Source organism: Thiomonas sp. (assembly GCF_054608695.1).
The window spans coordinates 1-57671 of the sequence record NZ_JBTRXV010000014.1; the positions used below are offsets into that span (position 1 = coordinate 1).

The following is a 57671-nucleotide window of genomic DNA, read 5'->3' on the forward strand; positions in this document are numbered from 1 at the left end:
GCGCACCACCAGGCGCAGTCGGGGCTGCACGGCGCCAATGCGCTGGCCCCCGGGAAGCTGCACGGAACACGGCAGCGGCAGGTTGGCCAGGCGCTGCTCTGCCGGCTGCAACAGGAGACGGTGGGACCAGGACATGACGCATTCCTCCAGGGACAGGTCGTGCGGCAACCCCGCACCGGCAGACTCGGCCCGTACTTGGCGGGCGCGATGCGTGTTTCGATTGTGCCGCATCTCTGGTGGCGCTGCAGCACACGTCGGCGGCGCGCGCCCGACGCGCCGGCAGCCGGCTCATGAGAAAACGCACCGCCCCCCGAAGTTTTCTCATCCCCCTCGGGATGCCTGAAGCGAAGCGGCAGGTCTGGGGGCGCGCATCGGCCGGGAGAACTTTCGCGCCGGCCAACACGACGACGGCTGGATTGGAACCGCAGCGCTCAGCCCGCCGGCAGGCCGTTGGCCTGGCGCACATGGGCGGCGAGCAGGGCGCGCAGGGTGTTGCGGGCCTGGCTGTAGGCCTGGCTCGCAGGGCCTTGCGGCGCGGCGGCGAGCACTGCCAGGCAGGCGCGCTCCAGCGCCTCGCCCCGCAGATTCTGCGCGGCGAGGTAATGGCCCAGGGCACAGGGCACGTGGACGAAGCGATGCAGCAGGTCGGGCCAGGGCGCGAGGGCGCCGAGCTGGGCCTCCCACAGCAGATAAGCGGCGTAGGCGCCCAGGGCGGTGCGCGGTTGCTGCGGGTCGAGGTCGAGTCGCCAGTTGGCCGCCCAGGCCGGTATTTCGGCCGCCGGCATGGGCCGGGCGATGCCCCAGCCCTGGCCGAAATCGGCGCCGAGCAGGGCGGCGGCCTCGATCAGCCCCGGGGTCTCCAGCCCTTCGACCGTCACCGGAATGTTCAGGTCCTGACTGAGCCGTGCCAGGTGGCGGATGAAGTCCAGCGCCTTTTGCGGCGCCAGCGTGGCACGGCGCACCAGGCCCTGGTCGATCTTGACCTCGTCGAACGCCAGGCTGTCCAGGCGCAGCAGCGAGCTGTAGCCGGAGCCGAGGTCGTCCTCGGCCAATTGCACGCCCAGGGCCTGCAGCCGCGCCATCAGTGGCTCGCGCACGGTGGCTTCGCCCAGTTCGCCGCTTTCGAGCAACTCCAGGGTCAGGCGTGCGGGTGGCACGCCGCTGGTGTGCAACTGGGTCTGCACCACGCGCACGAAGGCGGGGTCGCTCAGGCCCTGCGGCGGCAGGTTGATGGATACGCCCAGATCCAGCCCCTGCGCCGCCCAGGCGCGCTGCGCGGCGAGCGCCTGTTGCAGGCCGAGTTCGAACAGCAGCAGCAACTGGCGCGCATCGAACGCGGGCAGGAATTCCGCCGGGCCGATGAGCCGACCGCTATCGGTCTCGCGCAGGCGCGCCAGGGCTTCGCATTTCACCGGCAGGCCGCTGCGCAGATCGACCACCGGCTGCATCAGCATCTGCAGCGCGCCGCTCTCCAGGCCCAGGCGGTACAGCCGGCGGCTTTGATAAGGAATGACGCGGCTGCCCGCCAGCCCGCGCGACAGCGCCAGGCTCAGGCTGCGCTGCACATGCCCGAGCAAGGGGCGGCGCATCGGCGCGCTGAAATAGCCCGGCCAGGCCGCATACAGGTCGACCATGGCAAAGGGTTGGCCATCGGCGTCGAGCAAGGGAATGGCGACGTTGCTGCGAATGCCCAGCGCCCGCGCCTCCTCGCGCCAGGGGGCGATGCGCGGGTCGGTGGCGTAGGAGACGACATGCTGCGGCTGCCCGCTGCGCCAGGCCAGCCCGGAAGCGCCGGCGCCGATGGCTTGGTCGGCGTGCACGCCCACCGGCTGCGCCCGGCCCTGCGCCACGCGTCGCACATAGGACTCGAAGCCGTCACCGCGCACCACCTCGAACTGCAGATGGCCGTCGGCATCGGGCCGCCCCAGCGTGACGGCCGCCATGCCGTCGAGTTCATGCAGGGCATCGAGCGCGCCGGCGGCCAGATCCGGCGGCGCCAGTCCGAGCGCCAGCAAGTCGTCGAGCCGTGCCATGGCATCAACCTGCTGCGCCTCGACCGCCTGGTGCGCCACGACCTGATCGTGCAGATCCTGCATCAAGCGCTGGCCGAGCACCAAGCGCGCGGCCTCGCGTGACGAAGCGTCGAGGGTTTGCGCGGCGCGTTGCAGGCCTCGCAGCATGAGGTCTTGCAACAGCGCGGTTCCGCGCACCAGCCAGGCGACCGGCACCCCGGTCATCGCATGCATGCGCCCGGCATGCATGGACGCCACGCGCACCGCATCGGCCCGGCTGGCCGGGTCGAGCAGCAGGCGCAGATGCGTGGCCTGGTGGCATGCGAGCGCGGCGAAATCGTCCTCCCCGAACAGCGCCAGCAAGTTCGCCGGCCCTTCGAGCAGCCGCAATTGGGCGTAGAAGGCGTCGACCCACGGCCCGACCTGCTCGATCAGCGCAGGGGCCACGGCGTGCAAGCAGGCGTCGGCCTCGGGGCCATAGGCGGCCGGCAGATCGGAGCGCGTGGATGCGGCGGATGGGGGCATGGGCCGAATGATGGATGCGTATCGCGGCATGCGTCAACGACTTTCCCACGGAATGTCGCGCCAACCTCCGATGCATGCGGATTCACGGCCGCGCTCATCGCCCCTGCGCAGGCATTGCAACACGCGCTTACAACCTTCGCATCCGGGCATGCGCCGCGTGTCGGCAGCGCTCGGGCGCTGACGTTATGCCAACCACGCGGAAATGGCTCGCCGAGCTGCACGAGCCGCCCGCCAAGCCCCTCGACCCTTTTCGCGACCGCCCACGATGCAAGCGCCTGCCGTTGAGTTTTCATCCCAGCGCACCCCGCGCCGTGCCGCCATGCTCTTCGCCTTCACCTTGCTCGCAGGCTGCGCGGCGCATGCCCGGACGCAAGCGACCGCACAGCTCGCGGCGAGGCCGCAGCCCATGCAGCCTGCGGCCTCGGGCGCGCTGGATGCCGCGGCAAGCGCCCATCCGGTGGCCTTTCTCGACCGCATCGGCTGGGGCGCCGAAGCCGCGCAACTGCAAACCCTGCAGCGCCTGGGCGCCGCGCGCTATCTCGATGCGCAGTTGCGCCCCGACCCCGACCCGGCGCTGCCGCCCGAGGTGCAAGCCCAGCTCGCTGCTCTGGCGGTGAACCGGCCGCTCACCGCACTCGTCCCCCCGCTGGCACGCGCCCAGCGGGCACTGTTCCTGAGCAAGCGCGAGGGTGGCGACGACGCGACGCAAGCGCAGGCGCGACTGAAAGCAATCCAGGCCGGCAAGAACCAGCTCACCCAGCAGGCCATGGCGCAGCAACTGTTGCTGGCGGTGTACGCCCCCAACCAGTTGCAGCAGCGCCTCACCTGGTTCTGGCAGAACCATTTCAACGTCTTCCGGGGCGGCAATATCGGGCCGATGATGGCGGACTACACCCAGCGCGTGATTGCGCCGCACGCGCTCGGGCATTTCCGCGATCTGCTGCAAGCCACCATGTTTTCGCCGCAGATGCTGCTGTATCTGAACAACGCGCAAAACGCGCGCGGCCATGTCAACGAAAACTACGCCCGCGAGGTGATGGAACTGCACACCCTGGGTGTGGGCGCCGGCTACACCCAGGCGGATGTGACCAACCTGGCGCGCGTGCTCACGGGCCTGGGCGTGGACCTGGCCGACCGCCCCGTGCGTGTGCGCCCTGCCCTGCGCGATGAGCTCTGGCAGCGCGGCCTGGTGGTGTTCAACCCCGCGCGCCACGACCCCGGCCCCAAGCTGGTGCTGGGCCAGACCCTGCATGGGCGCGGGCTGGACGAGATCGAGCGGGTCATCACCCTGCTGGCCGACGACCCGGCCACGGCGCGGCATGTGAGCTTCGAGCTGGCGCAGTACTTCGTTGCCGACCATCCCGACCCGGTGATGGTGAACGCGATGGTGCGCACCTGGGCGCGGACGAACGGCGACATCGCCGCCGTGCTGCGCACCATGTTCACCAGTCCGCAATTCGCCGCCAGCTTGGGCGCGCCGCAGTTCAAGGACCCGATGCGCTATGTGGTGTCGGCGGCGCGCGCGAGTCTGCATGGCCGCGTCATCACCAACCCGCAGCCGCTCATCGGCATGCTCGACAAGCTGGGCGAGCCGTTGTACGGCCGGCAGACGCCCGACGGCTATCCACTCAACAGCGGCGCCTGGGACAGCCCGGGGCAACTGACCACGCGCTTCGAGGTGGCGCGGTGGCTGGGCAGCGGTGCACCCGCCTTGTTCGGCCCGCCGCCGCCTTTCCTGCGCATCGACGCGACGATGGATGCCGCTGACACCATGGGCGGCATGAGCGGCATGGCCGCTGCCATGCCGCAAACCAACACAGCACCACGTCCAGGCCCCAACCCGCACCCGCGCCTGCCCCCGCCCGACCTCGCCCGCAGCGCCGTGTTCCTCGCCGCCGAACCGGCCTTGAGCCGTGCCACGCTGCAGGCCTTGGCCCAGGCCGACCAGCGCGTGAGCTGGAACGCGCTGTGGCTGTCTTCCCCCGAATTCATGAACGACTGAACGCCAAGGAGACTGCAATGCAACGTCGCCACTTTCTCCAAGCCGCTGCCGCCGCCACACTCGCCGCGCCGATGAGCCGGCTATGGGCCGCACCCGCGCCGGGCGGCCCCAAGTTCCTCCTGGTGTTCCTGCGCGGCGCTTACGACGCCACCAATCTGCTCGTGCCCTACACCAGCGACTTCTACTACGAGTCGCGCCCGCATATCGCCGTGCCCCGGCCGGCAAGCAGCACGGAAGGCGGACCGGACGGCGCCATCCGGCTCGACGCCCACTGGGCGCTGCACCCGGCATTGCGCGAAAGCATGCTGCCGCTGTGGCAAGCCGGGCAACTCGCCTTCGTGCCTTTCGCCGGCACGCGCGACATGACCCGCAGCCACTTCGAGACGCAAGACCACATCGAACTCGGCCAGGGCCCGCAAACCCGCGACTTCAACGACGGTTTTCTCAACCGCCTGGTGCAGCAACTCGGTGGCCGCGCCCAGCCCATGGCCTTCACCGCGCAACTGCCGCTGTCGCTGCGCGGTGCCGAGCGCGTGCCCAATATGGCCATGGGCCAGGTGGGCCGCAGCGGCATCGACCCGCGCCAGCAAGCGCTGCTGGAGCGCATGTGGGGCAGCACCGCGCAAGGCGCCTCGGTGCGCGAGGGTTTTGCCGTGCACGCCACGGTGATGCACGACATGCAGGCGCGAGGCTGGGAGGCCGAGATGGTGGCCGCCAGCCGCGGCGCCATCAATCCGCGCGGCTTCGTGGCCGAGGCCACGCGCGTGGGCGGCTTGATGCGCGCCAGCTTCGACCTCGGCTTCATCGACGTCGGCGGCTGGGACACCCATGTGAACGAAGCCGGCGCCAACGGCGCCCAGGGGCAGCTGGCCGACAAGCTCGGTGCCCTCGGCCAGGGTTTGGCGGCACTGGCGCAGGCCATGGGGCCGGCCTGGCGCGACACCACCGTGGTGGTGCTGAGCGAATTCGGCCGCACCTTCCGTGAAAACGGCAACCGCGGCACCGACCACGGCCATGGCACGGTGTACTGGGTGCTGGGCGGCGCGGTGCGCGGCGGGCGCATCGCCGGCGAGCAAGTGGCGCTGTCGCCGGCCACGCTCAACCAGAACCGTGATGACCCGGTGCTCACCGAAGACCGCGCCCTGCTCGGCGGCCTGTTCGCCCGCCTGTGGGGGCTGAGCCCCGGGCAGTTGCAGGCGGTGTTCCCCGGCAGCCAGCCGGTGGATTTGCGTCTGGTCTGAAGGCGGGAAGGGGCCACGCGCGTGCATGGACGCCATAACCCCGGGCGACCTCCACCGCAGCGCTACGCTGGTGCTGCATGTCTGCGTCAACGCAAATCGGCGTCGAGCGGGCTTGCGTAAGCTTGCACCACGCCAACCGGAGATCGCCATGGCCGAAGAAGCCCAACCCAGCGTCACCCTGCGCCAGCAGCAGGCCTACCAGTTCGACATCAGCTTCAGCCCCGACCTGCCGCATGTGCTGTCCGACGAGCCGGCGCCGCTGGGCGCGGGCGCCGGTCCATCGCCCGCGCATCTGCTGCTGGCGGCGGTGGGCAATTGCATGAGTTCGAGCCTGTATTTCGCGCTGGCCAAGTTCAAGAACGACCCAGGCGGCATCACCACCACGGCGCGCGGCGAGATTGGCCGCAACCCGGCCGGGCGGCTGCGCGTGTTGCACATCGCGGTGGACATCCGCATGGGCGCCGCGGCCGCCAGCCTCAATCACCTGGAGCGCATCCTCGATCAGTTCGAGCAGTTCTGCACCGTGGGCGAAAGCGTGCGCCAGGGCATCCCCATCACCGTGTCGGTGTTCGACGGCAGCGGGCAGCAACTCAAGTGAGCAGGAACAATGATGTCCTTGCCAGGCGCTGCAATGGCCGCGACCCCGGCCTGATTGACGCCCCAACTTCCCTGCGACACATCGACCGACCACTGCCCCGCCATGACCCATCCCGACCCCGCCGCATCCCCCGCACCCCCCGCAGCTTCCACCACCGCATCCGCCCCGGCATCCCCCGCCCCGGCCTCCGGCTTCGGCGACGCCCGCGGCATGTGGGACGCCCGCTTCGCCCAGCCCGGCCTGCTGTTCGGCGCCACGGCCAACGCCTTCCTGCAGCGTGAGGCACAGCGCATGGCGCCGCGCAGCCGCGTGCTCAGCGTGGCGGACGGCGAGGGCCGCAACTCCATCTGGCTGGCCGAGCAGGGCCATGCCGTCACCGCCTTCGACCTCTCCCCCGTGGCCGTGGCCAAGGCCCGCGCCTGGGCCGCCGAGCGTGGCCAGAGCCTCGACTTCCGCGCCGCCGGCGTGGACGACTGGGCCTGGACGCCGCAAGCCTTCGACGCCGTCGCCGCCATCTTCGTGCAGTTTGCCGACCCGGCCATGCGCGCGCGCCTGTTCGCCGGCATGTGGCAAACCCTCAAGCCCGGCGGCATCCTGCTGCTGCAGGGCTACACGCCGAAGCAACTCGACTACCGCACCGGCGGCCCCGGCAAGCTGGAGCATCTCTACACCACGCCCATGCTGCGCGAACTGCTGCCGCAGGCCGACTGGCTGCTGCTGCGCGAACACGAAGACACCCTGCATGAAGGCCCCGGCCACGCCGGCATCTCGGCGCTGATCGACGCCGTGGCGCGCAAGCCGGCCTGAGGCAAGGCCGCCCGCAGCATGTCGAGGTCGATGCGCTGCCTCTCGGTGCCCGATCATGGGGCCGCGCACCGTGGTCACTGCAGCCGTGCTGGGCCACGCACTGCAAGGTGCGACGGTTCCTGGTTCAAACGTTCCCGGAAACGGTGGTGATCACGGTTTCAAGGTTGCGCAATGGTGATGGAGATGGGGTCGTTCCTGCGGCGAACGGACTGTGGGGGGCGGGGTTGAGTGCGTCGGTGGCGGCGTTGACGCCGTAGACCGGCAGCCTGTCCTGTGCCTGGGCAGCCAGGGCCCGAACGATGCCGAGGCGAAAGTCGGCATCCTGGTCGCAGCGTGCGATGACCTCGGCCGCCGGGATGACCCGGGGTTCGCAATCGTCCTCGAAGCGAGCCGCGTCAGGGTGCCGTCCCGTTTCGGAAAAGATGGCAATCTCGCCGAAGAACTGGCCGGGCAAGAGTTCCCTGTTCGATTCGACCAGTTTCACCCGCCCACGCACGATTCGAACCATCGCGTGCGCAACGTCACCCTTGTGGCGCAGCCATTGCCCTCGCGTGGCGTGCTCGTCCCGCTCGTCCGCCAACCCGCGAGCATCCGACGAAGGACCGAGTGCCTCGGCACACGCCCTGCCAAACGAGGACTCGATCTGGCTGAGGCGATAGATGTTCAAGGGCGCAGCGCGCCATGCAGCGTCGCCGGCGTCAGTCCGAGAGGCCGGCGATGACTTTCTTCACTGTCGCCGTTGAGCAGTTCCGGGACGAGGCGGCGCTCGGCCGGCGTGAGCGGCTCTGCGCACAGGCCCAGCCCGCGCGCAGACAGCAACTGGCGGTAGAACCACTTGATGCCGCGCAGCGCTTCGGACACGCGCGCGATGTCGGTTGGCAACACCCATACAAAAAACCCAGCAGTGACGCTGGGTTATGGGTCAAACGCTACGAAGTAGCTGTTGGTGGTTTTTAAAACGGAATGTCGTCGTCCATGTCGTCGAAATTCCCCGCCGGTTTGCTGGCTGCAGGCGCCGAGGCGCGGCTGGGTGCGGCACGGCCGGGGGCGGCCTCGCGGCTGCGGCTGTGGCTGCCTTCGTCATCGCCGCCACCACCGCCGCCTCCTCCTCCACCCCCTTCACGGCCGCCGAGCAGTTGCATTTCGGTGGCGACGATGTCGGTGGTGTAGCGCTCGATGCCGTCCTTGTCGGTGTATTTGCCGTATTTCAGGCGGCCTTCCACGTACACCGGACGGCCTTTCTTCAGGTACTCACCGGCAATTTCCGCCAGGCGGTCGTAGAACACCACGCGGTGCCATTCGGTTTCTTCCTTTTTCTCGCCGGCCTTGTCTTTCCACTGCCGCGTGGTGGCAATGGCGACGTTGCACACCGCCGCGCCCGAAGGGGCGTAGCGAATTTCGGGGTCACGGCCGAGGTTGCCGATGAGGATGACTTTGTTGACGGAGGCCATAGCGAATCCTGATGCAGGGTAAGTTGCCCGCGCGGCGGGTTTTTGCCGACGGCGCGCACGGCCGCCGCGGGATGTCGGGGAGCAAGGATAGCGCCAAGCAGCGCCGCGCCACCCAAGCGCCGGCCTGACGTGGTTGCTGTGAGCCAGCCTGGTCGAGCCAGCGCAGCAGCGCGGGCATGCGGCACGGGTCAATCAGCCGGCCTCGGCGGGCTTGGGCATCATGTGGCGCGGCGCTGGCGGGGTGATCGTCAGGGACACCAGCAGCCACACCATGGCCAGCAGCGCAGCGGCCAGAAACACCGCCTCGCGGCTGAAGTTCTGCGCCAGAAGACCACCGGTGGCGCCACCGGCGAACAGCCCGAGCGACTGCCCGGTGTTGTAGAAGCCCATGGCCAGGCCCTTGCGGCTGGGCGGCGCGGTGCGCGACACCAGCGAGGGCAGCAGCGCCTCCATCACATTGAAGGCGAGGAAGAAGAAGAACAGCGCGGCGATCAGCCCCAGCGGATGCTTGTAGCCAAAGGCGAAGCCCACCATGGTCAGCACCAGCAGCGCCACGGAACCGACGAACACCGGTTTCATATAGCCGTATTTCTCGGCCCAGATGATGCCGGGAATGGCCAGGGCGAAGGACATCAGCGTGACGGGCAGGTAGACCATCCAGTGGTGCAGCAGCGGAATGCCGGCGTACTTCACCAGGGCGACCGGGACCACCACGAACATGCTGACCTGCAGGAAATTGACCACGAAGATGGAGAAGTTCAGCTTGATGAGCGCGGGCGTGAACACGGCGCGCGCCCAATGGCCTTGCAACTCCTCGGCGTTGTGCACCATGGGTGCGCTGGGCACGACCCAGATGACCACGGCAATCGCCAGCAGCGCCAGGATGCCGGTGAGATTGAACATGCCGGGGACGGAGATGGCGTGGTAGATGGGCGGGCCGAAGATGAGCGAGACGATGAAGGACAGGCCGATGGTCATGCCGACCATGGCCATGGCTTTGGTGCGATGCTGCTCGCGGGTGGAGTCGGCGATCATGGCCGAGATGGCGGCGGAAATCGCCCCGGCGCCCTGGATGGCGCGGCCGACGATGATGAGATGGAGGTCGTTGCTATGCCCGGCGACGAAGGAGCCGATGGCGAAGATGATCAGCCCGAACACCATCACCGGCTTGCGCCCGAAATGGTCGCTGGCCATGCCGAAGGGAATCTGCATCAGCGCCTGGGTCAGGCCGTACACCCCGAGGGCGAGCCCGACCAGCAGCTTGTCGTGACCCTGCGGCAGGGTCTGGGCATACACCGCGAACACCGGCAGGATGAAAAACAGCCCCAGCATGCGCAGGCCGTAGATGGAGGCCAGGGTGAGGCTGGCGCGGCGCTCCAGCGAGGTCATGCCGGAGGGCAGTGGCGGCACGGAAGTGGCTTGGTTGTTGGTGGTGGTGGCGGACATGGGGTGATGGGGGTGAGGCGACGAGGCCGCCAGGAGAGCGGAGCGGCCTGCCCGGTTGGCAGCGGTTCGGGCGCGGCTGTGGGCTCAGGGGGCACGAAGCCGAAACGGGGTGCAGGCAGGATTTTCGCCCACTCCACCCATACGAGTGGCCCAAGTGGTCGGGAAACTCCCCTTTTTTACAGCTCGTTGCATGTATTGCACGCTTGCAGCGGGCAAAGCTGCGCCCGATCAAATGTCCCCGGGCCGCTGCGCACAGCGCTTGCTGCTCAGCCGCAGGGGTGCGCGGGGAGGGCCTGCGCGCCTATAGTTGCATGTTGTCCCGCCCTGACGCCATGAACGCCCAAGACCGCCTCGCCCTCATCGCCCCGCAGTCCGCCACGCCGCCGCACGGCGCGCCGGCCGAGGCAGAAACGGCGCCATCGACGCCGCCGCCGGAGGCGGCTTGCATTCGCGTGCGCGGGGCGCGCACGCACAACCTGAAAAACATCTCGCTCGACATTCCGCGCAACCAGCTCGTGGTCATCACCGGGCTGTCGGGTTCGGGCAAGTCCTCGCTGGCGTTCGACACGCTCTATGCCGAAGGCCAGCGGCGCTATGTGGAAAGCCTCTCGGCCTATGCGCGGCAGTTCTTGCAGCGCATGGACAAGCCCGACGTGGACGTGATCGAGGGCCTGGCGCCGGCCATCTCCATCGAGCAGAAGTCCGCCAGCCACAACCCCCGCTCCACCGTGGGCACCGTCACCGAGATTTACGACTACGTGCGACTGCTGTGGGCGCGCGCCGGCACGCCGCATTGCCCCAACCATCCCGAGCAGGCCTTGCAGGCGCAGACCGTGTCGCAAATGGTGGATGCGCTGATGGCGCGCCCGCCGGGGCAGAAACTGGCACTGCTGGCCTCGGTGGTGGACGGGCGCAAGGGCGGCCATGCCGAGTTGCTGGCGGCGCTGCGGGCGCAGGGCTATGTGCGCTTTCGCGTCGATGGCGTCGTCGTCGAGGCCGAGCACCTGCCGCCGCTGGACGATGGCAGCCGGCACGACGTGGAAGTGGTGGTGGACCGCGTGAAAACCGGCGGCGACATTCGCCAGCGCCTGGCCGAAAGCCTGGAAGCCGCGCTGCGCCTGAGCGACGGCCGCGCCATTGCGCTCGATCTGGACAGCGGCGCGGAGCAGAGCTTCAACAGCCGCTTCGCCTGCCCCATTTGCGCCACCGCCCTGCCCGAGCTGGAGCCGCGGCTGTTCTCCTTCAACAACCCGGTGGGCGCCTGCCCGCGTTGCGACGGCCTGGGGCAACTGGACGTGTTCGACGCCGCGCTGGTGGTGGCCCATCCCGAGCTGAGCCTGGCCAGCGGCGCGATCCGCGGCTGGGACCGGCGCAACCGCTTCTACTACGAGCAGTTGCAGGCGCTGGCGATGCACGACGGGTTCAACCTCGACACCACGTTCGAGCAACTGCCAGACGCCGCGCGCCAGCGCCTGCTGCATGGCACGGGCAGCGAGGCCATCACCTTCACCAGCCTGGACCCCAAGGGCAAGGCGGTGAGCCGCAAGCATCCGTTCGAAGGTGTGCTGCCGAACCTGGAACGGCGCTGGCGCGAGACCGACACGGTGGCGGTGCGCGAAGAGCTGTCGCGCCTGCGCAGCGTGCATGTCTGCCCCGACTGTGGCGGCAGCCGGCTCAAGCGCGAAGCGCGGCTGGTGCGCGTGGGCGGCCTGGCGCTGCCCGAGCTGGGGCGCATGACGCTGAAGCAGGCGCAGACCTGGTTCGACGCGCTGGCGCTGGAAGGCGCCAAGGCCGAGATCGCAGCGCGCATCGTGCGCGAAATCGCCACCCGGCTGCGCTTTCTCAACGACGTCGGCCTGAGCTATCTGACCCTGGAGCGCAGCGCCGACACGCTCTCGGGCGGCGAGGCGCAGCGCATTCGCCTGGCGTCGCAAATCGGCTCCGGCCTGACCGGGGTGATGTATGTGCTCGACGAGCCCAGCATCGGCCTGCACCAGCGCGACAACGACCGGCTCATCGCCATGCTCAAGCGCCTGCGCGACCTCGGCAACAGCGTGCTGGTGGTGGAGCACGACGAAGACATGATCCGCGCCGCCGACCACGTCATCGACATGGGCCCGGGTGCCGGCGTGCATGGCGGCGTGGTGGTGTCGCAGGGCACCGCGGCGCACATCACGCACGACCCGGCCTCGCTCACCGGCGCCTATCTGTCCAGGCGCAAGCGCATCGCCCCCGGCGGCAGCCGCTGCCCGCCGGGCGAGCACTGGCTGGAGCTGAGCGGGGCGCGCGGCAACAATCTGCAGGAGGTCACCGCGCGCATTCCGCTGGGCCTGTTCACGGTGGTGGCCGGCGTGTCCGGCTCGGGCAAATCCACCCTGGTGAACGACACGCTGTACGCCGCCTGCGCCGCCGCGCTGAATGGCGCCCACACCGAGCCCGCGCCGTTCGACGCGCTGCACGGACTGGAGCGGCTGGACAAGGTCATCGCCGTCGATCAATCGCCGCTGGGCCGCACGCCGCGCAGCAACCCGGCCACCTACACCGGCCTGTTCACGCCGCTGCGCGAGCTGTTCGCCCAAACCAATGTGTCGCGCGAGCGCGGCTACGACGCCGGGCGCTTTTCCTTCAACGTGAAAGGCGGGCGCTGCGAAGCCTGCCAGGGCGACGGCCTGGTGAAGGTGGAGATGCATTTCCTGCCCGACCTGTATGTGCCGTGCGACGTCTGCCACGGCAAGCGCTACAACCGCGAAACCCTGGACGTGACCTGGCATGGCCTGAACATCGCCCAGGTGCTGGACCTCACCGTGGACCAGGGGCTGGAACATTTCAGCGCGCTGCCGGCGATCGCCCGCAAGCTGCAAACCTTGCAGGAAGTGGGCTTGGGCTATATCCGCCTCGGGCAGAGCGCCACCACCTTGTCGGGCGGCGAGGCGCAACGCGTCAAGCTGGCGCTGGAACTGTCCAAACGCGACACCGGCCGCACCCTCTACATCCTTGATGAGCCCACCACCGGGCTGCACTTCGCCGACATCGACCTGCTGCTCAAGGTGCTGCTGCGCCTGCGCGATGCCGGCAACACCATCGTCGTCATCGAGCACAACCTCGACGTCATCGCCAGCGCCGATTGGGTGCTCGACCTCGGCCCCGAGGGCGGCTCGGGCGGTGGCCGCATCGTCGCCGCGGGCACGCCGGCGGCGCTGGTGGACAGCAGCGAGTCGCTCACCGGGCGCTACCTCGCACGCCTGCTGCGGCAGCAAGCCGCGGCCTGAGGCGCGCTGCGCCATTGCCGCTGGTCGCCATGAGCCCGCACGAGGCTGCCGACCGCCTGCACCACAGCCTGGGTGGCGCCTGGACGCTGCAGGCGTTGAACGCCAGCAACTTTTGCGACACCTGGCAGGCGCGCGACGGCGGCGGCGCGCGCCTGTTCGTCAAGACCGCGGCCGCGAGTGCCGCAGCCCTGTTGCGCGCCGAGGGCGAGGGCCTGCTCAGCCTGGCCGCCACCCACACCATCGCCGTGCCCAGGCTGGCTGCATTCGAGGCCTCCGCTGCCGGGGCCATGCTGGCGCTGGACTGGCTGGACTTCGCCGCGCCCGACCCCGGCTTCGGCGCGCGCCTGGGCGAACGCCTCGCCGCGCTGCATGCCTGGCCGCAGCCACGCTTCGGCTGGGAGCGCGACAACTACATCGGCGCCACCCTGCAGCGCAACGGCTGGACCCTGGCCGACACCCTGGCCGACTGGATCGGCTTCTGGCGCGACAAGCGCCTGGTGCCGATGCGCGAGGCGCTGGCGCGGCGTGGCGTGGGCATCGCCTTGCTGAAGGAGGTGGACGCGGTCGGCGACAGCCTGCTGACGCTGTTCGCCGACGGCCACCAGCCACGCCCCAGCCTGATCCACGGCGACTTGTGGAGCGGCAACCGGGCCATGCTGGCCAACGGTGAGCCGGTGATCTACGACCCCGCCGTGTCGGTGTCGGACGCCGAGGCGGAACTGGCGATGATGGAGCTGTTCGGCAGCCCGCCGGCCGGGTTCTGGCCCGCTTACCAGGCCGGCTTCGCGCTGCACGAGGGCTATGTGCGGCGGCGGCTATGCCCAGCAAGCCCTGCGCTGCGCCCGCGCCCTGCGCTCCACCATGTCCTGACTGTGCGCCGCTCAAGGCAGCAAACCATGGGCCTATACGACGCGACATCTGCACACAATCGCCCGGCCCGCGAGAATTCTGGATGGACCACCCGCATGGTGCGGGCCACAACCTGACGGAGACCTTCTTCATGGGCAAGATCATCGAACTCGACACGACCGACGGACAACACCTGAGCGCCTACCTGGCCGAGCCCAGCGGCCCATCGAAAGGCGGCATCGTCGTCGTGCAGGAAATTTTCGGCGTCAACGCGCACATTCGCATCGTGGCCGACCGCTACGCGCAAGCCGGCTACACCGCCATCGCCCCGGCGGTGTTCGACTCCGCGGAAAAAGGCGTGGAACTGGGCTACGACCAGGCCGGCATGCAAAAAGGCCTGGATCTCGTGAGCAAAATCGGTTTCGACAAGGCCTTGGCCAGCGTCCAGGCAGCCGCCAAGGCCGTGGCCGGGGCGGGCAAGGTCGGCGTCGTCGGCTACTGCTGGGGCGGCTCCATCGCCTACCTCTCGGCCATCCGCCTGAACCTGCCGGCCGTGAGCTATTACGGCGGGCGCAACGTGCAACTCGTCGACGAAAAAGCCACCGCGCCGCTGCTGTTCCACTACGGCCTGAAAGATGCCCACATCACCGAGGCCGACCGCGAAGCGGTGCGCGCCGCCAACCCCACGGCCGAGTTCTACGTGTACGACGCCGACCACGGTTTCAACTGCGATGCCCGCGGCAGCTTCGACGCCCCCAGCGCCAAGCTGGCGATGGAACGCAGCCTGGCGTTTTTCGCCAGGCATCTTGGATAAGGGCTTGCGTTTTCCGGTTTCGCTGCACCGGTGCATCCGAGGCGCGCACCCTGCCGCCCTTGCCCTCCCGCAGGCCGCGGTCGCGTCGCATCTGCCCAGGGCCATTGATTCACCTTCCCTGATAGCTGACGACGAGCTGGGCGGCGGGCTGCCGGCCGCACCCACGGCGGCGGGCGTTGGTGGAGTCAGGTGCTCATGATGACGCAAGTACCCTAGAACAGGAGCGTCATCGCCGCAATCGCCCCCAACGGAGCACCCTCAGAAAAGGTCGTCACTCTGGAGGTGACCCCCGGCGCACCAGCACCCGAGAGCTGTCACAGTCCGACGCCGTATTGACGTCAACGTGAAGCCACGCGCTATTGGCATGCAGACACAGTCACGGCAGTGCGCGCACCACCATTTCCGCCTGCGCCACGAAGCACTGAAAGCTCTCGAATCCTTCGGCGGTTAGAGTCCGTCCTGAAGGTTTACAGTCGGCGTAGAACATCCCAATGACCTTGTGGTCCACGGTAAAAGTGGCCATGAAGCCGTCTTGGGAGTCACCGGCTTGTTTCAGAAAATTGGGGCCCGGGGCGTCGGCCGTGAACCATTGTGCTGTCTGCGGTTTGAGACGCGCCTCCAACTCCGTTGTCCAGTTCCATTGGAAGCGGTGTCGCAGCGCTGTGGTCTCGGGCCCTGCGGCCATGCGTGCGATGAGCTGGGTACGTGTATGGGTCAGCAAACACAGCACGCAGCGGTCGAGCCCGACAGCGCGGTGCATGCCTTCCAAGCATGTTTCCAGCACCATCGGCAAGTCCTTGCGGCTGCTGGCCACATGGCCCATCTCGGTGAGTGCGCGAACCTGCTGCTGGGGATTGGGCACCGGAAAGACCCTCGGCAAATCAGCTACGACCAGCAAGGCCGATGCGTCGTTGGTTTGGGAGGCTTGGGGGGACGAGTCTTTGGCCGCGGCCGGAATGCTACGCGCGGCTTCATGGGCTCCCAGGGCTTGTGCCAGAGACGTGGCTTGTTCGGCGTTGCTCTGCAGGCGCGTCAAGGTATCGGTATCGGTCTGCTTGAGCAGCAAACTGATGGCATGGGTGGTTCGCTGCGCCTCAGGAGTTGTCCAACCTTTTGGGGAGACCGTGCTCAGCTTGCTGGCCAGGGCGACCTCCTGGCTATCCTGCATGATCGAGCCCAGATTCCACGCTTGCAGAAGGTCCCGGCCTAACTGCCTCAAGGCCGTGCCCAGCATGGCAAGTTCGGCTTGGTGAGCGGTGAGGCCCGACTCCCGACTCAAGTGCCAGCTCCAGGCGTTGGGCGAAGTCTTCGCCAAAACACCAAAATGCCATCTCCCCGATGCTGGACAACAAGGCTTCAACGAAGAGCCTCGATGATGCAACGCGTCAGCTCCAGGAAAGTCGTGAGTTTGGGAGGCCGTGCAGTGTTTGACATGGAGGTTGTTGTGCTCGATGCGGAATTCAGCGGCGGAGGATCTTGCTTCGAAGGTGTCCGTTGAAATCGATTGTGATGCCTTGTGAAAATCCGAATCTGGTCGACAGCGCAACTAGGGCCTGTTCACGCCATTTCTGCACGGGCGCAGAAATGGCGTGAACAGGCCCTAATAACCCCCCAGAGACACCCCCCTTCCCCGAAGTTTTAGCCAATACTCGGGGGCATATCAGCGCGGTGATGTTCATCGCCGCACTGCTGGCCGCGCTCCGTCGAACCTACAGTTGCCTGTCCAGGAGCCTCGGCGCCGCGCACTTCGGCCACGGGTTCTCTCTCTGCCAGGCGCCCTGCTGACTCGCCTGGTGGTGGTACAGCGCCAGTTCCATCATCCGGAAATCAGACCTTCGTGCTGCAGGGAACCTGATCCATCGATTGGAGTGGTTCAGGCCAGACGCCGCGCGCGCTCGGTCGGACTGACGATGTCGGTGAGGCGGATACCGAATTTGTCATTCACCAGCACGACTTCCCCACGCGCGATGAGGAAACCATTGACCAGCACATCCATCGGCTCACCGGCAAGCCGGTCGAGGTCGACGACTGAGCCCTGGGCCAGTTGCAGCAGTTCGCGGATCTGAATTTTGGTGCGCCCGAGTTCCACGGAAAGCGTGACAGGAATATCCATCACGAGATCCAGTTGATCCGCGTATGCGGCATGACCAACGTCCGGGCGAAGTTCGGGGAAAGGTGCGCGCTGCGCGGCGGCTTCAGGTGCAAGCTCAACTTCCGGTGGCGCTGTTGCCGCCCCAGGCGCTTGCTCCGCCATCGCTGCAGCCCAATCGTCCGCGTCGGCTCCTGGCTCGGTCTGGGTCATCTCAGCGGTCTGCGTTTCATCGGCCATGATCGGTGCCTGAAGATCTCGTCGTTAAGTTCGACTTGGCTCATCAACGAGCCAGAGCCAGGGAAGACCGCTCTTTGACAACCTCGGGCATCAGACGCTGGCGCACCTTAAGCGCCATGTGGTCATCATGCTGGCCGAATTCGCCGGCGAGCACGGGGATGCCGTCCACGCGCGCCACGACGGTCTCCGGCATATCAACCGGCAACACGTCGCCCACGCGCATCTGCAACAGTTCACGCACGAGGATGGAACGCTGCAGCAACTCAACTCGCATTTCCACCTCGGCCTCGCGCATCTCGCTTTGCAGCGCCTGCATCCAACGATGATCGACCTCGTTGCGATCAGTGGTCATGCCGGTGGTCATTTGATCGCGTATCGGCTCGATCATGCTGTAAGGAATGCAAATATGCAGGCTACCGCCGCCGCCCTCGATTTCGACGTCAAAGGTGGAGACGATGACCACTTCAGTCGGCGTGGCAATGTTGACGAACTGCGGGTTGACCTCCGAGCGCGTGACCTCAATCTCCAGCGGCAGCACCGGGTTCCAGGCGATTTTGTATTCCTTGAACACCATATCCAGCATGCGGGAGATGATGCGCTGCTCCAACGGCGTGAAGTCGCGCCCCTCAATGCGCGCATGGAAACGGCCATCGCCCCCGAAATAATTGTCGACCACGCTGAATACCAGACGTGGATCGAAAATGAACAGAGCGGTACCCCGTAGCGGCTTGAGCTGCACGAGGTTGAGATTGCTCGGCACCACAAGGGTGCGGATGAATTCGCTGTACTTCATCAGGCGGACCGAAGCCACCGAAATTTCGGACGACCGGCGCAGAAAGTTGAATAGCCCCACCCGCCACAGTCGGGCGAAACGCTCATTGATGACCTCCAGCGTGGGCATGCGCCCGCGCACGATGCGGTCCTGGCTAGCAAGGTCGTAGGGACGCACGCCGCTGGAATCGGCCGGCACTTCTTCGGCTGCGGCATCTTCGCCGCTCAGCCCTTGAAGTAGCGCATCAACCTCGTCTTGCGACAGAACGTCCTTGACCATCACTGCACCACGAAGGCGGTGAAATACACCCCAGCAATCGGGCCTGCGGGGGTTGCCGCCTGAGCGATGCCGGTGGTGGGTGGGTGCGCCGGCTGACTGCTGCCACCCGCGAGGATCTGGTTGATCGCCACCAGGATCTCCTGGCGCAACTGCTCGCGCACCTGCACCGTGCTGACCTTGGCAGCCTGCTGTGCGGCAAGGATGCGCAAAATCGTGTTGCGTATCTCGGGCGTCATGGTCTTGACCTCTTCATCTGCCTTGGGCTCGTAGGTCTTCAGATCGATCTTGACTTGCAAATAGTGGGTATTGCCATCCTGGCTCAGCACATTGGTGACGAACGGCTCCAGGCTGATGAAATGGGCGAGCTTCTCGCGCTGCGCAGCCAGTTGCTGTGCGGTGAGTTGGGGTTTGGGCCGAATCAGGAACCACCAAGCACTCCCAGCGCCGCCGCCGAGGATGACCAAAACGACCACTGCAATGATGATCCATCTGCCGTTGCCCGATTTGGCCTTGGCCGGTTTTGCTGCCATGTAGAGACTCCAGAAGTCATGCCGAGCTTGACACTGTAAACGGCACGGATTCCAGGAAATTGAGCCATGGGCCTGCCGCAAGAGTCGGCTGGACGAATGCGAATTCAGACATAGGTATTGACCAGCCCCTGTTTCCAGCTTGGCTGTGAGGCTGGAACCTGCGTATTGGACCGTGCGGAGTTGCCAGAAGCGGAGACGCCGCCGAAGCCTTCAGAACCTGATGGCCGATCTTGAGACATATTTCGCCCAGTTCCGCCCGAATCGACTGATGTTTGCATCAAAGTCAAACCTGCGCCGGTGAAGAGATCGTGCAATTGCGGCATCGCACTTTCCAGAGCCTGGCGTACCGCCTGATGCGGTGAGACGAATTGAGCGTTCACCTGCCCATCGTGCAGTTGCAGATGCACTTCGAGCGGTCCGAGCTGTGGCGGATTCAGGTGTAGGGTGGCCAACTGCTGCTGACCGTTGACCGCGAACAACATCTGCCTCCCGAGTTCTTGACCCCAGGGAGCAGCGCCGACGGGAACATGCAGGGCTGCCGTGTAGGTTTGGGCCGACGGCGAGGCTGCCTGCAACTGCAAAGCACCCGGCATCAATGCGCCGGGAAAGGTATTGGATGCTGCCCCCGGAGCCAGAGATGTGTCTGATCTTTGCAGGGACGCCCCGCCATTCAGAGGCTGTTCCCCTGTGGCCTTGGCAAGCAGGGCACCTTTCGGTGAGACTGGTTGATCCGTGTTGTCACTGCCTGAAAGACGCGCCGCATCTTCAGGTCCGAGCCGACCTTTGCTCCAGGCATTCGGCAATGCCTGAGCATCCTGGTGGGTCGCATCCTTGCCTAAAAATTTCGATGCCGCCATGCCATTCGCCAAACCGGCATTGGCATCCGCGGGACCTGTCCCGCTCTCCGAAGACGCGAGCGAATTGGTCGTCGGAAGGATGGGCTGCGGCCATTCGGTGCGTGAAAGCGGTGAAGTGGCCGCCGCCATTGCGGCAGTGAGCGGCAAGGTTTTGCCGCTCACTGCCGCAATGCCAGTATTCAGATTGGCACGCGATACCGCTTCTTGCGCAGAAGTCTGAGGATCAAGCATCGCGCCAGGAGCCAGCACTGGACCCGTCGGCACGACCGTCTGGCTCGGGCCCACAGCGGTGGTTCGGCCCTCCGCTTTCGGATCGTGTTTCGCCTTCGTGGTTTGAGCGTCTTTCGTTGCAGATCCGGGCGTTGACGTTGCTGCAGATGCTCCGACTTGGGCTGCGTTGCCTGCCTGAGCCGTGCTCGCATCCTGCCTTGGCGCTGACGGCTCCCGACCTTGAGCCTGGGATAAGGCCGAGGAAAACGTCGGCTGCCCCGCCTCGTTCGATACTGGGCCCTGGGCCGGGCTGGTGGCTGCTCCTTGTCCGGAATTGGCAGGAGGGGCGATGGATGGGATGGTTGTCATGCTGTGGCGCGTCTGTGGCTTTACCCCAATACAAGCAAAAGCCACGCCAGCTCGGTTAGCACTCGCAGGGCACATCATTCCCGAGCCAGTTTCGCCAACCTTGCCGTGCCGGCAAGACTAAAACTTGGTCGGCTGATTGGTGTTCACGAATTGCGACTGGGGATTCAGAGCCCAGTCCTGCATCTCGGTCAGGGCCCTTTTTTGCGCTAGCGATTTGACATGAACATGCTGCTGCGCAAGCAAAAGCTCATAGGCCTTCTCTCGCTGGCGCGCTGCGGCCCAGGCCTTGGACTTTTCGGCGTGCAAGACTTGAATCCGATTGATCTCCGCAAGCTGAGCTGTTTGGGCGGCATCAACCTTGGCGATGAAACCACGCAGATCGCGCACTTTGCTCCAATCGCCGCCTTGCGATTCCAGCGCCTGAAGCTGCCGTCGATATTCAGAGGCGTAGTTCTGCAGGTTGTGCAATTTGTCTCGGGCCTGGTCGTGCTGAGCCTGGATCTGCTTGAGGTCCAGCGCCAGATGCTGGCCTGTCTCGACCACCTGGGAATGAAGCGATTGCAGGGCTTCGATGCGCTGAGGCGTCGCTGATGTTTGCGGCATATCTTGAGTTTTGTTGTTTTGCGCGTCCCATTATGCGGCCCCCGTCGGTCGCAGATACGGCGCCATGAGCTGTCCCAGCACATCCTGGCTCGTCGAAAGATTGACGGCCTCTAGCATTCCCTGACATAAAAACGACCGAATCCCGGCATGCGCCTGCACCGCGAGGTCGAGGGTGGGGTCGCTACCCGGCGTATAAGCGCCGACCGCGATCAAGTCCTGTTGGCTGGTGTAGCGCGACTGCAGCTCTTTGAGCTTGTACATGCGTCGCAATTGTTCCGCATTGACCATGTTGGGCATCACCCGGCTGATCGACGCCTGCAGGTCGATGGCCGGGAAATGCCCCTGCTCAGCCAGACGGCGGCTGAGCACGATATGTCCGTCGAGAATAGCGCGGGTGTTGTCGGCAATGGGGTCTTGCTGATCGTCACCCTCCATCAAGATGGTGTAAAACGCTGTGACGCTGCCACCACCATCCCGACCGTTTCCCGCGCGCTCCACCAAGGCCGGCAACTTCGCAAATACCGAGGGTGGAAAACCACGTGCGGCTGGTGGTTCACCCGCCGCCAGCGCTACTTCGCGCAAGGCCAAAGCGTAACGTGTGAGTGAATCCATCAACAGCAGCACATGCTTGCCCTGATCGCGGAAATATTCAGCCAATGCCGTTGCCAGGCGGGCTCCGCGGATCCGCGACAGTGCCGGGGCGTCGGCTGGGGCGGCCACCACCACGGCACGCCGCAAACCCTCCTCGCCCAGGATGTCTTCGATGAACTCCTTGACCTCGCGGCCGCGTTCGCCGATCAGGCCAACGACGATCACGTCGGCATCGGTATTGCGCGCCATCATGCCCAGCAGCACGCTCTTGCCCACACCGCTGCCAGCGAACAGGCCCATACGCGCGCCACGTCCAACAGTAAACAAGGCGTTGATGGCGCGCACACCGACATCCAACGGCTTGCGCACCAAGGCTCGCTCAAGCGGGTTGATGGGTGCACTGGTGAGTGTGGTGAACGCCGAGGCCAGCAAGGGGCCCAGGTTGTCCAACGGCTTGCCACTACCGTCGAGCACCCGACCACATAGTTCCATTCCAGCGGGAATGCGGAGGTCGCCGGGAATAGGGCTCACGCGCGCCCCCGGCGCCAGACCCTGCATATCACCCGAGGCCATCAGCTGAACGTGGTCGCCGTTAAAACCGACCACCTCGGCGGCCACTCGCCTGTGGCCTTCTGCGCTGATGATGCAGCGCGTGCCAAGGCTGATGTCCAGCCCCTGTGCTTCAAGAATCAAGCCACGCACACGCACCAGACTACCGCTGGGCTGGAGCGGCAGATCACCCGCCGCCTGCAGCCGTTTGTGGAGTGTGCGCAAACGCGTCAAGGCCGGCAACGGTGCGAGGCAAGCCGGGGCTTCCTGGCCACGGGCAAGCAAAGACCCCACGGGATGCAGCTCAGGTTGATCCGATCGATTGCGCTCTGGAGAACCCGATGGCGTCCCTGGAGCGCTCACAGCGACCCTTCCTCAAACAGCCGTGCCATCACCTGTCTCCAGCGCTCATCGATGCGCAAATCGAGTTCCGAGTGGGCGTCATGCCCACCGCGCGGGCGCCAGCGACGCTCCGGAGTGGCACGCTGCTGCTCGCCACCCGCGGCAAGAATCAGGTCGCCGCGGTGCAACGCTTCGTCTGCAATCAGGCTCATGCCGCCAGCCTCCAATTCGGGAGCCAGTTCATGCAGCAATTTCACGTCTTCCGGATGAAGGCGCACCCAGGGCATCCCGGCGTGCACCGGGAACGCGGTGAGTGCGCGATGCAGCAAATCCACCAAGTCCTCAGGGTGCGTATGCAGTTCACGCACAACCACCTGCCGGGCGATTTCGAGCGCCAGTGCGACCACCGCGGCCTCAAGATCGGCATCAAGCTGGCTGGTGGGTCCCTTGAGCCGCAGCAGCACATTGCGCAAGGCAGCGATGTCCGCCTCGGCCTGAGCGCGGCCGGCCGTCAACCCTGCGGCCTGCCCCTCGTCCCAGCCCTGGCGTCGGCCCGCCTCATACCCCTGGGCCTGGGCTTGGTCGAACACCGTCTCCAGGCTTTGAGCCGTTGGCAGATTGATTTTCGGTTGATCCTGCTGGCCAGCGGACGCTGGCTGCGTGGGGTTGGTGCCCCGCCCCAGTTTCGGAGCGAGCCATGTTCTGGCCTGGGATGCGTCTGCCTTGGGAATGATCGCGCTCATCGGACTTTACGGTTCGGCCAGACGTTGTCAATCAAGAAACCAGAGCCTCGGCGCTACCGCCACCAAGCTGAATCTGTCCAGCCGATTCCAGCCGGGTGGCGATCTGCAGGATTTCCTTCTGCGCGGCCTCCACTTCGGTCAGCCGTACAGGGCCTTTGGCCTCCATGTCGTCACGCAACATCTCGGCTGCGCGCTTTGACATATTGCCAAGAAATTTCTCCTTCAAGCCGGCGTTGGAGCCTTTCAGCGCGAGAATCAGCACGTCGGACGAGATCTCGCGCAGCAAGGCCTGCATGCTGCGATCATCGACATTGATCAGGTCATCGAAGACGAACATCTGCTCCTGCACCTTGTTCGCCAGTTCCTCATCCTGTGAGCGCAGGTGCTCCATGATGCCGTTGGACAAAGTGGTGTCGAGGCGATTGAGAATTTCGGCCGCCACTTTCGGCCCACCCATGGCGCTGACCTGGACGCTCTGCGAATCACCCGACAGCAACTCATCGAGTGCATCGTTGAGTTCACGCAGCGCGCTCGGCTGCAGTCCGTCGAGATTGGCCAGACGCAGCAGTGCCTCGCCCGATACGCGCTCGGGCAGAAAATGCAGCACCTCTCCCGCCTGGTCGGGTTCGATATACGACAACACCAGGGCGATAACCTGGGGGTGCTCCAGCTTGATCAGTTCGGCAATCGCACGTGGCTCCAACCATTTCAAGTTTTCCAACCCGCTGGATTCGCCGCCGTGAAGAATGCGCTCGATCAGCGAATTGGCGCGGTCGCCACCCAAGGCCTTGGTCAGCGCCCCACGCAAGAACTGGTCTGCGCCGAGACCGAGCGAAGTCTGTTGTTCGAGTTTTTCCCGAAACTCTCGCATCACTGCATGGGCCTGGTCGGTGCTGACCCGGCTCAGCTTGGACATGGCGACACCCAGACGCTGCACTTCGCGAGGGGCGAGGTGTTTCATCACTTCGGCCGCCTGGTCCTCGCCCAAGCTCAGCATCAGCACGGCAGCGCGATCCAGGCCCTTGAATGCCTCGTCACTGGCCATCGGCAATCCACTCCTTCACGACCTGCGCTGCGCGCCGCGAGTCCTGTTTAACCAGTTCACGCGATACGGTCGCATCGTTTTCGAAGGCATTGCTCAGGCGGACCACGTCCGGCGCGAGTTCAGCCTCGCTTGAAGAGCGTGACGGGCGCCCGCCAGCACCCCTGCTCGCGTCCGACTCCACCCCTCCGGGCTCGTTCGCTGTAGGACCGCCTGCACCACCCAATTTGCGCACGGCGCGGTAAATGAACAGGCCAAGGATCAGCGCCACCAGATAGGGGACGGTCTGCTTCACGCCATTCCAAAGCCAGGACGAACGCCACCAAGGCAATGCCTTCTCGGCCGCGACGATCTGGGCCGAGAAGGGCATGTTGACCACCGAGACCTGATCACCGCGCTTTGCGTTGAAGCCGATGGCATTTTCCACAAGCTGCTTGATTTGCGCCAATTGCTGCGCATTCATCGCCCGCGGCTTGGAAGCGCCGCCCGTCCCAGAGCCAGGTTGGTCGTTCACCAGGACCGAAACCGAGATGCGCTTGAGCGAGCCCACCGGCTGCCGCGTGTGGCTGACGGTCTTGTCAAGGTCGTAGTTGGTCGTGGCTGAACTGCTCGCGGCTGCTGGCGCCAGAGTTTTGAGGCTAGGGGTGATTTGCGCGAACTGCTGCGGCGTGAGCGGTGCCGAGGCCGACCCCACCGTGAATGGCGCTGTCACACCGCCCGGTGGCTGATTGCTCAGTGCTCCCGGTACGCCAGCCGGCAGGTTGGCGTTGCCAGAACTGGTGGTGGACTGCGTCTGCTGGCTGAGTAGATGACCCTGGCCATAGAACACCGAACTTGTCTCCGTTTTGCCGAAATCCACATCGGCCGAAACCGCGACGCGCACACCATCACTGCCAACCAGAGGCGCGAGGAGGGATTCAATCTGCTTGCGATACTCCTGCTCAATGGCGCTGCGATAGGCCAGCTGACCGGGTTCAATGCCCAGGTCGCTATGTGTCGAGGCCGTCAGCAGGCTGCCGTCCTGATCGACCACCGTCACGTTCTTGTCGCTCAGCCCCGCCACGCCAGACGACACCAGATGCACGATACCTGCAACCTGGGCACCACTGAGCACGCGGCCCGGGTAGAGCTTGAGCAGGACCGAGGCAGAGGGCTTTTCTTCCTGACTGAGGAACACCGAAGGCTTGGGAATGGCCAGATGCACCGTGGCCGACTCCACCGCCGAGAGCGATTCGATGGTGCGGGCCAGCGAACCCTGTAGCGCACGCTGGTAATTGATCTGCTCGACAAACTGGCTAGTACCCATGGGCTCGTTGTCGAGCACCTCAAAACCGACACCGGCGCCTTTTGGCAGGCCACTGGCTGCGAGCTTCATGCGTGTGGCGTAGACCTGGTCCGAAGGTACCTGGATCACGCCGCCACCATCGGTGATCTTGTAGCGGATATTGAGCTTTTGCAGCTCCGCGATCACCGCCCCCCCATCACGCTCGGACAGATTGGTATACAGCACCTCGTAACCCTGGCTCCGGCTCCACAGCAAGATAGCCACGATCAACGCCACCAGCGCGGCCAAGCCAGCCAGCAGGGCGAAGCGCTGATTCATGCTCAGCCTGCGGAAAGCCCCGAGCGGGTCTTGCAGCATGGGTGGCGCGGGCATGGCGGGATTGGTTGTGGCCATGGGTCAAGTGCTGATCGAGTAGCTCGAAGCGAAGGGGGATGGGTGCGGGCGCAGCTGTCAAAGCGCGGCGGGATACTTGGCAAGATTTGTGGGCAGAAACGCCGCTCTATCAGGCCTGAATGTTCATGATGTCCTGGTAAGCCGAAACCAGTTTGTTGCGCACCTGCAGCACAGCCTGGAAGGACAGGCTTGCTTTTTGGCCAGCCAGCATCACGTCGCTCAGGCTGAGGTCGGAACGGCCCGCGGAAAATTGCTGCTGTAGTTTGCCGGCCTGCTGCATTTGCTGGTTGACGCCGTCGAGCGCGGATTGAAGCGTGGCCGCGAAATCGGTCTGCTGCGTCGAGGGCGCACCTGCCATGCCCTCTCCCGCCTGCGGCTTGGCCGCAGCTTCGGCCGCCAGTGAGCGCATCTGGCCGACGAGTTCCTGCATGCGATCAACATTCATCAGGGCTCTCTCCCGCAGGGTTGGTTGGTCCGTCGAAAATCCGGCGATATGCCCAATAAAAGCAAAACTCGTTCCAGGCGCTCACCAGCCCCCAGCCTCAACCATCGTGCGTTGGAGGAAGCTCGACACCGGCCTCGCGCAAGCGCTGCAGCTTGTGCCTCAGAGTGCGTGGGCTGATCCCAAGCCGCTCGGCCGTCAGCTTTTTCGAGCCGTGGCTGTCTCGCAGTGCGTCGGCGATCAATTGGCGCTCATTGTCAGCCAGCTCGGCGTCCAGGTCGCGCCTCACGGGGGCACGCGCCGCTTCCATGGCCGCTTGATCGCCAGCAGGCAACCGTGGGAAGCTTGGTGCAACAGCCTCGAAAGTTTGCAAGAACAGGTCAGAAACGGTGATCACCCCTTGCGCGCAAAGAATCGCCGAACGCTGGATGACGTTCTCCAGCTCGCGTACATTGCCGGGCCATTGGTGACTCTGCAAGCTTTGCTTTGCCCCCGCATCCAGTTGTGGTGCTAGCCCAAGGCCAAAGCGGGCTGCATAGTGCTCCAACATGGAGGTTGCCAACGGCAGGATGTCTTCGCGCCGTTCACGCAACGGCGGAATGCGAAGCGGAAACACACTTAGACGGTAGTACAGATCTTCCCGCAACACGCCCTGCTTCACCGCCAGTTGCAGCTCGCGGTTACTGGTGGCCACGATGCGCAAATCGAGCGCAATGCGCTTGCGGCCGCCCACGCGCTCGATTTCACGCTCCTGCAGGACGCGTAACAACTTGGCCTGCAACCCGGCCGCCATTTCCGTCACCTCGTCCAGCATCAGTGTGCCGCCCTGCGCCTGCTCGAATTTGCCCGGCGCCGACTGCAAAGCGCCGGTGAATGCGCCCTTCTCAAAACCGAACAATGTGGCTTCGAGGAGGGTTTCGGGAATGGCGGCGCAGTTGATGGCGATGAACGGCGCTTGGGCGCGCGGCGAACTGCGGTGCACGAAGCGCGACACCACTTCCTTGCCCACTCCGCTCTCTCCCAGAAGCATGATGCTGACATCCGTTTGCGCGGCTCGTCGCGCCATCTCCAACACTTGCTGCATCGCTGGCGACTGGGCAATCAGGCCAGCCCGACCCACAGGGGCTGGTTGGGCTTCGGAGGAGGAATCCTCATGCATCATTCGATGGCCGCGTCAGGAAGAAGAGGTGCAGCGCAACACCCAGGTTTCCCGGCACCCATCGGGGCGAACATCGCATGGATCGTCCTGGGCGCACGCAGGGCCAAGCGCATGTCCAAGTCAGTTTGCAGCCCCAAAGCGGCTGAAGGAACTCGCAAAAATGGGGTCAAGATCGGTATCCAGGCCAGTCGCGACAGAACAAGAAGCACCCACGGAGCATTCTGCTTCGGCAGGCATCTGTCCCATGCTAAGCAATTCCAGTGCCCACTGAACCAGTGGCTTGAGACAAGGGGCGCCTTGGGCCGAATCCTTAGGGTTCCACGACCCAGCCTGGACGTCCGCGTCAAAGTCTTGACTCGGACGGCTGCACCCTAGGCCCGAAATTTGACGCCATCCTCAGACTGCAAATCGTGCATAGCGTGCGGCATCGTCGGCGCAGATGACTCGCCAACTGGGGCCTGGGGGTGTGGAAACAGCCCGCGATGCATCTGGGCATTCAGGAAATTTCTATCCCACCGGAGTCGTCACGCAATCCGTATTTTTTGATTTTCTCGACCAAGGTGGTGCGCCGCAGGCCCAGCTTGCTGGCCGCATGTGCGATCACGTGACCGCTGACCCCAAGCGCTTGCTTGATGAGGGATCGTTCGATCCGTTCAAGGTAGCTCCGCAAATCGATGCCTTGTGCCGGCAGCACAGACTCGGGCGGCTCAGCCATCAACTGCATCAGATCGCGCAACCCATCTTCTGTGTCGGCAGCAAGTTCGACAGACAACGCTTGTGCGCCGGGCGTCAGCATTTTGGCCGGAAGGTCGCGCAGTTGCACCGTGGAGCCGGCATGCATGACAACCAGCCGCTCCATCAAATTGTGCAACTCGCGCACATTACCTGGCCAGCGATAGCTCAGCAAGGCCTGCTGCACTCCGTCGCCCATTCGGATATGGCCCAGGCCAATTTCTTCGAGGTTCAGTAGCGCCTGCTCGGCTAGCAGCAGAATGTCCTCGCCACGCGAGCGCAGCGGCGGAATCTGGATGGGAACAACATGCAACCTGTAAAACAAATCCTCACGGAAACGCCCAAGTTGGATTTGCTGTTCCAGATCGCGGTGCGTTGCCGCGACGATACGGGCGTGGGCCTGCAGCGTTTCAGAGCCGCCCACCCGCTCGAACGAGCGTTCTTGCAGAACTCGCAATATTTTCACTTGCAGCGTGGGGCTCATTTCAGCGATTTCATCAAGAAACAACGAGCCACGTCCCGCGAGTTCGAAACGCCCTTTCCTGGCTGCCTGCGCTCCGGTAAAGGCGCCGCGCTCGTGGCCAAACAACTCGCTTTCCATCAGTTCGCCCGGGATCGCGCCGCAATTGACCGCGACAAAAGGCCGAAATGCGCGCGATGACCAGGCATGCAGCAAGCGCGCCACCAGTTCCTTGCCCGTGCCGGACTCGCCCTGGATCAGCACTGTGCTGTCCGTGGTGGCGACGCGGCGGATCAGTGTGCGCAACGCCACCATCGCCGAACTTTCGCCAAGGAGTTGCGGCTCGCGTTCCGCCTCGTCAATTTGTAGGGGTTTGGCTGTCATTTGCAGCGCATTTTCGCATCCGGGACGGTGATGCTCCGCACACCATGCCAGCACTGCCCGGTTTTTTGATTTGGCTAGCGCCTAGCGTGACCACAGGTGGCGCAAATAATTGTCAGTTCCCAACAACTTTTTGATGCCCAACTGGGCGCGGCGTGCGCTATCACGCGTCGGATAAGCGCCGACCAACAACAGGCTCAGATCCTTGGGTGTTTGCGGCGCCTTGCATGTCGCAAAGCCGTCGCGCTGCATGCGGATTTGCAATCGTTCGAAACGCCAGTCCTCGGCGAAAGCGCCGACCTGCACGTACCAACCCGGCCGCAGGCATATCGCTGATTTCGACACCAACCTGTGTTGTACATTGCCACGCGCCTCCGCTCGGACTGGATTGGGCTTGATATGGCGCGTTTCCCTGGGGTGGAGACGCAGGTGATCAGTCTTGACCTTGTGCTCCAGATTTGCGGAATGCCCGATAGGAGGACGGGCTGCCGGCTCAGCAGGCGCGGCCGAACCCGCATGATTGACATCGGCAGCTTTCAATGGCGTTGATGCAGCATTCGCCAGCGTGTGCGCGGACAAGCTTGCGCTCGTGGAAGCCTGTGGGGTTGGACGCGATGCGGAAGCCGCATGCGCCGCGCCAGGAATCGCAGCCGCCGGACTCGGCGCATTTGGCTCGGCCGCAGGTGCTGGAGTTGCAGGCTTGCTCGCAGCAATAAGGACTCGTGGCGCCTTGGCGCCCGGCTGGTTCACGATGACCGTCTTCATCTGGGCCGCAGAGGTTCTGCCTGCCTGCAAAGAGCGGAGCGCGAACACGAGCAAGCCAACAAGCACCAGCACGGCCATCAGCAAAATGCCCCGATTGATCCAACGCAGGCGGTTTTGAATGGCGTCTAGTGAGTCGGTCACGAAGGATTTCCTGGATGGGTGGCCTTTGCTGGTATCGGTGCGGCGGGTGGCACTATGCCGCCCTCGTGTAATGCGGTGTCTGCGTTTTTGGGTTGCTCAGGGGACACGATCACGATGCTGACGCGTCGATTCGCGGCACGGCCTTCGGGTGTGGCGTTCGAAGCGATCGGATGATATTGACCATAGCCTGCAGCAATCAGGAGCCCAGGGGAAACATTTTGTTGGATCAACATGTTCACGACCGACACGGCGCGCATGGCCGATAACGCCCAATTGGACTGAAACTGCGCTGTGTGGATGGGCTTGTCATCGGTGTAGCCGTTAATCCGAACCTGGTAAGGCAAGCCAGCGAGCACACCAGCCACCTCCTGCAGCAGGCCCTGAGCCACTGGCGATAACGCCGCCTGACCGGAGGCGAACAACAGGTCGTCATGGATGTCGATAACCACGCCCATCGGCGTCATGCGCACTTGCACTTCGCCTTGGCGAATTTGACTGGCAAGGCGTGCCGCCATGGCCTGGGCGATGGCCTCGAGCTGTTGCTCAACCGGGTCGACTGGCGGTGGTGTCGCACCTGACTTGGGCCCATGGGCTGGATGTGCCATCGTCGGAATCGGCGCGAAGCTTGTCGGCCTGGGCAGTGGCGGGAGGTCGATGACACTGGGCGTGTTGGAGTGGGGCTGCCCGGTTTGAATCGGCTCTGGTGATTTCGGCTGCCCCGTGAATGCAGTCACGAGGGTTTGCGACAGCACCTTGTACTTGCCTTCATTCAGCGAGGAGATGGAGTACATCACCACGAAAAAGGCGAATAGCAGCGTGATGAAGTCAGCATACGAGACCAACCATCGCTCGTGGTTTTCGTGCTCCTCCTGTTGTTTTTTACGCGCCATGTGAACGGATCTCCGAATTGAGCAATGGCCTCGGCTCATCGCACCGATTCGGATGTTGCCGCGCACGACAGCGTCATAGCCCTGAGCGCTGCCGCGCGATCTGTCTGCGGTGATGGCGAAAGATGAAACGTTCCAGGTCGTTTTGCAAGGCTTCGTCCAACGGCTCGATCTGCAGACGGTGCCACAGCAAATCGTTTTCCACCGACTCTTCCACGATCTGACCCGGCAGCATCAGCGGCAAGGCGATGCGGTGGCGCAGATAGATGCGCGCCCAAACCCGCCGGCCAACGCCAACCGCCTCCTCGCTGCCCCAGTGCAAATACCGGGCCGACAACACGCATGGCCTTTCCTCGGGGATGGTGTTCATGCCGCGAAGCGCCGTACTGGCCATGATCAACAGCAGGTCGATACGCCGTTCGAGCTGTTGGATGGCATCGTTGCGGCCATGTTCCGTGTCCACGCCCGCATGCGGATCGTCCAGCATCAGCAGAGCACGGAGCAGGGTTGTGTTGTCGATCATCACGTCGGCCAATGCAGACGCCGGTGTGATCGTGTCCACCCAATCCAGTGGCATGCGGCCTTCCAAGCGCACCGCATCGGCGTGCGGCAACCTGGAAGGCGTATCGAGCGGTTCTGGCGTACCGGTTGCGGTCATGGCATGGCTTCACCTGCGAGCTAGCGCGACAACTGCGCTGCGCACAGCATAACCCGCTGCGACAACCGTGCATGGGCAGCTTCAGCCCCGGCGCAGACCTTCAAGCCAGGAGTCGCGCAGAGCGGTGACCACAGCATCGCAATCATCGATGGCTTGCACGTCGTCGAAGATATTGGCCTGGCCCAGACGCTCCAATAAATAGCGATAAATACCCTCAAGCCGATGCCCCAACGGCGTAACTTCTGGCGCGCCGGGCAAGGCCACCAAGAGATGCTCAACGATCTGGTAAGACTTGTTCAGGGCCAGCAGTTTGCGGTCGGTCGCGCTGTCAGCAATGGCCACTCTGGCACGCCGCAAATATTCCAGAATCCCGTCCAAACCCAGTACGAGAAGCTTGTCTTCGGGCACGCCCTGCTGCCCGACCTGACGATAAGCCTGTACAGCCAATCCTGCGCTCATAGACGTCTCCTAAATTTTTCAACCACTGGTTGACGAAGAACTGCTGGAACTGCCGGTATTGAAGAATGCCGTCAGATATTGACCCACCGACTGCAGTTGCGCCACCTGGGTCTGCATGGCGTTGAACTGTTGCTGCAGCAAGGCGGTCTGGGCCGTCGCGCTGCTTTGCAACTGGGTGATCTGCTGGTTGATGCTGGTGATGGTGCTGTTGATGCCACTGGTGGCCGCCGAAACAAAGCCGCTCTGCGTGTTGAGGGCCTGCGTCAGGATGGCATTCATCTGCTGGTAGATGCCCTGGCTGACAGTGACAGTCCCGAGGCTTCCCGTGCCTTGGCCAGTCACGCTCACTTGCAATCCGAGCGCCGCACCCGGCCCGGTGGCCGTGAGTTGTTGGCCAGCGCCGCTGCCGGTCTGGCCGTTGATCGAGCCAAGCACGTCCGTCCCCTTGCCCGTGAGCAACGTGGTGCCAATGCCAGTGCTACCACTTGAGGCCGCCTGGGTGGACACCACCGTGAAACTTTGCGCACTACCGTAGCCGGACGATTGGAATTGCAAGCTGCCGTTATTGTTGATGGCTGCGATGTTGCTTAAACCATGCTGAGTCAACGTGGCATTGATGGTGGCAACGATGGCGCTGATCGTTGCACCCGAGGCCAGTTGCACCGATACGCTGGTCGCTCCCGAGCCAATCACCAGGGTTTCGGCGCTGCTCAAACCACCACTTGCAATCGGGTTGGCCGCCGTGACGCTAGCCTGCGCTGCGGGTGTTGTCACGTTCACCGCATAGGTTCCGGGTTGGGTGCTGTTGCCGGCGCCGATGTACTGCACGTTGGCATTGGTCGCGCTACCCACTTGGCCGAACAAGCCGGCCACGGCGTTGTAATTGCTCGAAAGCGCCTGGTTCAAGGTGCCCGAGTTCAGCACCAGAGTGCCGTTCTGCGCCAAGCTCAGGCCCACCGCTCCCAACGAGGTGTAAGAACTGCCGGGCGTCGTACCAATGCCCTGGCCACTGATCAGATTGAGCAACTGCGTGCGCAGCGTCTGGATGCCGGCGTTACCAATCAACGGACCGCTCTGGCCGGACGATCCACTCGTGCCAGTTCCACCGTTGAAAGCGGTGAGCTGGTTCAAGGTGCTCATGGTCGAGTTGAACGCTGTGACGAAACTCTGCACCGAGGTGACAAAGGCGCTGGAATCATTGGCCACGGTCAGCGTTGTCGAACCACTTGCTTGCAACAGGTTCAGACTCACTCCCGGTATCGCACCACTCACCGTGTTCGTGGCGCTCGTGATGGCCAGGCCGTTGATGCTGACTGAAGCGTTTTGCGCCGTCTGGCTCTGGGTCATGCCACCGGACGCACTGGCGCTGTAACTCAGGGCCGCCAGCGAACCTGTCGCACCGCTGGTGCTCACGGTAAACGCATTGGCTGCGCCGGTATTGTTGCCGGTGAGAGTCAGGCGGTAGCCCGTGCCGTCGTAAATGACTGCGGCGTTCACACCGCTATTCGACCCATTGATGGCCGCGGCAATGCCATTGAGCGTGTTGTTGCCGCTTCCAATACTGATATTGGTGACCGATCCACTGCCCACCTGGATTTGCAAAGTACCCGTGCCAACTGCCGTGTTGGTGGCCGATGTGAAGTCCTGCGAGTACACGCTCTGCATCTGTGCCAGAACGATGTTGCTCAATGAATAGCTGCCCAGCGGTGCGTTCGCGCTGGCCGTTCCTGATACTGCACTGGTGTTGCTCAGATTGACCGTGCGATTGTTCAGACTGGTGACGTTTTGCAAACTGCCCACGGCCGACTGCAGGCTTGAGAGACTGTTCTGCACCGAGCCCCAGGCGCTCAGGGTCGTCTGGTAGGACTGTTCCTGGTTCTGCAACAGGGTGATGGGTTGCTGGTAAGCCGCGCTGAGCGTGGTGATCAGCGACTGCACATTGATTCCACTCACCAAACCCGAAATGGACACCGACGACATGGTTGACTCCGAATGCGTATTCGCTTGTCTGACTTAACGGCGCAGCCGCCGCAAACTTGAAGCACAGCAAGCACAAGCCCTTGCTCAGGCTTTTCCTTTCAGCAAAGTGCCTGGTGGCACATCCTGAGTCGTGCCCTGCGTCGCGGCCTTCGCAACCTGTTCCGCCGGAAGGTAATAGTGGAAAAAAACTTGCTGCGTCACATTGTCTTTGAGCTCCACAAGCACCTGCCCCGGATGATCGCCACCAGGGTCGAGTCCCGCGGTCAGCGCGACCGAAGACTCCTGCGCACTGATCTGCTTCTGCGCTTTGTCCACAGCCTGGGCCGATTTTGCAGCCGGTGCCGTGCCGGGACTCGCCGGTGGCGTTGCGCCGCCAGCCGGAGTATGTGCTGGTCCAGGCAATGACGCGTCAGCACCAGCAGGCGGCTTGGCTGCGATGGGGGGCAGATCGCCCGCTGACCGTTTTTGCACACCGCCCGCATCGGGCAGTCCTGCCACACCTTGAATGTTCATGATGCCCCCGCCAAGAACCGGTTAAAAACGCGAACAACTCCCCAAACAAAACCACCTTTCAGATGGCAAAACCCCCGGGACGCCTTGCAGCCCCCGGGGGAAGTCTTGGTCAAGCCTCAGACTGGTTTACGGCAGCAGCTTCAAGTAGCTCTGCTGCAGCGAGTTGGCCTGCGCCAGAGTGGAGATGCCGGCTTGCTGAAGAATTTGATACTTCGACAGTTGCGTCGTCGCCTGGGCGATGTTCGCATCCTGCACCACGGACTGGGCCGCCTGCAGATTGGTCGCGGTGGTCTGCGAGTTCTGCACCGAGGCTTGAATCCGGTTTTGAATCGCACCGAGCGCACCACCTTGCTGGTTCAGGGCGTTGATGGCGTTATCGATGATCGAGATGGCCTGATTCGAACCTTGGACTGTGGACACATTCACGGTCGAGGCGGCGTTCAGCGAACTGATGTTGGCCAGGCCGATACTGGTGCCGCCGCTCAGCGAGTAGCCCTGGGTGGACTGCAACTGGACGAAGCCCTGCACCAGTGCCGTGCCCGAGCCGCTGCTAATGGCTGTCGCCGAACCTGCTTGCAGGGTGCCACTGCCGCCGAAACCAGAAACCAGGATGTTCTGTCCTTGGTTCTGGCTCAACACCAACTGGTTGCTGGAATTCACACTGGCCGCGATGCCGGTTTGTGCCGTGCTGTTGTTGATCGACGCGACCAGTCCACTCAGGCCAGTGGGGTCGGTGCTGGTAACGTTGGCCGAGATGTTGACGGTATTGGTCGGGTTGCCGGAGGTGCCGTTGCTCAGCGAGAACGAGAACGAACCCGTGGTCACGGTGAAAGCCACGCTGGTATTGGCCGTTGCGCTCACCCCGGTTTGCTGGGTGATCGCATTGAACGAGGCGGCGATGTTGGACGCCGATTCGTCAGCCGTGACGGCAACGCCGCTGGCACCCGCCGATCCTGAAATTGAGACGGTACCTGCAGTGAAACCGCCAGCGCCGGTGTTGATGGTGTAAGCGGAGCCGTAGCCGTTATTGGTGACCGATCCGCTGGCCCCTGCGTAAACCGTGCCGCTTGTGCCGATCGTGTTGACGCCAATGGAGTTAGCCTGCGAGTTCGCGATGGAAACATTGATCACCTGATTGGCATTCGCGCCGACCTGGAACTGCTGGCCGGAGAAGCTGCCGTCGAGGATGTTCTGCCCGTTGAACTGGGTTTGCGTCGCAATCGTTTGAACCTGGGCCAGCAGCTGAGACACCACGCCTTGCAGGGAAGCCCGGTCCGACGAGGTGTTGGAGCCGTTGGCCGATTGAACGGCGATGGTGCGGATCTGCTGCAGCAGGTTGGTTTCGTTTTGCAGCGCGCCGGTGGCGGTTTGCACGAGCGAAACGGCCTGGTTGCCATTCGACACCGCTTGGTTCAAGCCGTTGATCTGGGTCTGGAAGCGCTGGGCGATGGCGTAGCCAGCTGGGTTATCGGACGGGCCGTTGATCTGCTTGCCGGTGGAGAGTTGCTGGATGTAGGTGCTGAGGCTGCTCGATGTGCTGCCGAGGGCGTTGAGTGTATTCAGCGCGTTGACGTTGGTGTTGATGATGCCGGAAATGGCCATTTTGTTGCTCCTGTGGATGGACATGATCCGGCGTCCCTGCCGGATGCAGGCAAACCTGCCCGCACCTGGGTTGACGGCACGCCACCGCCAGACTTTAGCCCTCTCCTTGAGCATCCCTGTGGCGGCTGGACGCATCAGGCGGGAAAGGACTCGGGATGGCAGCGTCGGGCGCCGGCGTGGTCATATCCGACGGGGCGAATTCCATCCGCCCTTGCTGCAGCGCAAGCGATAGACGCTGTGACATCGCACCCAGAGTCGTTCGCAAGGAGTCTTGGGCGGATTCCGAATTGACCCATTCGGTCGGATCCCGCTCCAGCTCAGAGTGCGCTTGCTGCAATGCAGCAGTCATGGTTTGTAGCTCCAGTGCAGCCTGCTGCAGGGATGCGACCAACACCTGCCGGGTCTGCGGCCCCGGCAGCGGCCATGCAGACGGCTCGCCAGCGGTCGGGGCTGGCTCCAGCTCGAACCAGGTCCGTTCTGCTGCACGAACCTGATCCTGCAAAACCGCAGCCTCGGCGCATAAGGGCTCCAGATCCTCGACCACCGAGGCCAATTCTGGGTTCTCGTCACGCTCCAGGCTGATGCGCTCCAGTGTGAGACGGAAATTCAGCCCCAACAATTGCATGGATTCGGCAAGCCGCGTGGCCGTTTGCACGAAAGCACGCTTCATCTCGGCGGCATGCGTTCGCGCTTCGTGTTTTTCGGTTAAAGACGTAGGCGCCATCTCCGCAGCTTTCAACAGTGCCGAGACGGGCTGCAGTACGGTTTCGAGAGAGGCGACACTGGCCTTCAGGCTGAGCTGTAACGGTTCCAGGCTCGAATGGGCGCGTGCTTGACGATCCGCTTGCACCGCCCCCTGAAGCGGCATGCCGGCGAGCATCTGCTCGACCTCGGCAAGAGTGCCGAGGATGGTCTGATGCATCGTAACTGCCATTGAGTTGGTGGCCATGGCACGGGCTTGGCCAACGGCAAGGTCATGCTCACAAGCATGCAATTTCTTGTTGGTATCGGCCAGTTCCTGTTGCTGGCGACGGGAGACGACGCGCAAATCGTCGAGCAGGCCGCGCCACTCGGGCGCGACATCAGTACCCGGTGGCGCAGCCCCACGCATCAGGGCTTGGGCCGTGATGCGCAAGCGGCCCTGTTCGATCTTGATGCTCAGGCCGAGATAGAGGGCCAAAAACAGCGCGAGCACGACCCCTCCCCCTAGGGCGAGGTTCAGCATCGATCCATTGGCCGTGGCCGCGGATGCGCCGATCAGGCCAGGAGTGAACGCACCACGCACCAGCCACCACAAACCGACCATCCACGCGCTGCACAGCAGCCACATCAGGAACAAGGCCCGCATCGGGGAGATTTTCACGTTTCAAACTCCGGAAAGACATGCAGCCGTGCATCTGCGGCCGCGCTGAACTCGGACATGACGGCAAGGCAGCCGTGCCATAGAGCCGGCACATGCAGCAAGGCACAGACCTCGCCATCGGGCGCCGATGCCAGCGGCAACAAGGCGAACATGGCGTTCCAAGGCGGCGATAAACCGGGGCTCACAGGGATCCACTCCGGCGCGAGCGCCGAGTCGCGGTGAAACCCTCGCACCGCGTCGACCGCCACGGCCCAAGCATGCGTCGGTCCCTGACACACCAGCAGACGTGTCTGCGGCCGACCCAGGCTCGCGCGCCTGCCAAGGCTGAAACCAAGATCGAGCACCACCAAAACTCTTCCCTGCCACGCCAGCAAGCCGGGGCAATGTGGGTTGTGGCCAGGCAGGGGGGAAAAGCCGGATGGCAAGAGAATCTGCCGCACTTGGCGGCTGTCGATGGCACATAGCTGGCCATCGGCCTCGAACAGCAACCAACTCCCGGAACCCTGCGCAACAGCGGGCTCTGCATCACGCGCCTGCACCCCTTGCGGGAGATGCGATCCGACATGCAGGGAGGCCGGTGCTGGATTCATCGCCGCTTGCCACGGACCTGCCCCTGAAGGCGCGACAGAAACCTCAGCGAGAGCAAAAACGCCATCGAACTCGCCACCGCCTGCGGCATCACCGCGGCCGCCTCGATGCCATACGACGCTCCGATCTGCGGCGGGATGGACCAGAAATGCAGAGTCTGGACGGGAGCACATGTGTCCACGCGCAGCGCGAAAAACTGCTCACGGTACTGCAGCAACAACATGCACGAGGTCTCGGCGGGCAATGCACCCCAGGCGGATTCGAGGCTCAGAACCGGTACGGCGCCAACATCCGTGAACAGCAGCGCTTCGCCGCGAGGCAGGCTCAAACTGCGGTTATCCATGGGAACAACGCCCAGCACACACGTAGCAGGCAAGGCAAGCGACCAAGCGCCGATGCGCACCAAACGCACTTCGATACCGGCATCCCAGGGTTGATGCTGGCGGACTTGCGGCGCGCCTTTCTCCATCTGACTTGAGCTGTCGGCCGCTTTGATGTCAGGATTCATGTCGGCAACTTTCATCGGTGCGATGGGCGCCGATGAAAGTTCAGGCTCAGCAATGACTGGGGATGCGGCGACTACTTTGACTTGCCATGACTCCCAGGCTTCGCGCAATTCCCGCCAGCTCTTGATCTGCTCGCGCAACAAGCCCGGGATCTCCGCCAGCAGCTGTAAAAACGGCTCTGTAGCAAACGCGCTGCCACCCGAAATGTCTTGTTTTCCCTCGGTGGGAGGCGGCTGCTGCAAGTCAGCTACGGGACCGGAGGGGGGCGCGCCGTCCCTTGACGCCTGCGCTGCTTCGGGTGCCATGGTCGCCGATGCTGGTGAAGGAGCCACGACTTCCACGAGAGGTGGTCCTAGTTCGGGTGGCTCGAGGTCGGCGGCCTTGATTGCTGGCGGCTCAATGTCGGGCCGTTTGACGGGTTGATCCTGACCGATTGCGGTCGCGGGCTGGGCCGCAATCGAGAACTCAACCGATCTAACCGCCTGGTCGGAACCAGACGTCATGGATTCCGCCGCTGCAACCGCCGGGGGCGTCGACGCTGCCTCGGCGACTTGAGCAACCAGTATTTCCGCAGCCGGAGATGCAACCGGGTCCGGTCGCTCAGGGGAGCCTTGGGTCAGCCCGACGACATGATCCTGTAGCGGCTCAGTCTCAAGATCCCCCAGGGGCTCAAGCGTGCGGCGCAACCCAGTCACCACCACCCGCAGGACGTCCCAGCGCACAGGCATTCCTGCGCCGACGCCAGGCAGTTGCACCAGCAATTCCTGCTCGCCTTGCCGGCAGAGTTGGCGTACGGCCTCCAGCCCAAGAAAATCAGCGCCGATGCGAATGCCTCGCAGCGCCTCGCCGGCATGGCCAAGCGCTTGCATGGACTCGACGCCCATGGCAACATCAGCCAGGGCTTGCTCGAACTGGGCGAGAAAGACGCCGGCATCGCGCGCGAAGGCCGCCATCAACTCGTCCGGAGAGGCTTGGGCGAGATTCACCACCAGCTCCGTGGCAAGCAACACGGGTTCGGCCCGGACTTCATGGCGTCAAGACCTTCGATGTTTCCGCACTGGGGCTTCAGTTCAGACCCCACTTGAACCTGTCTTGGCCCAGCGGAACTCGCCCATCTGCTGCAATCGCGATTTGGCGGCATAGAGCAAAGTGTCAGCCTCGCACAGGATTTGGGGGATGGTGGCGTTTGGGTCCAACGCGGCGATTCCGGCGGAAAACTGCGCCGACAAGGCTTGGCTCTGCACATGCAGCAGGGGCTCTCGTTGCAGTCGTCTGCGAATGCGTTCAACAACCGTGTTCGCCTGCTCGTCTGTGGTCCGGGGCAGGCAGATCACGAATTCGTCACCGCCGTAGCGGAAAGCGGCGTCGTAAGGCCGCAATTCCGCCTGCAGCATCGTGGCGAAGGCCCCCAGATAGCGGTCGCCAGCGAGATGACCATAACGGTCGTTGACAAGTTTGAACTGGTCAAGATCGATGAGCGCAAGCGCGCAAGAATGATCATGCCGCCTCATCACCCATGCATGTTCAGCGAGCAGTCGCTGCGGCGGCGCTCGGCGTCCCGGTAGACCGGTGAGCGGGTCGAGGCCAGTTCGCTGTGCCGTGAGTTCGACCTCGATTTCAGCGATCTGCTGCAAGGAGGCCAGGCCGCTATCCACGATGGCGTCGTAGATGCGCAAAGCCTCGGGTTGGGATTTGCTCGCAGCCGCCAGGCTGGAGACCCGTCCACCGAGACCCTGGAGCTCTGCCATCAGCGCGGCGCTTGCAGTGGTCAGGGTGTCCGTGCGAAGCGCCGGCTCCATCGCCTGACGCAAATGCTGCTCGATGGCCTCAATCGGCAGCGCCGCCACGGCTCTCGGCTTCTGGCGATAGGCGCCCTGGCGCAGGCAGCGTTGCAGCCATGAAGACGGCAAGCTTCGAGCCATACGAATGGCTACAGAGTCAGGGCTCTCAGCACCTTCATTTGGCCATGAATCCACAGCGTCCAGCCTGTCTCCCGCAGCACCGATCATGACCGGGTGTGGGGTGCTGGCTTCGATATTCGTTGTGATTGCCGAAGCCGACATGGGCACAGCTCCTAGGGATGATTGCTCAAAACAAGCAAACCTGGTGCCAGCCCAAGTCTTTACATAAGACAGTTTTGTTCTAAAAAAATAGAATTATTAATGGTTATTTTAAAAATTTTCCAATCAATATTTTATTCGACGCCAATTTCCGGCGGCTGCGTCATGGATTTGACGGAATATGACTGACCGACTTGGCATGACGATCGATTGCCCTGATTCGTCAAGGCCCCATCGCCACCATGATTTGTCCAGCCCCGTCGACAACGCCGGTGACGACCTTGCCAGATTGGACATTACGCGCCAGGATGGTTTGCCCCTGGCGCCCGTTTTCCATGGCCATACCCAAGGCCACCAGTCTCACGCCCTGCCCCAGTGCGACCAAGGGAACCGACTGCCCATAGTGAATCAGCTGCGGCCCGGCGAGCATGCCTTGGGTGACGCTTTGCCCGGCCGCCACGCTGTATTGCAGAACCCTGCCGATGGCCTGCGCCGGCTTGGTGATCGCGCCTGCGGGCAGGCTCGACAGGTCACGCTGCACCACGGCCAGATCGCCCTCGGTCAGCACATGCCCGGCACCAAGCGCCCGCGCTGCAACCACTGCCCCCTGCGGCCAAGCCACCTGAACCGGTAGATAGAGAGACCAGACCTGAGGTGTCAAACAGGCCACCTCGACGGTCTGCGCGCCGAAAGGGTTGGCAGCGCCGAAGTCACGCGCCTGCATATGCCCGCAGCGGGGAAAATGCAGGCCCTCCACAGGCCCCTGAACGGTGATGCGCGCATCTTGCGATTGTTGTGGCAGGCGACTTCGGACGAAATGCTCGACGACCTGGCGAATGCTTTCGGCGGGCTCCCAGGCCGTGGCATCAGCCGCTTCGGCCATGCTGGAACCCCATAAACCTGCGCCAAAGACGGTGAACGTGACGAGCAGCAAGCAGCGCACCCCACGCCAAAGACCGGAGCACTGTTGCGAAGCTCTCGCCTGAACACTCATCCAACCCACACCGCACATCTTCATGCTTCCTTTCGTCGCCAGCCGGCCTTCAATGGTTCGCAAGACCCCGTCGATCCCGACCCAATCCCACCCAATGCGGGCTTGACCATCCACCTCCATGCTGCAAGGTCAATACCACTGGAGTGCCAAGGTATTCGACTGGTGACCCAGTCCAGGAAGAAGCCGGAGTGAACCCAGCTTTGCCGCCGAAGCGGCAAAGCCTTGCCGCTCCTGTTGGGTGCCGCTGGCACGGATGGCCGCATGCAAGCAAGGGCTGACGTGGCGGAGGCACTGGCACGCTTCGTGCAGAAGACATGGCATCCACCGCCACGACCTGACCATGAACTCCGCCCTCGACCGCGCATTCGCTCCGCTGCAAACCGCGCTGGACCTGCGCGCGTATCGACAGCAACTGCTGGCGGCGAACATGGCCAATGCCAATACGCCTCACTACAAGGCTGTGGACCTTGACTTCTCCGCTGCGCTTCAAAGTGCGCTCCAACAAACGCCCGGCCAGACCCAGGGTTCCCTGGTGCTGAAAGTTGAGCAATCCGGCCAACAACAAGGCACCCAGACCGCGAATCCGGCTGCCGCCTTCGTCGCCTACCAGGCAGGCAATTCCGTGAGGCTCGATGGCAACTCGGTCGACATGAGCCGAGAACAGGCCTCATTCCAAAAGAACAGCATCCAGTACGAGGCCGATCTGACCTTCCTCACCGGCAAGATCAAGACGCTGACCTCAGCCATCACTGGCAACTGAACCCGAACTCCAAACGCCGGCTGCCGATCCCTGCCATGTCCCTGTTCACTGCACTCGATGTCGCCAACTCCGGCCTGAACGCCGAGAGCTATCGGCTCAATGTCGTGGCCAGCAATCTGGCCAACGCCAACTCGGCCACGAGTTCCAACGGCCAGCCTTACCGCACCCGCGAAGTCGTGTTCACCGCGCAACCTTTGTACGGCCCGGGGGTGCCCGCAGGCGTCAGCGGTGTGCAGGTTGCCGGTGTGGTGGAAAAGCCCGGGCCCATGAAGCTGGTGTACGACCCAGGCAACCCGCTGGCCGACAAGCAAGGCTATGTGGCTTATCCGAACGTGAACCCGGTGGACGAGATGGTCAACATGATTTCCGCTTCGCGCGCCTACCAGGCCGACGTGAACGTGATGAACACCACCAAGAACCTGCTACTCAAAACCCTAGCCCTGGGCCAATGAGCCTGAACGCTTGAAGGACAACACCATGAGCATCCCTTCCATCGGCAGCAACGCCTTTCTCTCATCGCTGCAGACGAGCGGCAGCAGCGGCACCTCCGCCAGCGGCGTGAGTGGACTGAGCAACGTCAATACCTTCTACAACCTGCTGGTCACGCAATTGACCAACCAGGACCCACTCAACCCGATGAGCAATTCAGACTTGTCGGCGCAATTGGCGCAGTTCAGCACCGCCAGCGGGGTGCAGTCCATCCAGCAATCCATGGCAGCGCTGACCGCGCAACTGGCGCAGTCGCAAGGTCTTCAAGCCGCCAATCTGGTCGGGCAAAACGTGGTGTTCGACAACAACTCGGTCAGTCTGGGAGCAAGTGGCGGCACCGCCGGGGGCTTCACCCTGGCCAACGCCGCGCAGAACGTGCAGGTTCAGATTCAGAACAGCGCGGGACAAGTCATCCAGACTTTGCAGCTCGGAGCCTTGCCTACCGGCGTGCAAACGTTCAACTGGAATGGAACCGATTCCAGCGGCAAACCCGCTCCAGCCGGCAATTACAGCTTCAACGTTCAGGCGACGGACTCTGGCGGCCAGAGCGTGGCCGCGATTCCCTTCGGGACAGGCAAGGTGCAGTCGGTGTACCTGAACGCCAGCAGTGGCCCCGCCCTGCAAATTCAAGGTCAGAGCGGCACGATTCCACTTGCGAGCATTCAAGGCGTGATGTAAGCGCCGGCAAAGCATCCCAGTACAGCACCGCACACCACCCATCCGGGGATATCGATGAGCACTTTTCAAACGGCACTCTCTGGCCTGCAAGCCGCCTCCACCGACCTGCAGGTGATGGGCAACAATATTTCCAACGCCAACACCGTGGGCTTCAAGGAGTCGAACGCTCAGTTCGCCGACGCCTACGCCTCGGCGATTGCAGGGACCGCACCAGCTGCTGGGCAGATCGGTATTGGCACGACCGTGCAGACCGTGGCCCAACAATTCTCGCAGGGCAATATCCAGACCACCAGCAACCCGCTGGACGTCGCCATCAACGGCACGGGTTTTTTCCAGTTCAACTACAACGGCGCAACCGTCTACGGTCGCAACGGCCAGTTCCAGATCGATCAAAACGGCCATATCGTGGATGCTGCGGGCGGCAAGCTCATCGGCACCCCTGCCGTGAGCGGCGCGCTGACCGGGGGTGCCGGTCCGTTGCGCGTCACGGCAACAATCCTGGCGCCGCAAGCGACATCAGGCTTGAGCATCGGCCTCAATCTGGACGCCGGAGCCACGCCGATTGCCAGCGGCACGGCATTCAACATCAACGACCCCACCAGCTACAACTACTCGACGAGTACGACGGTTTATGACAGCCTGGGGGCATCGCATTTACTGACGAGCTACTACCAGCTCACCTCCGGTGCGACACCAACCTGGAACGTCTACTACTCGGCCAACGGCACAACGGCCTCGGGAGGCACCACCTCAGGATCGTTCGGAACCTTGCCGTTCACGTCCGCCGGAGCCGTCAGCGGCACGGTCAGCGGCACCATTGCCGGGCTGAACTGGGCCGATGGCGCTTCGAGCAGCACTATTGCCCTCAATTTCGCCGGCTCGACCAATTACAGCGCGCCGTCGGCGGTGAGCAGCATCACCGATAACGGCTATGGCGTCGGCCAGCTCAGCAATCTGTCCATCAACCCCGGTGGGGTGGTCTATGGCGTCTACAGCAACGGCCAGTCGTCCATCCTGGGCCAGATCACGCTGACCAACTTCGCAGCACCGCAGAATCTGCAGCGCGTGGGCAACAATTACTACGCTGCGACCTACCAGTCTGGCCAACCGCTCACCGGACAACCCAGTTCCAACGGATTGGGCACGCTCCAGGCCAGCGCAGTGGAACAGTCCAACGTCAACTTGTCGACACAATTGGTCGATCTGATCGTCGCTCAACAGGCCTACCAAGCCAATGCCCAGACCATCAAGACACAGAATCAGGTGGTCCAGACCTTGCTTACTTTGTAAGCGAGCAGCCCCAGAACGCCGCAAGCGGTGCCAGCCCCAATCGAATCGCGATCCTTGGGGTGGCTCTTCGATTCAATTGCAAGCCCGACCGAAACTTGACTCATGGATACCCTTTGGATTGCCGCCAACGGCGCTCGCGCCATCCTGCAGCGGCAGGACGTGGTCACCAACAATCTGGCCAATGTCAACACCACCGGCTACCGCGCAGCGGAGGCCCAGTTTCGCGCCTTGCCCGTGTATGGCGAACCACTGCCGAGCAATGCCTACGTGACCACGCAAGGCAATCGTGCTGACTTCCAGGAAGGTCCGGTCAATCACACCGGGCGCAATCTCGATGTCGCGATCAAGGGGCCCGGTTGGATTGCGGTGCAGGCCCAAAACGGCGATGCAGCCTACACCCGCAACGGCGATCTGCAGGTATCCAGCAGCGGCATCCTGAGCACGAGCGACGGTCACCCGGTTCTCGGCCAGGGAGGCGCACCGATTTCACTGCCGCCGCTGCAATCGGTGCAGATCGGCGCCGACGGCACCATCTCCGGCGTACCTGTCGGTGGCCAGCCCAACGCCTTGGTTGTGGTCAACCGCATCCAACTCGTCAATCCGCCTGCCACGCAAATGCAACGTGGGGCCGACGGCCTGTTCCGCGACACCAAGGGCCCCGCCCAGCAGGATGGTTCAATGCAACTGGACGTGGGTGCGCTTGAAGGCAGCAACGTCAATCCGGTACAGGCCATGATCCAGATTCTCGACAACTCCCGCGCCTTCGAAATCCAAACCAAATTGATGCAGACGGTGGACCAGAACCAGCAGGCCGCAACGCAGTTGCTGAATGTGAGCTGATGGCGGCTTCGCCTCAAGTCCTGTCCTTATCGACGCCCTTCGAATGAGACCTCTCCCATGATTCGCTCCCTCTATATCGCCGCCACCGGTCTGCAAGCCCAGCAGACGAGCATGGATGTGATTTCCAACAATCTGGCCAACGTCAACACCACGGGCTTCAAGAGTGCGCGGACCGTGTTTCAGGACCTGCTCTATCAAAACCTGACACAGCCCGGGGCGCAGTCATCGCAGACCACGCAATACCCTTCGGGCCTGCAACTCGGCACGGGCGTGACCCCGATCGCCACCGAACGGCTGATGACCGAGGGCAATCTGACGCAAACCGGCAACTCGCTCGACGTGGCCATCAACGGTCAGGGGTTCTTTCAGGTGCTGCAGCCTAATGGCACCATTGCCTACACCCGGGACGGGACCTTCCAACTCAGCAACCAGGGGCAGCTCGTCACGTCCAACGGTTACCTGATACAGCCCACCGTCACCATTCCTGCAAGTGCACAGAGCATCACCATTGGCAACGATGGCACGGTGTCAGTCACCTTGCCTGGGCAAGCGGCGCCGCAGCAGGTCGGCACCTTGCAGCTCGCCAGCTTTGTCAACCCCACGGGGCTGCAAAGCGTAGGCACCAACCTCTATCTGCAAACGGGTTCCTCTGGCAGCCCCAATACCGGTCAGCCCACACTCAATGGCCTGGGTTCGGTGCAACAGGGTTATCTCGAATCGTCGAACGTGAACGTGGTCTCTGCACTGGTGGACATGATCTCCACGCAGCGCGCTTACGAGATCAACAGCAAAGCAGTGCAGGCTTCTGACCAGATGCTGCAGTACGCCGAGCAGAACATCTGAGCTGGCTCCGCATATGCGCACCCATGTCAGCACTGTTGTCGTATCGTTGCTGGCGCTGCTGCTCGGCGCTTGCGCCGACATGCCCGGCCACATGGCCGACGAACAGCTCAAGCCCCTGCCCGTTCCGGCGATGCCCGAGGCCATGAACGCGCACACCGCCAATGGCTCGATCTGGCAACCTGGAACGAACGTGACTTTGTTCGAGGACACGCGCGCGCACCGCGTGGGCGATCTGATCACGGTGTTGATCCAGGAAAATGCCAACGCCACCAAGTCCACCAACACCACCATCAACAAGTCCGACAGCGTGAGTGCCGGTCTCACCAGCTTTTTCGGCGTCGTTCCAACCCTCGGTGCATACAGCCCCAGCATTGGCGCCACCTCGGCACAGAAGTTCGGCGGTAACGGCGCCACCGCGCAAAGCAACACCTTCACCACCACCTTGCAAGCCACTGTGGTTCAGGTGATGAGCAACGGCAACCTGGAAATTTCCGGCCAGAAGGAAGTGATGCTCAACGGCGGACACGAATTCGTTCGCGTGGTCGGCGTCGTGCGCGCGGCCGACGTCTCACCGCAAAACACCGTTTCCAGCACACAGATTGCCAATGCTCGCGTCGAATACAGCGGCAACGGCAGCGTCTACGCCGCGGCCAAGGTGCCCTGGTTGACCAGTTTCTTCCTCTCGCTATGGCCGTTCTGAACGGCACGTGACCAACACGATCTCATGCAAACCCTAAGCGCACCATCTCGCTCGCGTTCCGGCCTTCTGAACCGGCTGCTGTTCGCCCTGACCCTGCTTGCTGCCGGCACGACGGCCCAGGCCATGGCGATTCGCGACCTCACCAGCGTGCAAGGCGTGCGGGTCAATCAGCTGGTGGGCTACGGGCTGGTGGTGGGCCTGTCGGGTACCGGCGATCAGGCGACCCAGGTCCCTTTCACGACCCAGTCGCTGCTCAACATGTTCCAGCGTCTGGGCATCAATCTGCCGCCGAGCGTGGCGTCGAACCTGCAGCCCAAGGACGTGGCCGCGGTGATCGTGACCGCCCAGCTTCCGCCCTTCTCTCAACCTGGACAGACCATCAACGTCACGGTCTCGGCCGTTGGCAATGCATCCAGCCTCGCCGGAGGCACCTTGCTGATGACTCCGCTCAAAGGCGCCGACAGCCAGACTTACGCGGTGGCGCAGGGCAATGTGGTGGTCAGCGGTTTTGGTGCCTCATCGGGGGGCAACACCACACAAGTCAACTTTCTCACTGCGGGCACGGTGGCCAACGGCGCCACCGTGGAACGCGCGGTCGCCAATCATTTCGACCAGCCCGGGCCGCTCACCCTGGCGCTCAATACCCCGAGCTTCGGCACGGCAAGTCGCATTGCCGACCGCATCAACCAGCAATATGGCGCCAATACGGCCGTGGCCTTGAATGCGGGCATGGTGCAAGTCAGCGCACCCGCCAATCCGGGTGCGCGTACCGGTTTTCTAGGCAGTCTGGAAGCGCTCGACGTCTCCCCGGAAACCCCGCCAGCCAAGGTGGTGATCGACGCTCGCAGTGGAACCGTGGTGCTGGGGCAGAACGTGACGCTGGGGTCCTGCGCGGTGGCGCACGGCAATTTGTCGGTGACGATCAACACCCAATATGAGGTGAGTCAGCCCAACCCGCTTGGTGCCGGGCAGACCGCCGTGGTACCGACGACCAACGTGAAAGCGAAGGTGGACAAGGCCAACTTGCTGATGTTCAACCCTGGCGTGACGCTGGAAGCTGTCGTGCGTGCCCTCAATGCCGTGGGCGCCACGCCAAATGACCTGATCGCCATCCTGCAGGCGATGAAGGCCGCAGGAGCCCTGCATGCGCAACTCGACGTGATCTGAGGCCGGCGATGCAAACCCCTATCCTGCCCCTGACCCCTCTGCCGCCAACAATTCCAGCGGCCGCCAACAGCCTCTCGTTCCAGGGGCTGAACCAGCTTTCAGCCGCAGCCAAGGCCGACCCGCACAACCCGCAGGCGATCAAGGCCGTGGCGCAGCAGTTCGAGGCGCTGCTGATGCAGCAGATGCTCACCGTGATGAACGCCACCAGCCTTGGTCCCGATCTGCTCGGTGACACTTCCGGGCCGATGTTCAAGTCACTCTTCACGCAGCAGATCGCCACCACCATCAGCCAGGGGCAAGGCATTGGTCTGGCCAGCTTCCTGGCCAAGGAACTGGCCACGCGCTACGGCACTGCACACCCAGTCCACCCGGGCAAGGCGAGCGGCCCGACATCCGGCACGAACATGCCCGGCGCTCTGCCGCAGGCCGCCGAGTCGACACCACGGCCCCGCGCCACCACTGCATCCGCAACCACCGCGACGCCGCCGCGCGGCACAGTCCGTCCAGGCAGCGCCGTTGCGATCACGCACGTGCCAGGCAATGGGACGCAAACGTCCGAGGGCGACACAGCCCCGCCCACGCTACTGGACAAGGCGCAGGCTTTCATCCAGTCCATCCTGCCCAGCGTGCAGTCGGCGGCCACGGCGCTGAAGGTCAGCCCGATTGCAATTCTGGCCCAGGCAGCTCTGGAAACGGGTTGGGGCAGCCACGCTCCAGGCAATAACCTGTTCGGTATCAAGGCGGGTGCCAGTTGGCAAGGTGGGACATTGACATCGATCACCAGCGAAGTGAGCGATGGGGTCTCGCACCTGGGCGAAGCCGCCTTCCGCGCCTACCAGAGCGCCTCCGACAGCGTGCAGAACTACGCGCAGATGCTGCTCGGCTCTTCACGCTTTCAGAACGTGCGCGGCCAAGGCGGCGATATTGCCGGTTTTGCCGCAGCCTTGCAGCGCAGTGGCTACGCCACCGACCCGCATTACGCCAGCAAACTGCTGGCCGTGGCGCAAAGCCCAACCATGCGCGGGGCGCTCGCGGCGCTTGGCCTGCAGGACGGCTCAAGTTTGGCCGCACGGTGACGTTAGAACAGCCAAAGCACCGACTCACGCGACCTGCAATCCAGCGACTCCCGGCCCGGCAGCAATGACGAACACCCCTCCCTTGGACGAAGCCCGCTTGGTTGCAGCGCTCACCGACGTGCTGCGCCAGAAGCGGCAAGCCCTGCTGGACGGCGATCTGGCGCTTCAAGCCTCAACGGCATCCGCTGCCGCAAGAGCGACACCCGATTGGCTCGCACCCCTCTGGCAACCCCTGCTCGACGAGCTTGATCGCTGTACAGCGCGCCGGCAACAGGCCGGGGACAAACCTGCGGTGTCGACCGAACTCGCAGCGCGGGTGAACGCACTGCGCCAGGAATATGAAGGATTGCAGCACACCCTGACCGTGTGGAGTGCAGCCATTCGGCAGGCACTGGAGCAATCGTCGCAGCGCCTGCCAGAGCCGGTGTACGGTCCGGCCTACGGCCATTCCCATTCCTCCACGCAGCGCCAAACTCTGGGGCGAGGCTGAAATGTCCGGCATCAGCGGTCTCGTCAGCAACTCCCTTACTGGCCTGCAAGCGGCGCAGGAGGCGCTGCAGGTCACGGGCAACAATATTGCCAACGTCAACACCCCCGGCTACAGCCGTGAACAGGCGATCCAGTCCACCCAGCCGCCCACGCTGCTGGGCGGGCTGTATCTGGGCAACGGCACCCAGGTTGAAACCGTCACTCGCAGCTACAGCAGCTATCTGCAGTCCCAGGTCTGGAGCACCACGGCCACGGCCAGTGGTGCCAACACCTTGAACACCCAACTGCAACCCATCGTCAATCTGCTGGCTGGAACCGGCTCGGGCCTGAGTACGGCAATCAACCAATTCTTTGGCAGCGGCGTCGCGCAAGTGGCGGCCAACCCATCGGACATCCCCTCGCGCCAAAACCTCATCAGCCAGACGCAAGGACTGGCTCAAGCCATGCAGGGTTCGGCCCGGCAGTTGCAGGACGCGGCCAGCGGCGTGAACCAGCAAATCGGGCAGAGCATCACCACGATCAACGGCTTGACGCAGCAGATCGCCCAGCTCAACACCCAGATCAACAACCTGTCGGGCTCGGGGCAGGCACCCAACACCTTGCTCGACCAGCAAAACCAACTGGTCACCCAACTCTCGGCCCAGGTCGGCATCAACGTGCTGCAACAGGGCAACCAGGTGAATGTGTACACCGGGAATGGTCAGGTTTTGGTGGCCGGCAACCAGTCCTACGCGCTCAAGGCGGCACCAAATTCCTATGACCCGACGCAGATCGAGGTGGCATATGCCAGTAGCGGCGCCATCATCTCCTCGGGCTTGCAAGGCGGCAACCTCGGTGGCCTGCTGCAGTTCCGCAGCCAGGTGCTGCAACCGGCACAGAACGCTCTCGGGCAGATTGCCGATGGGTTGGCGCAGGCCATGAATTCGCAACAGGCGCAGGGGCTGAACCTGAGCGGCACGTTCGGAGCGGCAATGTTCTCGACGGGGAATCCGCAAGTTCTGTCCAGCAGCAGCAACACCGGCTCCGCCCAGATTTCGGCCAGCATCGTCAACACCAGCGGATTGACCGCATCCGATTATCTGGCACGCTTTGACGGCACAAACTGGACGGTGACGAACCTCTCGAGTAAGCAGGTCATCACCTCGGGCAGCACCTTGCCCCTGAGCTTCGATGGTGTGCAACTCACCCAAGCCAGTGGCACGCCAAAGAATGGTGACAGTTTTCTGATTGAACCCACGCGTTACGGCGCGCTGAATTTCCAGTCGCTCTTGACGGCCCCATCCACCATCGCTGCAGCCTCGCCCTATGTCAGCAGTGCTGGATCCGTTCAAAGCGGTGGCGTGCTGGTCAACTCCAACCTCGGCAATCTGACACTATCTGCGGGCAGCTTTACAGCCACGAGCGGCAGCGCCAGCGTCAATCTCTCGAACACGCTCGCCAGTCCGCCCGTGCCACTGCAGCTCACACTCACCAGCAGCGGAGTCAGCGGCGGCACGGTCACCTTTCAGGTCACATCGGGCAGCGGCGCCACATCCGGCGTGGTCGGCTCAGGGAACCTGACCCTGGGCACCAGCGGTACGACCCTCGGCATCAACTACCCGAACACCCCCCCAGGGGGGCAGTGGCAGGTCACCTTGAGCGGCAGCACCGCCGCATCCGGCGATGCTTTTACTCTCACGCCCAGTGGCCCAGGCAATGGCAACAACGCCCAGGCCATGGCTGCACTGCAAACGGCCAAATCCTTGAACGGCGGCACAACCTCGTTGGAGGGTGCCTACGGTCAACTCGTCAGTCAGGTTGCGAGCCAAGGCAGCCAAGCGCAAAGCTCGTTGTCCGCAGCAGCAGCCGTGGTGCAACAGGCAAGCGCGGCGCAGCAATCTGTTTCCGGCGTGAATCTTGACCAAGAGGCCACAAACCTCATTCAGTACCAGCAGGCTTATCAGGCCGCAGCCAAGGCCATCCAGGTCGGCAACAGCCTGTTCCAGTCGCTGATCCAGGCGCTGTAGAGCGAGCCGGGGAGCACGTCATGCGCATCAGCACACCGCAGTTCTACGCCGCCAGCCTGAGCGGCATCCTCAACCAGCAGAACACGCTCAATACCCTGAGCCAGCAGCTGTCGACCGGCAACGCCCTGGTCAACCCGTCGGACCAACCCGTGGCCGCGGCACAGAACGTCACGCTCACCGGGCAGATCAACCGCCTGGCCAGTTACCAGCAGAACGGCCAGAACGCGCAGAACGCGCTGCAGCTTGAAAGCTCCACCCTGCAAAGCGTGGGCACCCTGGTCGACCAGGTGCGGCAACTCGCCGTGCAGATGAACAACGGAACCGTCAACACGCAGGATCTGCAAAACGCCTCCGCCACCATGCAGGGCTATCTGCAGCAGCTGGTGCAGTACGGCAATACCCAGGACGGCCAGGGCAACTATCTCTTCGCCGGCAGCAAGAGCCAGGCCCAGCCGTTTTCCCTGCAGCCCAATGGCCAGGTGCAGTATCTGGGCGACGGCAGCCAGAACCAGCTGGCCCTTGGCCCCAGCCTTCAAACCTCCGTGAGCGACCCCGGCAATGCGCTGTTCATGAACGTGCCCGGCGGCAACGGCAAGTTCTCCGTGGCCGCGTCCGGCGGCAACACGGGCAATGCCACCGCCGGCCCGGGCAGCGTCAGCAACCCGGCGCTGGCCCAGCAGGTGCTGCTGGTCGACGGCACGCAGTACCAGATCAGCTTCAGCGGCACGATGGCCAGCGGCGGCACCATCAGCTACACCGTCACCAGCGGCACCGGTTCGGGCATGGCCGGCTCCGGGGTGGTCAGCAGCGGCACATACACAAACGGCATGAGCATCGCCCTTCCCCCGGGAAGTGGCGCGGCCATCAGCGTCCCCATCCAGGGCACGCCTGCGGCAGGAGACACGTTCACCATCGCGGGCGCCGGTCCGCAAAGCCTGTTCGCCACCTTCCAGGCGCTGCAGCAGGCGTTCACCACCACGGCGCAAACCCCCGGCGCCAATGCCCAGCGCGCCCAGGCCATCAGCAATGTCCTGGCCAGTCTGGACCAGAACCAGACCCATCTGCTCAGTGCCCAGGCCTCCATCGGCAGCCGGCTGCAGCAGGCGCAGGCGGTGCAAACCCAGAACGCCAGCCTGACCCTGCAACTGCAAACCCAGCAGTCGCAACTGGCCGACATCAACTACCCTCAGGTCATCTCCCAGTACCAGCAAAGCCTCACCGCGCTGCAGGCGGCGCAAAAGGCTTTCGTCCAGGTGCAAGGGCTCAGCCTGTTCCAATACATCTGACACATGACATCGAGCCAGACCCATCTTTGGGAGTCCATCGACAGCGCTGAAGAGACCGGGATCGGGGCTTATCACAGCAACCCACGCGCTGATCTGCTGAGTCTATTGCGGCAACCACCACGCCGAGTCCTCGACGTCGGCTGCGCATCCGGCGCGATGGGGGCTTGGCTCAAACGGCAATTCCCCAAAGTGGAACTCTGGGGCATCGAGGCCAACCCCCATGTCGCGCGCCAGGCGCAGGCGCACTATCACCGTGTCATGCCGGGCTTGCTGGAAGACGTCGATCTGGCGGCCCAGGGACTGCAGGCCGCGAGCCTCGACACCCTGGTTCTGGCCGATGTCCTCGAGCACATGCGCAATCCATGGCGCGCGCTGCACGCCCTGCGGCCCTGGCTGTCCGGGGACGCGCAGGTCCTGATCAGCCTTCCCAACGCCCGCAACCTCTGGCTGCTCAACGAGCTGGCCGAGGGCCGCCTGACCTACGAGCCATCCGGCATTCTCGACATCACCCATCTGCGGTTCTTCACCCGCGACGAGGGCCAGCGCATGCTGGAGCAGACGGGGTATACGGTCGAGGCCGTCAGCTACGGACCCGACAGCCGTTTTTTCCAGACCCCGCGCCCAGCCGCCTTTCCCGCCAACCTCGAAACCGAGCATCTGGTGCTCAAGAACGTCGATGCCGACGAGTACCAGCAGCTCATCAGCCTGCAGATTTTTTATCGCGCCCGCCCGCAACCCGCCGAATCCCGCGTGTTCATTCCCACCCGCGCAGCCATGCCGGCGTCCGCGGCCGGCCATGCCGAAGCCCGCGTGTTGCGCGCCGGCCAGCAGCAAGGCACGGGAACGGCCGTCCTGCTGCACCTCTACTACCCCGAACTCTGGCCCGAATTCGCCCGGATGCTGGCCGCGCTGCCCGAGCCCAAGGATCTGTATGTCTCGCTCAGCGCGGGGCGTGAGGATGTTCTGGACGACATCGCGCGCGACGCCCCGCAGGCTTTTGTTCTCAGCCACCCCAACCGGGGCCGCGACATCGCGCCGCGCCTGGCCTTGTTGCGCCATGCACGCACGAAGCGTTACGGCCAGTTGCTGTTTCTTCACGGCAAAAAATCCCCCCATCTACGCGAAGTCCAGAACATCCAGATCCCGTTTCTCCAGCACCGGGACGGTGATCGCTGGCGCCAGGAACTGGTGGCCGCGCTGCTGGGAGCGCCGCTGCAGGTCCAGTCCGCTTTCGCGCGTAACCCCAGGCTTGGATTGATCGGGCCTTCGGGCTTCTGGCTCGGCCTGCGCGGCGACCCCAATCTGCCACGCCTGGCCGGGCTGGCACAACGCATGGGCATCGCCCCCGATGTCTCGCGCCATGGCTATTTCGCCGGGTCCATGTTCTGGTGCCGCCCCCAGGCGCTGGATCCCTTGCTGGCGCTGAATCTGAGCGAAGCCGATTTCGACGCGGAGGAAGGCCAGGCCGATGCGACCTTGGCGCATGCCGTGGAGCGCTTGTTCGCGCTGAGCGCCGAGAAAGCCGGCTTTCAGATTGCCGATACCGCCGGCAACATCCTGGCCGAACCTCCGCGGCCCATCCAGCCCTGGCTGCCCGAAGGCCGCTGGCTGCCTCGGGAAAAGGACTGGGCGCTGCAGACCATCGGCAGCTGGACCAGCGCCAAGCCGCCGCTGCCGCGATTCGCCCTCGCCTTGCTCCCGCATGCCACCCAGCCTGCCCAGGCCACGGCCGCCAGCCTCGACGCGCAGTGGCTCGGCGCACAGGCTCTGAACCTTCCGCAAGCGGAATCGGCCGTTGCATTGCTGCATGCGGCCAACCAAGCGCTGAAAGACAGCGGCGCGGATTGGCTGGGCCTGATCGACGCCGGCGACCAGCTCGCGCCCGACGCGCTGTTCCGCATCGCCCATGCCGTGCGCGAGCATCCGGAATGGCAACTGGTCTATACCGACGAGGACAACATCACGCCCGACGGCCAGCATGTGAACCCGCATTGCAAGCCGGATTTCAATCTGGATTACCTGCGCAGCCTGCCCTATGTCGGCGGCCTGATGCTGGTCCGGCGCGACCTGTTCGCGGCTCTGGGGGGATTCGACGCTGCGCACGAAGGCGCCGAGGATTACGACCTCGCGCTGCGCGCCTGGGAGCATCTGCAGGCCAGGGGCGCGCAAGGAAACGCAGGGCCGTCCCAAGTTTCCTTGCCCCCCGAGGGGGGCGGAGATGGCGCAGCCATCTCCTGGGGGCACGACGCCGATGCGGCCATCGGCCATGTGCCCGAGGTGCTGTACCACCGGCTGCAGGGTTCCGGGCACACGCGCAAATCGGTCCCGGAGATTCTGGCCGCGGGCCAGGCTGCGCTGGAGCGGCATTTCCAGCGCCTGGGCATCGCTGCGGCGGTCCAGCCCGGACCTTTCCCGCCCGCGTTCCGCGTGCAGTGGCCCTTGCCCGAGGCCAGGCCGCTGGTGTCCATTCTGGTGCCGACGCGCGACCAGTTGCCCATGCTGCAGCGCTGCATCGAGTCCTTGATCGAGAAGACGCGCTGGCCGCGCTATGAAATCCTCATCATCGACAACGACAGCCAGGCCGACGATGCACGCAACTACCTGGCCGCGATCGAGGCCAAGGAAGCCGAACTCGGCGACCGTCTGCGCGTGATCCGCCAGCCCGGCCCGTTCAATTTCTCGGCCATGAACAACGCCGCGGCGCGCGCGGCGCGCGGCGACTATCTGCTGCTGCTGAACAACGACACGGCGGTGCTGCACGAAGACTGGCTCGACGAAATGATGGGCCATGCCTTGCGCCCGGACGTGGGCATCGTCGGCGCCAAGCTGCTGTACCCGGACGGCAAGATCCAGCATACCGGCGTCATCCTCGGCATGCGGGGTCCGGCCGAACATCCCTTCATCGCCCGCGCACCGGAAGACCGCGGTTATTTCGGTCGCGCCCAGTTGACGCAGAACTATTCCGCCGTCACGGGTGCCTGCCTGCTCGTGCGCAAGAGCGTGTTTGATCAGGTCGGCGGACTTGACGAAAACGACTTCAAGGTGTCATACAACGACATCGACCTGTGTCTGAAGGTGCGCGAGGCCGGGCTGCGCATCGTCTGGACGCCGTATGCCCTGTTGATGCACGAAGGTTCGGCAAGCCAGAAGGGCAAGGTGGAACAAGAGGCCGCCAGCCCGCCGCAGGCGGCGGCCGCCCCACGAGGGGGTGAGAAAACCTGGGGGCGGCCCGGCGCTTTTCTCCAAGCCAAGCCGGACGAGGCCAAGCTCAGGCGCTTTGCTGCCGAGAAGGATGCGATGTACGCCAAATGGCTGCCGAAGCTGGCCTACGACCCGGCCTACAACCGCCACCTCAGCCTGGCCAGCACCGACTTTCTGCTGGAAGATCAGCCGCCCCTGAGCTGGGATCCGGCCTGGCGCCCGTGTCCGCGCATCCTGGTACACCCCGCTGACCGCGAAGGTTGCGGCGAGTATCGAATCATCGCGCCGATGCGTGCGCTCAACCGCGCTGGCGTCACTCAGGGCTGGGAAACCATGCGCCTGTACGAGCCCGCGGAAATGGAGCGCATGCAGCCCGACAGCCTGGTGGTGCAACGCCAGATGGAATGGCCGCAGATCGAGGCGCTGGAACGACACGCGCGCACCAGCAAGGCATTTCGCGTGTTCGAGATTGACGATCTCATCACCAATCTACCGCTCAAGAGCGTGCACAAAAGTAGCATCCATAAAGACATCGCCAAGCGCTTCCGCAAGGCTGCCGGCCTGTGCAACCGCTTGGTCGTGGCCACCGAGCCACTGGCGAAGGCCTATGCCGGATTCAGTGACGAGGTGGTGGTCATGCCCAACTATCTGGAAGCCGCGCGCTGGGGTGCCCTGCAGCCGGTTCGCGCCGAGCGAGCCCGGCCGCGTGTGGGCTGGGCGGGCGGCATCGGGCACACCGGAGATTTGGAACTCATCGTCGATGTCGTGCGGGAAACAGCCGCCGAGGTGGACTGGGTGTTCTTCGGCCTGTGCCCGGAGGCACTCAAGCCGCTGGTGAAGGAATTTCACCCGGGCGTGCCGCTGGACCAGTACGCGGCCAAGCTCTCCAGCCTGGATCTGGACCTCGCTGTCGCTCCCCTTGAAGACAATGCGTTCAACGCAGCCAAGAGTCATTTGCGCCTTCTTGAATACGGCATCCTTGGCTATCCGGTGATCTGCTCGGATCTGCTGCCTTATCAGGGGGATTTCCCGGTGACCCGCGTGGCCAATCGCTTCCGCGACTGGAGTCGCGCCCTGCGCGACGCCATCGCCGACCGCGCCGCAATGCGCGCCCAGGGCGACGCATTGCGCGCCAAGGTACTGGCCCATTGGATGATGGAAGACCACCTCGATGCCTGGCTCAAAACCTGGACGGCCTGAGCCGCACGAACACCCGATCGAGTCTGGCCACTGCGGCGGGGCTGCGGG

The 57671-nt window shown here is 63.9% G+C and carries 51 protein-coding genes; 21 read left to right on the forward strand and 30 right to left on the reverse strand.

What is annotated here, in order from left to right; all coding sequences use genetic code 11:
* Positions 1-431: 431 nt before the first annotated feature.
* Entirely contained in the window at positions 432-2537 is a 2106-nt protein-coding gene (locus ACYCUK_RS07600) for an EAL domain-containing protein (protein ID WP_461594192.1), read from the reverse strand.
* Between the two features lie 265 nt (positions 2538-2802).
* On the opposite strand from ACYCUK_RS07600, the gene ACYCUK_RS07605 reads away from it, so the two are divergent.
* From ACYCUK_RS07605 to ACYCUK_RS07620, 4 genes are all read left to right on the forward strand, one after another.
* Positions 2803-4539 (forward strand): DUF1800 domain-containing protein, encoded by a 1737-nt coding sequence (locus ACYCUK_RS07605; RefSeq protein WP_461594193.1) that lies wholly within the window; start codon positions 2803-2805, stop codon positions 4537-4539.
* Between the two features lie 17 nt (positions 4540-4556).
* Positions 4557-5780 carry a DUF1501 domain-containing protein gene (locus tag ACYCUK_RS07610; RefSeq protein WP_461594194.1) on the forward strand — a complete coding sequence of 408 codons (1224 nt, stop codon included), beginning with the start codon at positions 4557-4559 and terminating at the stop codon, positions 5778-5780.
* 148 nt (positions 5781-5928) lie between these two features.
* Positions 5929-6378 carry an OsmC family protein gene (locus tag ACYCUK_RS07615; RefSeq protein WP_461594195.1) on the forward strand — a complete coding sequence of 150 codons (450 nt, stop codon included), beginning with the start codon at positions 5929-5931 and terminating at the stop codon, positions 6376-6378.
* Between the two features lie 102 nt (positions 6379-6480).
* The gene (locus ACYCUK_RS07620) at positions 6481-7185 is read left to right on the forward strand and encodes a class I SAM-dependent methyltransferase (RefSeq protein ID WP_461594196.1); all 705 of its coding nucleotides are present in this window, start codon (positions 6481-6483) and stop codon (positions 7183-7185) included.
* 124 nt (positions 7186-7309) lie between these two features.
* On the opposite strand, the gene ACYCUK_RS07625 is transcribed toward ACYCUK_RS07620, so the two are convergent.
* The 4 genes from ACYCUK_RS07625 to ACYCUK_RS07640 all read right to left on the reverse strand — a co-directional run bounded on the left by ACYCUK_RS07625 (position 7310) and on the right by ACYCUK_RS07640 (position 10082).
* A complete protein-coding gene (locus ACYCUK_RS07625) occupies positions 7310-7852 on the reverse strand; it encodes a cyclic nucleotide-binding domain-containing protein (RefSeq protein ID WP_461594197.1) in 543 nt (180 codons plus the stop codon).
* Positions 7849-8067 carry a hypothetical protein gene (locus tag ACYCUK_RS07630; protein WP_461594198.1) on the reverse strand — a complete coding sequence of 73 codons (219 nt, stop codon included), beginning with the start codon at positions 8065-8067 and terminating at the stop codon, positions 7849-7851. The genes ACYCUK_RS07625 and ACYCUK_RS07630 overlap by 4 nt, the downstream gene beginning before the upstream one ends.
* Before the next feature lie 71 nt (positions 8068-8138).
* A complete protein-coding gene (locus tag ACYCUK_RS07635) occupies positions 8139-8636 on the reverse strand; it encodes a single-stranded DNA-binding protein (protein WP_461594199.1) in 498 nt (165 codons plus the stop codon).
* A 192-nt stretch (positions 8637-8828) separates the two neighbouring features.
* A complete protein-coding gene (locus tag ACYCUK_RS07640) occupies positions 8829-10082 on the reverse strand; it encodes an MFS transporter (protein WP_461594200.1) in 1254 nt (417 codons plus the stop codon).
* A gap of 332 nt (positions 10083-10414) precedes the next feature.
* On the opposite strand from ACYCUK_RS07640, the gene uvrA reads away from it, so the two are divergent.
* From uvrA to ACYCUK_RS07655, 3 genes are read left to right on the forward strand one after another with little or no spacing between them, the layout of a single operon-like run.
* A complete protein-coding gene (gene uvrA / locus ACYCUK_RS07645; RefSeq protein ID WP_461594201.1) occupies positions 10415-13351 on the forward strand; it encodes an excinuclease ABC subunit UvrA in 2937 nt (978 codons plus the stop codon).
* Between the two features lie 29 nt (positions 13352-13380).
* Positions 13381-14337, forward strand: coding sequence for a fructosamine kinase family protein (locus ACYCUK_RS07650; RefSeq protein WP_461594202.1), 957 nt, complete (start codon positions 13381-13383; stop codon positions 14335-14337).
* 14 nt (positions 14338-14351) lie between these two features.
* A complete protein-coding gene (locus ACYCUK_RS07655; RefSeq protein ID WP_461594241.1) occupies positions 14352-15014 on the forward strand; it encodes a dienelactone hydrolase family protein in 663 nt (220 codons plus the stop codon).
* Positions 15015-15390: 376 nt separating this feature from the next.
* Here ACYCUK_RS07655 and ACYCUK_RS07660 read toward each other — a convergent pair whose 3' ends face one another.
* The 23 genes from ACYCUK_RS07660 to ACYCUK_RS07770 form a co-directional block, all read right to left on the reverse strand.
* Positions 15391-16293 carry a GAF domain-containing protein gene (locus ACYCUK_RS07660; protein ID WP_461594203.1) on the reverse strand — a complete coding sequence of 301 codons (903 nt, stop codon included), beginning with the start codon at positions 16291-16293 and terminating at the stop codon, positions 15391-15393.
* Between the two features lie 594 nt (positions 16294-16887).
* Entirely contained in the window at positions 16888-17343 is a 456-nt protein-coding gene (gene fliN / locus ACYCUK_RS07665; protein ID WP_461594204.1) for a flagellar motor switch protein FliN, read from the reverse strand.
* Positions 17344-17386: 43 nt separating this feature from the next.
* Positions 17387-18394 (reverse strand): flagellar motor switch protein FliM, encoded by a 1008-nt coding sequence (fliM, locus tag ACYCUK_RS07670; RefSeq protein WP_461594205.1) that lies wholly within the window; start codon positions 18392-18394, stop codon positions 17387-17389.
* Complete coding sequence (locus ACYCUK_RS07675) at positions 18394-18924, reverse strand: flagellar basal body-associated FliL family protein (protein WP_461594206.1); 531 nt, start codon at positions 18922-18924, stop codon at positions 18394-18396. Before ACYCUK_RS07675 ends, fliM begins: the two co-directional genes overlap by 1 nt.
* A 104-nt stretch (positions 18925-19028) precedes the next feature.
* Positions 19029-20012, reverse strand: coding sequence for a flagellar hook-length control protein FliK (locus ACYCUK_RS07680; RefSeq protein ID WP_461594207.1), 984 nt, complete (start codon positions 20010-20012; stop codon positions 19029-19031).
* Positions 20013-20477: 465 nt separating this feature from the next.
* Positions 20478-20963 carry a flagellar export protein FliJ gene (locus ACYCUK_RS07685; protein ID WP_461594208.1) on the reverse strand — a complete coding sequence of 162 codons (486 nt, stop codon included), beginning with the start codon at positions 20961-20963 and terminating at the stop codon, positions 20478-20480.
* A 30-nt stretch (positions 20964-20993) separates the two neighbouring features.
* Positions 20994-22388 carry a FliI/YscN family ATPase gene (locus ACYCUK_RS07690; RefSeq protein WP_461594242.1) on the reverse strand — a complete coding sequence of 465 codons (1395 nt, stop codon included), beginning with the start codon at positions 22386-22388 and terminating at the stop codon, positions 20994-20996.
* 74 nt (positions 22389-22462) lie between these two features.
* Positions 22463-23188 (reverse strand): FliH/SctL family protein, encoded by a 726-nt coding sequence (locus ACYCUK_RS07695; RefSeq protein ID WP_461594209.1) that lies wholly within the window; start codon positions 23186-23188, stop codon positions 22463-22465.
* 31 nt (positions 23189-23219) lie between these two features.
* The gene (gene fliG / locus ACYCUK_RS07700; protein ID WP_461594210.1) at positions 23220-24233 is read right to left on the reverse strand and encodes a flagellar motor switch protein FliG; all 1014 of its coding nucleotides are present in this window, start codon (positions 24231-24233) and stop codon (positions 23220-23222) included.
* On the reverse strand, positions 24223-25908 hold the full coding sequence (gene fliF / locus ACYCUK_RS07705; protein WP_461594211.1) for a flagellar basal-body MS-ring/collar protein FliF: 1686 nt from the start codon (positions 25906-25908) through the stop codon (positions 24223-24225). The genes fliG and fliF overlap by 11 nt, the downstream gene beginning before the upstream one ends.
* Before the next feature lie 109 nt (positions 25909-26017).
* Positions 26018-26353 (reverse strand): flagellar hook-basal body complex protein FliE, encoded by a 336-nt coding sequence (gene fliE / locus ACYCUK_RS07710; RefSeq protein WP_112484407.1) that lies wholly within the window; start codon positions 26351-26353, stop codon positions 26018-26020.
* 97 nt (positions 26354-26450) lie between these two features.
* Positions 26451-27434, reverse strand: coding sequence for a sigma-54 interaction domain-containing protein (locus ACYCUK_RS07715; protein ID WP_461594212.1), 984 nt, complete (start codon positions 27432-27434; stop codon positions 26451-26453).
* A 571-nt stretch (positions 27435-28005) separates the two neighbouring features.
* Positions 28006-29085 (reverse strand): sigma-54 interaction domain-containing protein, encoded by a 1080-nt coding sequence (locus ACYCUK_RS07720; RefSeq protein WP_461594213.1) that lies wholly within the window; start codon positions 29083-29085, stop codon positions 28006-28008.
* A gap of 81 nt (positions 29086-29166) precedes the next feature.
* On the reverse strand, positions 29167-29925 hold the full coding sequence (locus tag ACYCUK_RS07725; protein ID WP_461594214.1) for an SPOR domain-containing protein: 759 nt from the start codon (positions 29923-29925) through the stop codon (positions 29167-29169).
* A gap of 59 nt (positions 29926-29984) precedes the next feature.
* Entirely contained in the window at positions 29985-30878 is an 894-nt protein-coding gene (gene motD / locus ACYCUK_RS07730; protein ID WP_461594215.1) for a flagellar motor protein MotD, read from the reverse strand.
* Positions 30879-30951: 73 nt separating this feature from the next.
* Complete coding sequence (locus tag ACYCUK_RS07735) at positions 30952-31533, reverse strand: PilZ domain-containing protein (RefSeq protein ID WP_461594216.1); 582 nt, start codon at positions 31531-31533, stop codon at positions 30952-30954.
* A gap of 81 nt (positions 31534-31614) precedes the next feature.
* Entirely contained in the window at positions 31615-31992 is a 378-nt protein-coding gene (gene fliS / locus ACYCUK_RS07740) for a flagellar export chaperone FliS (RefSeq protein WP_461594217.1), read from the reverse strand.
* 18 nt (positions 31993-32010) lie between these two features.
* Positions 32011-33972 carry a flagellar filament capping protein FliD gene (gene fliD, locus ACYCUK_RS07745; protein WP_461594218.1) on the reverse strand — a complete coding sequence of 654 codons (1962 nt, stop codon included), beginning with the start codon at positions 33970-33972 and terminating at the stop codon, positions 32011-32013.
* Positions 33973-34056: 84 nt separating this feature from the next.
* Positions 34057-34485, reverse strand: a complete 429-nt coding sequence (locus ACYCUK_RS07750) for a hypothetical protein (protein WP_461594219.1) — start codon at positions 34483-34485, stop codon at positions 34057-34059.
* Between the two features lie 126 nt (positions 34486-34611).
* Positions 34612-36087, reverse strand: coding sequence for a flagellin N-terminal helical domain-containing protein (locus tag ACYCUK_RS07755; RefSeq protein ID WP_461594220.1), 1476 nt, complete (start codon positions 36085-36087; stop codon positions 34612-34614).
* A 94-nt stretch (positions 36088-36181) separates the two neighbouring features.
* Positions 36182-37450 carry a hypothetical protein gene (locus ACYCUK_RS07760; RefSeq protein WP_461594221.1) on the reverse strand — a complete coding sequence of 423 codons (1269 nt, stop codon included), beginning with the start codon at positions 37448-37450 and terminating at the stop codon, positions 36182-36184.
* Positions 37447-38040 (reverse strand): chemotaxis protein CheW, encoded by a 594-nt coding sequence (locus ACYCUK_RS07765; RefSeq protein WP_461594222.1) that lies wholly within the window; start codon positions 38038-38040, stop codon positions 37447-37449. The genes ACYCUK_RS07760 and ACYCUK_RS07765 overlap by 4 nt, the downstream gene beginning before the upstream one ends.
* Positions 38037-39305: a hypothetical protein gene (locus ACYCUK_RS07770; protein ID WP_461594223.1), complete on the reverse strand. Its 1269-nt coding sequence runs from the start codon at positions 39303-39305 to the stop codon at positions 38037-38039. Before ACYCUK_RS07770 ends, ACYCUK_RS07765 begins: the two co-directional genes overlap by 4 nt.
* Here ACYCUK_RS07770 and ACYCUK_RS07775 point away from each other — a divergent pair.
* Complete coding sequence (locus tag ACYCUK_RS07775) at positions 39294-39629, forward strand: hypothetical protein (protein ID WP_461594224.1); 336 nt, start codon at positions 39294-39296, stop codon at positions 39627-39629. The genes ACYCUK_RS07770 and ACYCUK_RS07775 overlap by 12 nt on opposite strands.
* Here ACYCUK_RS07775 and ACYCUK_RS07780 read toward each other — a convergent pair.
* Both ACYCUK_RS07780 and flgA read right to left on the reverse strand, forming a co-directional pair.
* On the reverse strand, positions 39615-40454 hold the full coding sequence (locus tag ACYCUK_RS07780; protein ID WP_461594225.1) for a GGDEF domain-containing protein: 840 nt from the start codon (positions 40452-40454) through the stop codon (positions 39615-39617). The genes ACYCUK_RS07775 and ACYCUK_RS07780 overlap by 15 nt on opposite strands.
* A gap of 373 nt (positions 40455-40827) precedes the next feature.
* On the reverse strand, positions 40828-41547 hold the full coding sequence (flgA, locus tag ACYCUK_RS07785) for a flagellar basal body P-ring formation chaperone FlgA (RefSeq protein WP_461594243.1): 720 nt from the start codon (positions 41545-41547) through the stop codon (positions 40828-40830).
* Positions 41548-41938: 391 nt separating this feature from the next.
* Between flgA and flgB the strand changes: the two genes are divergently transcribed.
* From flgB to ACYCUK_RS07850, 13 genes are all read left to right on the forward strand, one after another.
* Positions 41939-42358, forward strand: coding sequence for a flagellar basal body rod protein FlgB (gene flgB, locus ACYCUK_RS07790; RefSeq protein ID WP_461594226.1), 420 nt, complete (start codon positions 41939-41941; stop codon positions 42356-42358).
* Between the two features lie 35 nt (positions 42359-42393).
* Positions 42394-42810, forward strand: coding sequence for a flagellar basal body rod protein FlgC (gene flgC / locus ACYCUK_RS07795; RefSeq protein ID WP_461594227.1), 417 nt, complete (start codon positions 42394-42396; stop codon positions 42808-42810).
* A gap of 25 nt (positions 42811-42835) precedes the next feature.
* Positions 42836-43525 (forward strand): flagellar hook assembly protein FlgD, encoded by a 690-nt coding sequence (locus ACYCUK_RS07800; RefSeq protein WP_461594228.1) that lies wholly within the window; start codon positions 42836-42838, stop codon positions 43523-43525.
* Between the two features lie 54 nt (positions 43526-43579).
* Positions 43580-44815: a flagellar hook protein FlgE gene (gene flgE, locus ACYCUK_RS07805; protein ID WP_461594229.1), complete on the forward strand. Its 1236-nt coding sequence runs from the start codon at positions 43580-43582 to the stop codon at positions 44813-44815.
* Between the two features lie 102 nt (positions 44816-44917).
* Positions 44918-45655, forward strand: coding sequence for a flagellar basal-body rod protein FlgF (flgF, locus tag ACYCUK_RS07810; RefSeq protein WP_461594230.1), 738 nt, complete (start codon positions 44918-44920; stop codon positions 45653-45655).
* Positions 45656-45712: 57 nt separating this feature from the next.
* Positions 45713-46498 carry a flagellar basal-body rod protein FlgG gene (gene flgG, locus ACYCUK_RS07815; protein ID WP_461594231.1) on the forward strand — a complete coding sequence of 262 codons (786 nt, stop codon included), beginning with the start codon at positions 45713-45715 and terminating at the stop codon, positions 46496-46498.
* A gap of 13 nt (positions 46499-46511) precedes the next feature.
* Positions 46512-47198, forward strand: coding sequence for a flagellar basal body L-ring protein FlgH (locus tag ACYCUK_RS07820; protein ID WP_461594232.1), 687 nt, complete (start codon positions 46512-46514; stop codon positions 47196-47198).
* Between the two features lie 24 nt (positions 47199-47222).
* Positions 47223-48365, forward strand: a complete 1143-nt coding sequence (locus ACYCUK_RS07825) for a flagellar basal body P-ring protein FlgI (RefSeq protein ID WP_461594233.1) — start codon at positions 47223-47225, stop codon at positions 48363-48365.
* Positions 48366-48373: 8 nt separating this feature from the next.
* A complete protein-coding gene (gene flgJ, locus ACYCUK_RS07830; protein WP_461594234.1) occupies positions 48374-49441 on the forward strand; it encodes a flagellar assembly peptidoglycan hydrolase FlgJ in 1068 nt (355 codons plus the stop codon).
* A 64-nt stretch (positions 49442-49505) separates the two neighbouring features.
* Positions 49506-49931 carry a hypothetical protein gene (locus ACYCUK_RS07835; RefSeq protein ID WP_461594235.1) on the forward strand — a complete coding sequence of 142 codons (426 nt, stop codon included), beginning with the start codon at positions 49506-49508 and terminating at the stop codon, positions 49929-49931.
* Position 49932: 1 nt separating this feature from the next.
* On the forward strand, positions 49933-51936 hold the full coding sequence (gene flgK, locus ACYCUK_RS07840) for a flagellar hook-associated protein FlgK (RefSeq protein ID WP_461594236.1): 2004 nt from the start codon (positions 49933-49935) through the stop codon (positions 51934-51936).
* Positions 51937-51956: 20 nt separating this feature from the next.
* Positions 51957-53222 (forward strand): flagellar hook-associated protein FlgL, encoded by a 1266-nt coding sequence (flgL, locus tag ACYCUK_RS07845; RefSeq protein ID WP_461594237.1) that lies wholly within the window; start codon positions 51957-51959, stop codon positions 53220-53222.
* A gap of 3 nt (positions 53223-53225) precedes the next feature.
* On the forward strand, positions 53226-57623 hold the full coding sequence (locus ACYCUK_RS07850) for a rhamnan synthesis F family protein (RefSeq protein WP_461594238.1): 4398 nt from the start codon (positions 53226-53228) through the stop codon (positions 57621-57623).
* The last annotated feature ends 48 nt before the right edge of the window (positions 57624-57671 follow it).

Excerpts from the sequence above, each read along its gene's own strand:
- ACYCUK_RS07600 (WP_461594192.1), bottom strand. The coding sequence starts at position 2,537 with ATGCCCCCATCCGCCGCATCCACGCGCTCCGATCTGCCGGCCGCCTAT.
- ACYCUK_RS07605 (WP_461594193.1), top strand. The coding sequence starts at position 2,803 with ATGCAAGCGCCTGCCGTTGAGTTTTCATCCCAGCGCACCCCGCGCCGT.
- ACYCUK_RS07610 (WP_461594194.1), top strand. The coding sequence starts at position 4,557 with ATGCAACGTCGCCACTTTCTCCAAGCCGCTGCCGCCGCCACACTCGCC.
- ACYCUK_RS07615 (WP_461594195.1), top strand. The coding sequence starts at position 5,929 with ATGGCCGAAGAAGCCCAACCCAGCGTCACCCTGCGCCAGCAGCAGGCC.
- ACYCUK_RS07620 (WP_461594196.1), top strand. The coding sequence starts at position 6,481 with ATGACCCATCCCGACCCCGCCGCATCCCCCGCACCCCCCGCAGCTTCC.
- ACYCUK_RS07635 (WP_461594199.1), bottom strand. The coding sequence starts at position 8,636 with ATGGCCTCCGTCAACAAAGTCATCCTCATCGGCAACCTCGGCCGTGAC.
- ACYCUK_RS07640 (WP_461594200.1), bottom strand. The coding sequence starts at position 10,082 with ATGTCCGCCACCACCACCAACAACCAAGCCACTTCCGTGCCGCCACTG.
- uvrA (WP_461594201.1), top strand. The coding sequence starts at position 10,415 with ATGAACGCCCAAGACCGCCTCGCCCTCATCGCCCCGCAGTCCGCCACG.
- ACYCUK_RS07650 (WP_461594202.1), top strand. The coding sequence starts at position 13,381 with ATGAGCCCGCACGAGGCTGCCGACCGCCTGCACCACAGCCTGGGTGGC.
- ACYCUK_RS07655 (WP_461594241.1), top strand. The coding sequence starts at position 14,352 with ATGGGCAAGATCATCGAACTCGACACGACCGACGGACAACACCTGAGC.
- fliN (WP_461594204.1), bottom strand. The coding sequence starts at position 17,343 with ATGGCCGATGAAACGCAGACCGCTGAGATGACCCAGACCGAGCCAGGA.
- fliM (WP_461594205.1), bottom strand. The coding sequence starts at position 18,394 with ATGGTCAAGGACGTTCTGTCGCAAGACGAGGTTGATGCGCTACTTCAA.
- ACYCUK_RS07675 (WP_461594206.1), bottom strand. The coding sequence starts at position 18,924 with ATGGCAGCAAAACCGGCCAAGGCCAAATCGGGCAACGGCAGATGGATC.
- ACYCUK_RS07680 (WP_461594207.1), bottom strand. The coding sequence starts at position 20,012 with ATGCTTGATCCTCAGACTTCTGCGCAAGAAGCGGTATCGCGTGCCAAT.
- ACYCUK_RS07685 (WP_461594208.1), bottom strand. The coding sequence starts at position 20,963 with ATGCCGCAAACATCAGCGACGCCTCAGCGCATCGAAGCCCTGCAATCG.
- ACYCUK_RS07695 (WP_461594209.1), bottom strand. The coding sequence starts at position 23,188 with ATGAGCGCGATCATTCCCAAGGCAGACGCATCCCAGGCCAGAACATGG.
- fliG (WP_461594210.1), bottom strand. The coding sequence starts at position 24,233 with ATGGCCAGTGACGAGGCATTCAAGGGCCTGGATCGCGCTGCCGTGCTG.
- fliF (WP_461594211.1), bottom strand. The coding sequence starts at position 25,908 with ATGGCCACAACCAATCCCGCCATGCCCGCGCCACCCATGCTGCAAGAC.
- fliE (WP_112484407.1), bottom strand. The coding sequence starts at position 26,353 with ATGAATGTTGATCGCATGCAGGAACTCGTCGGCCAGATGCGCTCACTG.
- ACYCUK_RS07715 (WP_461594212.1), bottom strand. The coding sequence starts at position 27,434 with ATGCAGCAAGTGTTGGAGATGGCGCGACGAGCCGCGCAAACGGATGTC.
- ACYCUK_RS07720 (WP_461594213.1), bottom strand. The coding sequence starts at position 29,085 with ATGACAGCCAAACCCCTACAAATTGACGAGGCGGAACGCGAGCCGCAA.
- ACYCUK_RS07725 (WP_461594214.1), bottom strand. The coding sequence starts at position 29,925 with ATGGCCGTGCTGGTGCTTGTTGGCTTGCTCGTGTTCGCGCTCCGCTCT.
- motD (WP_461594215.1), bottom strand. The coding sequence starts at position 30,878 with ATGGCGCGTAAAAAACAACAGGAGGAGCACGAAAACCACGAGCGATGG.
- ACYCUK_RS07735 (WP_461594216.1), bottom strand. The coding sequence starts at position 31,533 with ATGACCGCAACCGGTACGCCAGAACCGCTCGATACGCCTTCCAGGTTG.
- fliS (WP_461594217.1), bottom strand. The coding sequence starts at position 31,992 with ATGAGCGCAGGATTGGCTGTACAGGCTTATCGTCAGGTCGGGCAGCAG.
- fliD (WP_461594218.1), bottom strand. The coding sequence starts at position 33,972 with ATGTCGTCGGTGTCCATTTCGGGTTTGGTGAGTGGAATCAATGTGCAG.
- ACYCUK_RS07750 (WP_461594219.1), bottom strand. The coding sequence starts at position 34,485 with ATGAACATTCAAGGTGTGGCAGGACTGCCCGATGCGGGCGGTGTGCAA.
- ACYCUK_RS07755 (WP_461594220.1), bottom strand. The coding sequence starts at position 36,087 with ATGGCCATTTCCGGCATCATCAACACCAACGTCAACGCGCTGAATACA.
- ACYCUK_RS07765 (WP_461594222.1), bottom strand. The coding sequence starts at position 38,040 with ATGAATCCAGCACCGGCCTCCCTGCATGTCGGATCGCATCTCCCGCAA.
- flgB (WP_461594226.1), top strand. The coding sequence starts at position 41,939 with ATGAACTCCGCCCTCGACCGCGCATTCGCTCCGCTGCAAACCGCGCTG.
- flgC (WP_461594227.1), top strand. The coding sequence starts at position 42,394 with ATGTCCCTGTTCACTGCACTCGATGTCGCCAACTCCGGCCTGAACGCC.
- ACYCUK_RS07800 (WP_461594228.1), top strand. The coding sequence starts at position 42,836 with ATGAGCATCCCTTCCATCGGCAGCAACGCCTTTCTCTCATCGCTGCAG.
- flgE (WP_461594229.1), top strand. The coding sequence starts at position 43,580 with ATGAGCACTTTTCAAACGGCACTCTCTGGCCTGCAAGCCGCCTCCACC.
- flgF (WP_461594230.1), top strand. The coding sequence starts at position 44,918 with ATGGATACCCTTTGGATTGCCGCCAACGGCGCTCGCGCCATCCTGCAG.
- flgG (WP_461594231.1), top strand. The coding sequence starts at position 45,713 with ATGATTCGCTCCCTCTATATCGCCGCCACCGGTCTGCAAGCCCAGCAG.
- ACYCUK_RS07820 (WP_461594232.1), top strand. The coding sequence starts at position 46,512 with ATGCGCACCCATGTCAGCACTGTTGTCGTATCGTTGCTGGCGCTGCTG.
- ACYCUK_RS07825 (WP_461594233.1), top strand. The coding sequence starts at position 47,223 with ATGCAAACCCTAAGCGCACCATCTCGCTCGCGTTCCGGCCTTCTGAAC.
- flgJ (WP_461594234.1), top strand. The coding sequence starts at position 48,374 with ATGCAAACCCCTATCCTGCCCCTGACCCCTCTGCCGCCAACAATTCCA.
- ACYCUK_RS07835 (WP_461594235.1), top strand. The coding sequence starts at position 49,506 with ATGACGAACACCCCTCCCTTGGACGAAGCCCGCTTGGTTGCAGCGCTC.
- flgK (WP_461594236.1), top strand. The coding sequence starts at position 49,933 with ATGTCCGGCATCAGCGGTCTCGTCAGCAACTCCCTTACTGGCCTGCAA.
- flgL (WP_461594237.1), top strand. The coding sequence starts at position 51,957 with ATGCGCATCAGCACACCGCAGTTCTACGCCGCCAGCCTGAGCGGCATC.
- ACYCUK_RS07850 (WP_461594238.1), top strand. The coding sequence starts at position 53,226 with ATGACATCGAGCCAGACCCATCTTTGGGAGTCCATCGACAGCGCTGAA.